This is a genomic window from Pseudomonas sp. JL2 (genome assembly GCF_031570495.1).
GTDB classification, from domain to species: Bacteria; Pseudomonadota; Gammaproteobacteria; order Pseudomonadales; family Pseudomonadaceae; genus Aquipseudomonas; species Aquipseudomonas rhizophila.
The window spans coordinates 1-46,483 of the sequence record NZ_JAKUDH010000033.1; the positions used below are offsets into that span (position 1 = coordinate 1).

The window sequence follows — 46,483 nt, forward strand, 5'->3', positions numbered from 1 at the left end:
TGAAACCTTAACTGGTGTCCAGAATTACTTGACCAGTTCAGCTCGGCTCCCACAGGGATCATGCGCCTCAACGGCTGGCAGTTTCTCCCGCCGGCATCGGCTCTTTGCTGCGCCAGTGGGGCAGGGAATTCCAGTAGCGCTGGCCCTTGGCATCGTCGTACATGCCTTCCCAGCGGGAAATGACCAGCACGGCCAGGGCATTGCCGATCACGTTCAGCGCGGTGCGGGCCATGTCCATGATGCGGTCGACACCGGCAATGAACGCCAGACCTTCCAGCGGAATACCGACACTGCCAAGGGTTGCCAACAACACCACGAAAGAGACACCCGGTACGCCGGCGATGCCTTTGGAGGTCACCATCAAGGTCAGCACCAACAGCAATTGCTGGCTGATGGACAGATCGATGCCGTACAACTGAGCGATGAAAATCGCCGCGATGCTCTGGTAAAGGGTCGAACCGTCGAGGTTGAACGAATAACCGGTCGGCACCACGAAGCTGCAAATCGCCTTGGGTGCACCGTAGGCTTCCATCTTCTCGATCACGCGTGGCAACACGGTTTCGGAGCTGGCGGTGGAGTAGGCCAGCACCAGCTCATCCTTGAAGATGCGCATCAGTTTGACCACGGAGAAGCCGAACAGACGTGCAATCAACCCCAGCACCACGAAGGCGAAGAACGCGATGGCGACGTAAACCAGGATCACCAGCTTCGCCAATGGCAACAGCGAAGCGAAGCCGAAGTTGGCAACCGTCACCGCGATCAGGGCGAACACGCCGATCGGGGCGTATTGCATGATCATGTGGGTGACCTTGAACATGCTTTCCGAGACGCCCTGGAACATTTTCACCAGAGGGTCGCGCAGATCCGATTGCAGGCTGGACAGACCCAGGCCAAACAATACGGAGAAGAAAATGATCGGCAGCATCTCGCCACGCGCCACCGCCGCGAAGATGTTCGACGGGATCAGGTTGAGAATGGTCTGGATGAACGCATGTTCATGCTGAACCTCGGCGGCCGTGGCCTGGTACTTGGAAATATCCACCGTACCCAAGGTGCTCATGTCGATGCCGCTGCCCGGCTGGAAGAAATTGGCCAACAGCAAACCGACGACGATGGCGACAGTGGTGACGATTTCGAAGTAGAGGATGGTCTTGAGGCCGATACGCCCGAGTTTCTTGGCGTCACCGACCCCGGCAATACCGACGATCAGCGAAGAAATCACGATCGGGATCACGATCATCTTGATCAGACGGATAAAGATATCGCCTGCCGGTTGCAGCACGTTGCTGATCCACCAGGCCTTCTCGGTACTGAAATGGTTGAGCAGCGCGCCAATTGCAATCCCGAGCACCAGACCGATGAGGATCTGCCAGGCGAGGCTTAGTCTTGCCTTCTTCATATCTTTACCCTTACTTCAGTTGGACTCGGGCAACTGGCCACAAACCGAACCACCCGATGGCGATACGAATGCGTGCCGCTGCCCCCATATAAGGTCACCCCGAGTACGCGCCAAAGGCGCACTGGCAGGCGAAAAAAGGCGCAACTATTGCGATGCAAAGGAGGGGCGTCTAATGCCGTAAACGCCTACCCTATGCCGAATCGGCATGATGTCTTTGAAATAAAACGTGCGTACCCATCGGTTCGAATACGCCATTTCGGCAGGCAAAAATGCCGTGAACCGGCCATTTTCCGCGCAACGGGGTTTTGTCCGGCCTCGTAAAAAGCGCTCAAAGGACGGAAGAATGAAGCACACTTGAAAGAGCGGACCGGGCGGATAAATCTCCGATATACGGTCGGATGCGGGGGAGTGGAGCAGTGGGGAAAAACGATGGTGGTACGCAGGGGTGGCGCAGACGCCAGGATAGCCAACCGCTCTGGCATGAACTTTACAACGCACGAAGCTCCACGCAAGTTCGCCAGTCGTCATGACTGTGCGAGCCTGCGTGGAAGCTTTTTCCTGACCCGGCCCTTTCGCAGGCACCCCTTGTGCCCGTAGGTCACTGCGCCCTTAGACGGGCAGAGCGTCCCGGCCCCCTGGTCATGCATCGGCCCTCTTCGGACTGTGCAGAGGAGAAAAACAACGTGCTTTTCTCGCTTTCAGAATCAGTACCAGTTCGGATCTTTCTTGAGTTGCTCCATTAACAGTTCTTGCATACCTTCATCAGGATTGCCGAGGAACCGGTAATCAGCATGACGTGTCGGCGACTTGTCGGCCGGAAGTCCGGCAGGGACTTCAACCAGCAATGCATAAGCCTCGTCCTTGTCGAAACTGAAAGCGACGAACAAGCGCTTGCTGCGGCATGTCGCCTGGGTTTCGCACAACGGACCGACCAGGTATTTGTCGCCATCTTCCTCGACAGCATTCATCTGCTGCGAATCGCCTGACAGGTTCATCACCCATTCCGGCAGGCGTTCTTCCTTTTTAACCACTTGCTGCCAAGTCTCGACATATTGCGGGTCGGCCTTGAGCAACTGATTGACCCGCATCTGTCCGTCGTTGGCAGCCATGGCCATGGTGCCGCCGCCCAGCAGCAGGGCGGCGACCAATCCTTTGAGTGCGACGCTCATGGTCAGCCTCGGCCGCGGCGGCCAAAGAAGAAGGAAGCGATGAACATCACCAGGAACACGACAAAGAGAATCTTGGCGATGCCCGTGGCGGTGCCTGCGATACCACCGAAGCCCAGTACTGCGGCGATGATGGCAATGATCAGGAAAGTAATTGCCCAGCTCAACATGGTGATTCTCCTTACGCTTTTCTATTTAGTTAGGGTCTTGCAGTGATGGTTCCGGTGCAGTGGACGACCGGTTCATCGAGTTAAAACACCCAGCGCTCCTCGCGGGGCATGCCGCTCTCAGCCTGATCGACTTCCATCATTCGCATCGAGGCGGAAATATCCGAGAGGCTGCTGACAGCGCTGAAATGAGTTTGCGGGGCGCGCTGAATTGACAACAGAGGCGCTTCAGGCTGTTGGCTCTGATGCCAAAGCATCAACTGCTGGCCAGCCACAAGCGTGATCAGCAGGGCCACTGCTGCCCACAAACCCTGCTGAACATGCAGGGCAGAGATTCGAAACTGAGCGGCACGTTGACGATTCATCCTGAAATTCCTCCCCACCCCGAGTGGTGACCTGGTTGAGGCGCCTTGACGCCACGTTGAGCTAACCATTGCACTCGGCATGCCAGAATTTTTGGCGATATAAATATCTTTAAAATCAATTAGTTATGGATGACTTGCGAGCCAGCCGGAGCGCATCCTGCACGATGGCCACGACAAAGGTCGTGCGTAATGCACGAACGGCGGAGATAGACGCGATAGAATCTTTTTGAATTGCCCGTCGGAAATAGATGTCGGAATGGGCAAGCCATACCGTACGAGGCGGCCGCGGGCGCAAAAAAGGGACCTAAATCAACCTTTTAGGAGTCAGACACTCGCAAGTACGCTGTCGGTGGGTAATATCCCCTCAGAAACGACCATGCAACTTGCCCGATTTTTCTGACACTAACCAACATCATTCATTAAAGGAGCGTAGGAAAAATGGAATCCGCCACTGAGCATCAAGGCCGCATTCTGCTGGTAGACGACGAGTCCGCCATCCTGCGTACATTCCGTTATTGCCTGGAAGACGAAGGCTACAGCGTCGCCACCGCCAACAGCGCCGCCCAGGCGGACACCCTGCTGCAGCGGCAGGTGTTTGACCTGTGCTTTCTGGACTTGCGCCTGGGAGAAGACAACGGCCTTGATGTCCTGGCGCAAATGCGCATCCAGGCACCCTGGATGCGGGTGGTGATTGTCACCGCCCACTCGGCGGTCGACACCGCCGTTGATGCGATCCAGGCGGGCGCCGCCGATTATCTGGTCAAGCCTTGCAGCCCCGATCAACTGCGCCTGGCGACCGCCAAACAGTTAGAGGTGCGCCAGTTGTCGGCGCGACTGGAAGCCCTGGAAGGGGAAGTGCGCAAACCCAATGACGGCCTCGACTCCCACAGCCCGGCGATGAAAGTCGTGCTCGAAACCGCTCGCCAGGTCGCCAGCACTGACGCCAACATTCTGATCCTTGGCGAGTCCGGCACCGGTAAGGGCGAACTGGCCCGAGCCATCCATGGCTGGAGCAAACGCGCGAAGAAGTCCTGCGTCACGATCAACTGCCCGTCGTTGACCGCTGAATTGATGGAAAGCGAACTGTTCGGCCACAGCCGCGGTGCATTTACCGGTGCCAGTGAAAGCACGCTGGGACGGGTTAACCAGGCCGACGGTGGTACGCTTTTTCTCGACGAAATCGGCGATTTTCCCCTGACATTGCAGCCCAAGTTGCTGCGTTTCATTCAGGACAAGGAATACGAACGGGTCGGCGATCCGGTGACCCGTCGTGCCGATGTGCGGATCCTCGCGGCGACCAACCTCAACCTTGAAGACATGGTGCGCGACGGGCGCTTTCGCGAAGACCTGCTGTACCGCCTGAACGTGATTACCCTGCATCTGCCACCACTGCGCGAGCGGGCCGAAGACATTCTGACGTTGGCCGACCGCTTCCTGGCGCGCTTCGTCAAGGAATACGCCCGCCCGGCACGCGGCTTCAGCGACGAGGCTCGTGAAGCGCTGCTAGGCTATCGCTGGCCTGGCAACATCCGGGAGCTGCGCAACGTGGTCGAGCGCGCCAGCATCATCTGCGCGCAGGAAAAAGTCGAAATCAGCCACTTGGGCATGGCCGAGCAACCCGTCAACAATGCACCGCGAATCGGGGCCGCGCTAAGCCTCGACGAATTGGAAAAGGCGCATATTGGCGCAGTGCTGGCCACGGCCGACACGCTGGATCAGGCCGCCAAGACCCTGGGAATCGATGCCTCCACGCTGTATCGCAAACGCAAGCAGTACAACCTGTGAGCGTCATCTTATGAAACTGGCGATGAAGCTGCGCACACGGCTGTTTCTGAGTATCTCGGCGCTGATTACCGTGGCCTTGCTGGGGCTGTTGCTTGGCCTGGTCAGCGTGGTGCAGATGGCCAATACCCAAGAACAATCGGTGCGCGACAACTTCATCCTGCTCGACCTGGGCCTCAAGCTGCGTCAGACCCTGGGCGACCAGTTGATGATCATGCTCGATGAGAAGCCCGACCTGGTGGCTCTGGAAGCATCCAAACGGCAATACTTCGAGTTGCTCGACGAGGGCATCGCCCACGAACAGGTGCTGGACGATTCAGCCGACAGCTTCAGCAAGGCCAAAGCCGATTACATCAGTTTTCTGGAGGCTTTTTCAGCCTCTCGCCAGCTACCGGCCCAACTGTCCGGTATCCAGAACCTCACCGACAAATTCAACGTGCTGCGCACGGGCTTGATCGACGCGTATCGGCAGGCGCTGAACAACATCAGCGATACCCAGAACAAAGCTCGCGAGCGCGCGTTGCTGATTTCCGGATTACTGGGGCTGGTAGGGTTGGCAGTGCTGATCATCGGCTTCATCACAGCCCACGGCATCGCCCGACGTTTCGGGGCGCCGATCGAGGCGCTGGCGGCGGCGGCGGATAATATCGGCCAGGGCAACTTCGAAGTGACGCTGCCGATCTCCTCGGCCTCGGAACTGAACTTGCTGACCCGTCGTTTCGGCATCATGGCCCAGGCTCTGCGCGAGCATCAGGCCACCAACGTCGATGAGCTGCTCGCCGGCCAGCAACGCTTGCAAGCGGTACTCGACAGCATCGACGACGGCTTGCTGATGATCGATCGCCAGGGTCGCCTGGAGCACCTCAACCCGGTGGCCCAGCGTCAATTGGGCTGGGACGAGGAGCGCCTGGGCCAGGGATTGGGCGAGGCGCTGGAACGCAAGGATTTGGATGAGGAACTGCAACTGGTGCTGCGCGGGGGAACGCTGGAGCGGGCACCGGACGACTTGAGCATCGAAGTGGATGGCGAGTCGCGGTTGCTGACGTATAGCCTCACCCCCGTAAGCCATACCCAGGGGCACATCCTCGGGGCGGTGATGGTGTTGCACGATGTCACCGAACAACGCGCTTTCGAACGGGTGCGCAGTGAATTCGTGTTGCGCGCGTCCCACGAGCTGCGTACCCCGGTGACCGGCATGCACATGGCGTTCGGCCTGTTGCAGGAGCGCGTGCATTTTCCTGAGGAATCGCGCGAAGCCGATCTGCTCAACACCGTCAACGAAGAAATGCAGCGCCTGATGCAGCTCATCAATGACCTGCTGAACTTCTCCCGCTACCAGAACGGTCTGCAAAAACTGACGCTGGCACCTTGTTCCATCGAAGAACTGCTGGAGTCGGCCCGGCTGCGGTTTGCCGCACAGGCCCAAGCCAAGGGCATCCAATTGCTCGTGGCGATCCAGGGACCCTTACCGCGCCTGCATGCCGACGCTGCGCAACTGGACCGGGTGCTGGATAACCTGATCGACAATGCCATGCGTCACACGGGCGACCACGGTCAGATCCGCCTGCAGGCCCGTCGCCACGGCGAGCGGGTGATCATCAGCGTCGAGGACAATGGTGAGGGCATTCCCTACGGCCAGCAGGGACGGATCTTCGAACCTTTCGTCCAGGTCGGTCGCAAGAAGGGCGGCGCAGGGCTGGGGCTGGCGCTGTGCAAGGAAATCGTCCAGCTCCACGGTGGGCGCATGGGCGTTTATTCACGGCCGGGGCAGGGCACACAGTTCTATATGGCGCTGGCGGTCTGAGTCGGTTCAGGCCTCATCGTCCAGGCGTCGCCCCAACAGGCGCCGGCCGCGGGTAATCAGCTCGATCAACTGCACGGCACTGAGCGCATGGGCAAACAGCCAACCCTGCCCGAAAGTCACGCCTTCGCTGCTCAGGTAAGACGCCTGGGCTTCATGCTCGATGCCCTCGGCAATCACCTTGAGCTCTAACGCGTGGGCCATGCGGATAATATGCGGGGCCACACCGCTGCTGGCGGCATCGTGCCCCAAGGCGTCAATGAAGGCTTTGTCGATTTTCAAGCAGTCCACCGGCAAGGTTTGCAGGTAGGCGAGGCTGCAATAGCCCGTGCCGAAATCATCGATCAACACCTGATGCCCGACATCGCGCAGCGATTGCAGATTATCCCGGGCGACCAGGACATCGACCAATCCGCGTTCGGTCACTTCAAAGGCTATCTGGTGCGCCGACACCCGATGCAACGCCAGCAGGCGGGCGATCACTTCGCCGATACGTGGCACCATGACGTCGCACGCTGCCAGGTTCACCGAGATGTACAGCTGCGGATTGGCCCGCAGCAGCTGACCCAACTGGTCGAACAGGCGTTGCAGCACGAAGTCTGTGATCTGACGGATCTGCCCGGTGTTCTCTGCCATCGGAATGAACAGATCCGGGCTGGTGAGGGTGCCGTCCGGGCGCCGCCAGCGCAACAGGGCTTCAGCACCGACGCAATTGCGACTGCGCAGGTCGAAGATCGGCTGGTACAGCACCTGCAATTCCCCGCGCCGGATGGCCCCGTGCAGTTCGGCGTCCATCGATTGGCGCTGACGCGCCAGCAGGAATACCTGGAAACCAATCCCCAGGCCCAGCATCAGGCTGATGGGCAGCAACCACCAGGCGTTGGAGGGAATATTGAAACCATTGCGTTGAGCAATCAGCACCAGTTGATATTCCGGGCTGTCGGTCTGCATCCGATAGATCAGGCGGTTCTGCGTCACTTGCAATGCATTGCGGCTTTTCGAGGGCCAAGGCTCCGTGGGCGGCCAGTATTGATCGGTACCCAGCACCGGTATCGCCCGCTCGCCATGATCGAGCACTACAAGCAGGCTACTGCCGGGGGGCAGGTCGACCACGTCGGTCAGATGCCCGCGGGAAGTCGCAACGCGAAAATTGCCACGCCCCAGCATCAATGCAGCACGGTTTTCATCCGGCTCGGTGGTGGTATTGAGCCAGTAGCTGTAGGTCGGCCCCCGGATGTCAGGCGGTCGGATCACCGATAACCCGCTGCGGCGTGGACGATTGGAACAAACCCCGCTGCTATCGATATACGCCGCTTCGTAGACGAAACGGTAGTTGAAGCTGACCTGCTGCAACGTCGCGATCATGTCGTCGTCGCATCTGCGCAACGGCTGGTTTTGCAGATCGTCGAGGCTTTCGCGCAACTGTCCGAAAAGCTGCTCGAGTCGCTGCAGAAAGCGCTCGCCCTGAGCATTCATCTGGTCGCTTTCGCGCTGCTGGATTTGCTGCATCACCACGAACAGACTGGCGCCCAGCAATAGCACGGTACTCAGGACAGCCGCCATCATCGCCAGGAGAAACGGGCGATGGAGCCAGCTTTGCAGGGTTTCGCGGGCAGGCGTCATCATTGGTAATCCGAAAGTTACCAATGAGTTATAGCTTCTGATTTGGATTTAGCCCTGACCGTCGGACGGGCGTCATTATTTTGTCTGGTTGAGCACCTGCAGGATAGCCGCACTTTGCGCATCCGGCATGCCGTCGAACCGGGTCGGCCGGAAGCGCATCTGGAAGGCAGCGAGCACATGATGAGTGGCCACATCCCATTCGCCGGTGCGGGGCGTCGGGTAACCGAAACGGGCCAGCTCGGCCTGGAACCAACTGGCGTTCGGTACCTGCGCCGCGAAAACCGCCTGCTGGCGGATTACCGCCTGCTCGTCTGGCCAAATCCCCACCCCAGCTTGCGCCAGGCGCTTCCAGGGAAACAGCGGCCCAGGGTCAAGCTTGCGCATCGGGGCAATATCGCTATGCCCAATGATGTTGCGCGGGTTGATCCCATTACGCTGGGAGATGTCCTTGAGCAAGGCGATCAAGGCCTGGACCTGAGCTTCGCTGTAGGGATACCAGAGGCGCCCGGTGGGCGTATCGACGAAACCGGGATTGACGATCTCAATGCCGATGGAGCTGGAATTGAGCCAGGTCCGGCCATCCCATTCACTGTCTCCGGCGTGCCAGGCGCGCCGGCCTTCATCTACCAGCTTGTAGACGGTCGCGTTTTTATCATCGCCGATCAGGTAATGCGCACTGACTTCGCCGTGGGTGAGCAGAGCCAGGGACCGCTCCAGGGACGCGGAAGTGTAATGCAGCACCACGAACTGGATACGGTTGTCATGATTGACTGAAGGGTGGCTGGTATCGAGCCTGGGGCCGCTGGCGCAACCGGCCAGAACCAGTAAGAAGGCAATGAGCGAAAAAAATTTCATGGCAGGTGCATTACACGCTGGGGGTAATGCAACAGTGTAACGTATCGCGTTGCGATGATCTGGCTCGGATAACGGGATTCACAAAATGGAACAATTGCCTTCAGCCCCATTCCACTCGATTGCGCCCAGCATTTTTGGCTCTGTATAGCGCCTGATCGGCTCTTTTAAGCACCGAATCGCTGTGCTCCCCGCTTTTGAACGCGGTCATGCCCACAGACACGGTGATCGTGACCGGCTCACCCTTGAAGTGAAACGGGCAGGCCTCGATGGCTGCGCGCAGGGACTCGGCCAGTCTTGCTCCGGCCGCCAGCGGCGTGTCGGGCACCAGCAGGACAAATTCCTCACCGCCAAAGCGGGCGATAAAATCGCTGCCACGCAAACGTCTGCGCAGCACCGAAGCGATGATCTTCAGCACCCGATCACCTGCCAGGTGGCCGTAGTTATCGTTGATGCGCTTGAAGTGATCCAGATCGAGCATGGCCAGCAGCAGACTGTTGCCGTGCCGCTGCCATTGGGCAACTTCCTGTTCGAGACGCTCAGACCAGGCGGCGCGGTTAGGCAGCCCAGTGAGCGGATCGATAAGCGCTTTTTGCCGCTGCTCTTCAAGATTATCCCGGACAACCTGGGCATCCTGCTCCATCAGCGCGACGCGCTCGGCCAGGCTTTTGAGGCGAGCCGACACTTCCTGCTCGCGCTGATCGCGCTGCTTCTGGTGCTGGTCCATCGTGCCGAGCAGGCCTTCGAGGTGGTTCTCCAGCACTTGCTTGAGACCTTCCAGGTCATCAGCTTCCTGCACGCTGCTTTGCAAGCCATCCACCTGCTCGCGAATCTGCGTGTCCATTTCCCGGGAGGCCGACTGGTTATCGGCATGGTCTTCACTGGCTGCCCGTAAACTGCTCTGGAAGGACTCAAGCCGGTCATTGAGGCGCTGCAGGTACGCTTCGAATTCATGTTGGCCGGTGTCGGTAATTGCCAGCATGAGCACGGCAAGATCGTCGAGAATTGGCAGTAATTCATACCAGTTCAAGCCATTTTGCAGCCGTTCGCGCATGGCCTCGGCCTGGGGACGATGACGCTCGGGCAGGGTCAGGTCGCCCAGCAGGCCCAACAGGGTGTCTTCTATATGCCTGGCCACCGAACTGTAGGACGGCTCGGGTGAGTCGGGCAGTTCATAATGGTCGTCCTCCGGCTCAGACGCTGCCGGCTCGACCGCGGCCGAGGGTTCGACGGGCTCTTCCGGGAGGGGCAGCGACTCGTCCAACGCTTGCGGCGGCTCCTCGGGCATCAGCTCATCAGGGTTCCCAAGGGCGGGTACCGGCACCGCCTGTTCCGTGGGAATCGGCGCCGGCTCGGTTGCCTCCTCCTGCTCGGTAGCTTCATCTCGTTCCAGAGTCGGCTCGGCAGCTTCGGATACCGGTGACGGAGAGCGTTCTGGATCGGGATCGACCATTGGCGGAATGAACGCGACCGGTTCAGGCGCTTCATCGACCGTTGCCGCGGGTCCGGCTAACACTGCCGGGGCTGGAACTGGAGTTATGACAGGCGCAGCGTCAGTCGCTAACTGTGCCGGTGCCGGCGGTGTCGTTTCCAAAACCGGTACCGCGCTGCGCTGGGCAGGTTCGTGCGGCGGAGGCGCCGCTTCTTCCTGGCCGTGGCCACCAAACAACCGTTGCAGCAGGCCGGGACGATTCGGTTCAGTGGGCGCTTCCAGCACACTCAGCGCCTGGCCCTGCAAGCTGCTCAGTTCACTGAGCAGCAAAGGAATCTCCCGAGCCTGGTCCACCCGGTCTTCCAACTGCTTGGAAAACTTTTTCAAGGGCCGGCTGACTTCCTTTGGCAGCGGCAAGGTTTGTAACTGAGCGACCAGGGAAGTCAATGCGGCGCTCACCTGTTCGACCCGAGTCTCGCGACGCTGCTCGGAATCGAGCACAGCTTTCTCCAGGCGGGGTAAAAGAGCGGCGAGGGCGGCGTCCATGTCATCGGTGCGCACCACTTCGCGCATTTCTTTCATGCACTGATCGACCGCCCGGTCAGTGCCTTCGGCGGCCAGCGTACTGCGCACCAGGCCGCGACGCAGCAAGTCGAGCCGAGCCGCCCAGCGGCGCTCGAGCTTTTCTTGCTGTTCGATGCTCTTGAAGTACTTCTCTCTCCAGCGTTCGGCTTCGTCGCTCATTCATGGGATCCGCGAGGGGCAGGACTCAGTGCGGGGAATGCATCCGCCGTGAGCGAACCCGGCAGACGAATTTCGACCGCGACAGGCAGGTGGTCGGAAATGGGGTGAGCCAGCACCTCGAACCGTTCGAGGGTCAAGGTGGGGCTCAGCAGAATATGGTCCAGACAGCGCTGGGGGCGCCAGCTGGGGAATGTGGCTTCGAGTTGTGGGGCGAGCAGCCCAAGATCACGCAACGGCGAATTTTGCAGCAAGTCGTTGGCATGGGTATTCATGTCGCCCATCAATACCTGGTGCTTGTAGTCACCAATCAGCTCGCGGATGTAGGCCAGTTGCATCGTTCGGGTACGAGCCCCAAGGGCCAGGTGCATCATGACCACGATCAACGCCTCCGGACCTTCGCCAAAGCGCGCCAGGATCGCTCCGCGTCCCTTGGGACCGGGTAACGGGTGGTCTTCTATCGCCCACGGCCGCAGGCGGCTCAACACACCATTGCTGTGCTGGCCCAGGCGTCCGAGGTTGCGATTGAGTTGTTGGTACCAGTAGGGGAAAGCACCCAGTTGAGCCAGATGCTCCACCTGATTGACGTAGCCCGATCTCAGGCTCCCACCGTCGGCCTCTTGCAAGGCCACCAGGTCGAAATCTTTCAGTAGGTCGCCGATCTTCTGCAGGTTGACGGCGCGTCCGGTGTGCGGCAGCAGATGTTGCCAGCCACGGGTCAGGTAATGCCGGTAACGCTCTGTGCTGATGCCCACCTGAATATTGAAACTGAGCAGCCGCAGGCAGTTGTCGGCAGGCAGGCCCGTGGAGGCGATATGATGCTCATTGACCCGCGGTTCATGCAGGCCAACGACGCGTTCGGTGCTCCAGCGGGCCATGGTCAGCGCCGCGCTTAGTTAGCGGCGGCCTTGGTTGCCGCTCGTTCTTTGGCAATCAGCTGGTCGGCCAGTTCCAGCGCCTGGTTAGCACCACCGGCCGAACCGATATCAAAGCGGTATTTGCCGTTGACGACCATGGTGGGTACGCCAGTGATCTCGTATTTCTTGGCAAGTTCTTTGGCTTTGTTGATCTGGCCCTTGATGGCGAAGGAGTTGAACGTCGCCAGAAACTTGTCCTTGTCCACACCTTGGGTGGTGAGGAATTCAGCCATTTCTTCAGGATCGGTCAGACGCTTCTTCTCAACCTGGATCTCATTGAACACTGCAGCGTGAACCTTGTGCTCGACGCCCATGGCTTCGAGGGTCAGGAACATCTGGCCGTGGGCGTCCCATGGGCCGCCGAACATGGCCGGAATGCGTACGAAGTTAACGTCCGAAGGCAGTTTCTCGACCCATGGGTTGATGACCGGCTCGAACGCGTAGCAATGCGGGCAGCCGTACCAGAACAGTTCCACCACTTCGATCTTGCCAGGCACGGCCACCGGAACGGGATTGCTCAATTCGACGTAAGGGGCTTTCGATTCCTCGGCGTTGGCTTGGGCGGCCATGCCGAACAGGCTGACAGCGGCGAGCGCGGCGCTGATGATCAGATTACGCATGCTTTACTCCTGGACAATGAGGTGACCTCGCGAGGCGTGTTTTTCAGACAGGCCGTGACGGGTTCAAGTTCGCTAGTGTAACGGTAGCGGCCACAAAAAAGGGCGGCCAAAGCCACCCTTTTGATGTTCGCATCGACAGATTAATCGAGCGTTAACGTTGCAAGAGATGTAAACCCTCACAACGCCCGGCCAACGGTCTTAGTGCAGGCCCTGAATGTAGCTGGCCACCGCCGCGATCTCTTCGTCGCTCAGCTTGCGGGCAATGGTGCGCATCATCGCCTCGCCATCATTGTTACGACCGTCTGCTTCCTTGCGGAAGTCAGTCAGCTGCTTGGCAATGTACTGAGCGTGCTGGCCCCCAAGGTGCGGGAAGCCGGCCGCTGCGTTACCTTTGCCGTCAGGCGAGTGGCAACCGGTGCAAGCTGGAAGCCCCTTTTCCAGGTTGCCTCCGCGAAACAGCGCTTCACCACGTGCGACCAGTTTTGGATCGGCGGCGCCAACGCTGCCCTTCTGGCTGGCGAAATAAGCCGCCATGTCCGCCAGGTCCTGATCGTTCAGGTTGGTCAGCAGGCCGGTCATTTCCAGCACGACACGCTTGCCGTCCTTGATGTCCTTCAACTGCTTGGTCAGGTAACGCTCGCCCTGGCCCGCCAGTTTCGGAAAGTTTGGTGCCATGCTGTTGCCATCCGGACCATGGCAGGCCCCACATACGGCGGCTTTCGCCTGGCCGGCGGCGGCATCGCCAGCGGCATGGGCTACGCCGGATATCCCCAATGTCAACAGCAGACTCACGATCAGTTTGTTCATCAGCTAATCCAACTACGGCTAAGGGTTAAAGAGTTATGGACCGGGTTTACTCGCTCATCCACTGGATGATGGCTCGGTAATCCTCGGCACTGCAGTCCATGCACAAACCACGCGGCGGCATCGCCTTGAAACCCTGGGTCACGTGTTGCACCAGCGTCTCCATACCTTTCGCCAACCTCGGCGTCCAAGCTTCCTGATCACCCTTGCGGGGTGCCATGGGGAGTTGGCCGGAATGACAGGCACCACAAACACGGTTGTACACAGCTTCCGGATCCTGTGTAGCCTGAGCGCTGTAAAGCGGCATCAAGACACCGGCAGCTAGCAGCCATTTCGTCATAAAACGACCTTTTCAGGGTTGAGAGCGAGCTGCGTTCTAGTGCGCAATTTCAGTCGGTCGCTCCCGTGAGCTTCATCCTACGCTGGGACAAAGCGCACACAAAATCTGCGGCATTATATACTGGCGTCACTGAAACGGAAACGACACAGCTTGCCGCGTCCATTCCCGACGCCACCCACATCGGAAATCCCATGCAACTGAAGAACCCCATCCTCGGCCTGTGCCAACAGTCCACCTTCATGCTTAGCGCCGCCAAAGTCGATCAATGCCCCGACGATGAAGGCTTTGAAGTGGCTTTCGCCGGGCGTTCCAACGCCGGTAAATCCAGCGCACTGAACACCCTGACCCATGCAAGCCTGGCGCGCACCTCGAAAACCCCGGGTCGCACGCAGCTCTTGAACTTCTTCAAGCTAGACGATGAACGCCGTTTGGTCGACCTGCCCGGTTACGGCTACGCGAAAGTCCCCATCCCGCTCAAACAACACTGGCAGCGCCATCTAGAAGCCTACCTGGGCAGCCGCGAGAGTTTGAAAGGCTTGATTCTGATGATGGACATCCGCCATCCGATGACCGACTTCGATCTGCTGATGCTCGACTGGGCTGTCGCCAGCGGTATGCCGATGCACATCCTGCTGACCAAGGCAGACAAGCTCACCTACGGCGCAGCCAAGAACACCCTGCTCAAAGTGCAGTCGGAAATCCGCAAGGGGTGGGGCGAGACGATCACCATCCAGTTGTTCTCGGCGCCCAAGCGCATGGGCCTGGAAGAGGCCTACACTGTATTGGCCGACTGGATGGAATTGGCAGACAAGGGCAGCGAAGAGGCGGAATAAGCCAAATCGCGGGCAAAAAAAACCCCGGACTTCGTATGGGGAGGGGGAAGTTCGGGGTCCAAGTTCCGGACCGCTAGGGCGGGGTCCAGATATCTGCCAACACTTAACACAACATAGGAGCATTGAAGGGCTTCACCAGCCTTTCAGAAACTCTGAGTAGCAATTCACGGTTTTAGTTCAGATTATTTTTGGAAATAACCTTAGGAATTTTCCGAACTAATGAGGCCAGGATTCGATTTGGCGAGGGGATTTCCCTCGCCACAGGGCCTACCATATCCCCCTGACCCACACAGGTCCCCGCAATTTCAGCAGTTGAGACTCAGTGCGCCTCATCCCAGTTATTGCCCACGCCCACTTCCACCAGGAGCGGCACATCCAGCATGGCGGCGGCGCTCATGTGCTGGCGTATTTCCTCGCGCACCTGGTCGACCAGATCCTCGCGCACCTCCAGCACCAATTCGTCGTGGACCTGCAGGATGACCTTGGCATCCAGCCCCGACGCAGTCAGCCAGCGATCCACCGCCACCATGGCTTTCTTGATGATATCTGCCGCAGTGCCCTGCATCGGCGCGTTGATGGCCGTGCGTTCTGCGCCTTTGCGCAAAGCCGGATTTTTCGCGTTGATATCCGGCAGGTACAACCGACGCCCGAAAATGGTTTCGACGTAACCTTGCTCGGCTGCCTGGGCACGGGTGCGCTCCATGTAGGCCAGTACGCCTGGGTAGCGGGCAAAGTAGCGGTCGATGTAAGCCTGGGACTGCTTGCGATCCACACCGATCTGCTTGGCCAGACCGAAAGCACTCATGCCGTAGATCAGGCCGAAGTTGATCGCCTTGGCGCTGCGGCGCTGGTCATGAGTGACGGCGTCCAGCTCTACGCCGAAAACCTCGGCGGCGGTGGCCCGGTGCACATCCAGATTATTGCGGAAGGCGTGGAGCAGGCCTTCATCCTTGGCCAGGTGCGCCATGATCCGCAGTTCGATCTGCGAGTAGTCCGCCGCCAGCAGCTTGTAGCCTTTCGGCGCAACGAACGCCTGACGAATCCTGCGGCCTTCGGCGGTGCGAATCGGAATGTTCTGCAGGTTGGGGTCGATCGAGGACAGCCGCCCGGTAGCGGCGACGGCTTGCTGATAATTGGTATGGACGCGGCCCGTGCGGCTGTTGATCTGCTCTGGCAGGCGGTCGGTGTAGGTGCTCTTGAGCTTGCTCAGCGAGCGGTACTGCATCAATACCTTGGGCAGCGGATAATCCTGCTCGGCCAGCTCGGCCAGCACCGCTTCGGCGGTAGACGCCTGGCCCTTGGCGGTTTTGCTGAGCACCGGTAAGCCAAGTTTTTCGTAGAGGATCACCCCCAGTTGCTTGGGTGAACCCAGGTTGAATTCCTCCCCGGCGATGGCAAATGCCTCGCGCTCCAGAGCCACCAGCTTCTCGCCCAACTCGACACTCTGCACCCCCAGCAGGTTGGCATCGACCAGCGCACCCTGGCGCTCAATGCGTGCCAGGACCGGCATTAGCGGCATTTCGATTTCGTTGAGCACCTTGCCCAGACTTGGCGTGGCAGCCAGTTTTTCCTGCAAGGCCTGGTGCAGGCGGAAAGTCACGTCCGCGTCTTCGGCGGCGTAAGGGCCGGCCAGTTCCAGGGCAATCTGGTCAAAGGTCAGCTGTTTGACGCCTTTGCCGGCGATGTCCTGGATATCGGTCTTGCTTTGTCCCAGGTATTTGAGCGCCAAGCTGTCCATGTCGTGACGGGTTGCTGTGGAGTCCAGTACGTAGGACTCAAGCATGGTGTCGAAGGCAATGCCTTGCACAAGAATGCCGTTGTTTTGATCACCACCGATGGCGCAGTTGGCCAGGATGTTGGTTTCGAATTTGGCATGCTGGCCGACCTTGAGCTTGTTCGGGTTCTCCAGCAATGGCTTGAGCGCCTTGAGCACCGTGTCGCGATCCAGTTGATCCGGCACGCCCATGTAGGAATGGGTCAAGGGAACGTAGGCCGCCTCAAAGGGCGCGACGGCAAACGACAACCCTACGAGTTGCGCATGCTGGGCGTCGTTACCATTGGTTTCGGTGACGAAAGCAAACAGCGGCGCCTGTTCAAGCTTGGCGAGCCAGGCGTCGAAACGTGCCTGGTCGAGAATGATCTCGTACTTGGCCTCAGCGGCGCCGAGTTGTTCGTCGGCAGCTTCGACGATCTCCTGACCGGCACGCTTGGCATCGCGCTGGTTTTCTTCGAACCAGCTCTTGAACTCCAGCAGGGTATACAGCTCGGCGAGTTTCTCGTGATCCGGCTGGCCCATTTGCAGGTCGTCGAGACCGACATCCAACGGCACGTCGGTCTTGATGGTCGCCAGTTCGTAGGAGAGGAGGGCCATTTCCTTGTGTTCTTCGAGTTTGGCGGCCAGGGTCTTGGCGCCACGAATCGGCAAGGTGGCGACGATGTCCAGTTGCGCATACAGCTCGGTCAGGCCGCCATTGACGCCCACCAGCAGGCCGGAGGCGGTCTTCGGCCCGATGCCCGGAACACCGGGGATGTTGTCGGAAGAATCGCCCATCAATGCCAGATAATCGATGATCTGCTCCGGAGCGACGCCAAACTTCTCCTTCACGCCAGCCACGTCCAGGGCGCTACCGGTCATGGTGTTGACCAAGGTAATGTGCCCGTCGACCAGTTGCGCCATGTCTTTGTCGCCGGTGGAGATCACCACCGGACGGTCGGCTGCGGCGCTGCTGCGGGCCAGGGTGCCGATCACGTCATCGGCTTCGACGTTGTCCACGCACAGCAGCGGGAAGCCCAGGGCCTTGACGCTGGCATGCAGCGGCTCAATCTGCACGCGCATGTCGTCGGGCATGCTGGGGCGGTTGGCCTTGTATTCGGCGTACAGCTCATCGCGAAAGGTCCCACCCTTGGCATCGAACACCACGGCGAACGGGCTGTCCGGATACTGTTTGCGCAGGCTCTTGAGCATGTTCAGCACGCCCTTGACCGCGCCTGTCGGCAGGCCTTTGGAGGTGGTCAGCGGTGGTAGCGCGTGAAAGGCGCGATAAAGATAAGAAGAACCGTCCACCAGGACGAGGGGGGCTTGGCTCATGAGCAGGATCAACCTTTTCGGCGGGTCCGGGGCTAGAATAGCGGGACCGTTGACGACAAAGGGACAAGGTTATCATGCGTACACTAAATCGCCTGTTACTGGCTGGCTTGTTTGCAATCACCCCGCTGGCCGTCATGGCGGCGGACGACGCCCCCTCGGCGGACCCGGATGTCACCATCCGCACCGAAGGCGATAGGACCATTCAGGAGTACCGGCAAAACGGCTTTCTGTACGCGATCAAGGTCACGCCCAAGAACGGCAAGCCTTATTTCCTGGTCCGTGCCGATGGCAGCGACGGGAATTTCATCCGCTCGGATCAGCCGGATATGCTGATTCCATCGTGGAAAATCTTTGAGTGGTAATACCGCTCTCGACTTCAACCGGCGCTCGCTGATGGGCGCCCGTACTGGCAGTTTTTAACCATGTCTGTGTTCACTCCCCTGGCTCGGCCCGAGCTGGAAACCTTTCTCGCCCCTTATGGGCTCGGCCGCCTGCTTGATTTCCAGGGGATCGCCGCCGGCAGCGAAAACACCAATTTTTTTATCAGCCTGGAGCAGGGTGAATTTGTCCTGACCCTGGTGGAACGCGGCCCGGTGCAGGAAATGCCGTTCTTCATCGAGCTGTTGGATGTGCTGCATGACGCCGACCTGCCGGTGCCTTACGCCTTGCGTACCACCGACGGCATTGCGCTGCGAGAACTGGCTGGCAAGCCGGCGCTGCTGCAACCGCGCCTGGCCGGCAAGCACATCAAGCAGGCCAACGCACAGCATTGCGCCCAGGTGGGGGAGTTGCTGGCCCATCTGCACCTGGCGACCAAGGACAACATGATCAAGCGCAAGACCGATCGCGGCCTGGACTGGATGCAGGAGGAGGGCGCGAAGCTGTTGTCGCACCTGGATACCGAACCCCGCCGGTTGCTGGAGGCTGCGCTGGATGAAATCGCCCAACAGAAGGTAAAAATTCTGGCGCTGCCCCGGGCCAACATCCACGCGGACCTGTTCCGCGACAATGCGATGTTCGAGGGCACACACCTGACCGGGCTGATCGACTTCTATAACGCCTGCTCCGGGCCCATGCTGTATGACGTTGCCATCGCCCTGAACGACTGGTGTTCGGATGACAACGGTGTGCTCGATGGCCCACGGACGCGGGCCTTGTTGGGGGCTTATGCGGCGCTGCGCCCATTCACCGCTGCCGAGGCCGAGTCATGGCCGACGATGCTGCGCGTGGCATGCGTGCGCTTCTGGCTGTCGCGGTTGATCGCCGCCGAGTCTTTTGCCGGGCAGGATGTACTGATCCACGATCCGATGGAGTTTCAGCAACGCCTGGCGCAGCGGCAGACGGTCAGTGCGATGTTGCCGTTCGCCCTCTGACGCAACTGAATGCCTCTGTGGCGAGGAAGCTTGCTCCCGCTGGGGTGCGCAGCAGCCCTAAGATTTTGCGGTCGCTGCGCAACCGAGCGGGAGCAAGCTCCCTCGCCACAGGGTTTGCGCTCGGCAGTTATAGCGACTCCAGGCACCCCGCCAGATCATTCCCCAACTTCTCCAGCAAGTGCTCATACCCTTGCGCCGTCGCAGGGGTATAGCCGCCCAGCGCATCCAGCTCCGCCAATTTCACCGGTAACCCGGCCACCAGGGTTTCGGCCAGGCGCGGGCGCAGGGGCGGTTCGCTGAAGACGCACGTCTTGCCCACGGCCTGCAAGCGATTGCGCATCGCCGCCACGTGTTGGGCGCCGGGCTGGACTTCGGTGGCCACGGCAAAAACTCCGGCGTGCTTGAGGCCGTAGTGGTCTTCGAAATAGTCGAACGCTTCGTGGAACACGAAATACGGCTTGCCCGCGACGCCGGCCAGACGGGTCTTCAAACGCGCATCCAGCGCATCGAGACGCTGGTTGAAACCCTTGAGGTTGCTTTGATAGCGGCTGGCATTGGCCGGATCGGCCGCGCTCAGGTCGGCAGCCATCTTGGCGGCAATCACCCGGGCATTGGTTGGCGAGAGCCACAGATGGGCATCGATGGTACCGGGGCGATGGTCGTGATCATGCTCATCGGCGCCATGCTCATCTTCGGCGTGGGAATGACTGTCCTGGGCGAAGTGACGCAACTTGAGCCCCGGCACATCCTGCACCGCGACGGACGGCAACGTACGACCGTTCAACACGCGCGGCAGGAAACTTTCCATGTCGGGGCCAATCCAGTAGAGCAAATCCACCGACTGCACCTTCCGTACGTCGGAAGGCCGCAGGGCGTAATGGTGAGGTGAAGCGCCGGGCGGCAGCAGGACCTCAGGAACCGCCACGCCGTCCTGCACCGCGGCGGCAATCAGTTGCAATGGCTTGATGCTGGTAAGCACTTTGACTTCGGCCTGGGCCGGGCCGATCAGCAGAAAACTGGCGACAAAAGCGACAAAGATCGAAAAATTTCGGGACACGATGACCACTCGAAGAGGCGAGAACGGGTAACATAATAACGTCTCTCACTAAAATCGTCGCTGCCCATGCCTATTACGCCCCTTGCCAGTCGTCCCCATGACCATTCTCACTGCGTGCACACCGCGCTGTCCGAGGCCGACGCCATCTGCGCGCGCCAAGGGTTGCGCCTGACCGCTTTGCGTCGACGCGTGCTGGAGCTGGTCTGGCAAAGCCACAAGCCGCTGGGCGCCTACGACATACTCGCGGTGCTCAGTGAGCAGGACGGCCGCCGCGCCGCGCCGCCCACGGTTTATCGGGCGCTGGATTTCCTGCTGGAAAACGGCCTGGTGCATCGCATCTCGTCGTTGAATGCCTTTGTTGGCTGCAATCATCCGGAACACGCGCACCAGGGCCAGTTCCTGATCTGTCGCGAATGCCACGCAGCTATCGAGCTGGAGCAGAAGTCCATCAGCGATGCCATCGTTGCCAGCGCCAAAGAAGTGGGTTTCGTGGTTGATACCCAGACCGTCGAAGTGGTCGGGCTCTGCTCCGGTTGCCAGGGGGCCTGATGAGCAATGCGTTGATCCGTCTCGAGCACGTAGGCGTGACGTTCGCCGGCCAGAGCGTGCTGGATAATATTCACCTGAGCGTCGAGCCGGGGCAGATCGTCACCCTGATCGGCCCCAACGGCGCCGGCAAGACGACCCTGGTGCGTGCCGTGCTGGGGTTGCTCAAACCCGACAGCGGCAGCGTCTGGCGCAAGCCGAAGCTGCGGGTCGGTTACATGCCGCAAAAGCTTCATGTCGACCCGACGCTGCCCCTGTCGGTACTGCGCTTCTTGCGCCTGGTGCCTGGCGTGGATCGCGCACGGGCCCTGGCGGCGCTCAACGAAGTCGGTGCCGAACAGGTGATCGACAGTCCGGTACAAAGTGTTTCCGGCGGTGAAATGCAGCGCGTGTTGCTGGCTCGCGCTCTGCTGCGCGAACCCGAGTTGCTGGTGCTCGACGAGCCCGTGCAAGGGGTCGACGTGGCCGGTCAGGCCGAGCTGTACAGCCTGATCACCCGCCTGCGCGACCGTCACCGCTGCGGCGTGCTGATGGTTTCCCATGACCTTCACCTGGTCATGAGCACCACTGACCAGGTGGTCTGCCTCAATCGCCACGTCTGCTGTTCCGGGCATCCCGAGCAGGTCAGCGGCGATCCGGCATTCGTCGAACTGTTCGGAAAGAACGCACAAAGCCTGGCGATTTATCACCACCATCACGACCACGCCCATGACCTGCATGGTTCGGTGGTCAGCGACTCGTCTGTTACTACCCATGTTCATGGAGATGGCTGCAAGCATGGCTGATTTTCTGTTGTACGCCCTGCTCGCAGGCTTGGCCCTCGCGATGGTGGCCGGCCCCCTGGGCTCGTTCGTGGTCTGGCGGCGCATGGCCTATTTCGGCGATACCTTGTCCCACGCGGCCTTGCTGGGTGTGGCCCTGGGCTTTTTGCTGGACGTCAGCCCCGCAGTGGCGGTGACCGTCGGCTGCCTGTTGCTGGCGGTGCTGCTGGTGACGCTGCAACAGCGTCAACCGCTGGCGTCCGACACGCTGCTGGGCATTCTGGCGCCCAGCACCCTGTCTCTCGGGCTGGTGGTACTAAGCTTCATGCATGACGTGCGGATTGATCTGATGGCCTACCTGTTTGGTGATCTGCTTGCCATCAGCCCCATGGATCTTTCGTGGATCCTGGGTGGCAGCGCGGCCGTCCTGCTGCTGCTGGTAGCGCTCTGGCGCCCGTTGCTGGCGGTTACTGTGCATGAGGAACTGGCGCGGGTCGAAGGCTTGCCCGTGGTGGGTTTGCGGCTGGCGTTGATGCTGTTGATTGCGGTGGTCATTGCCGTGGCGATGAAAATCGTCGGTGTATTGCTGATTACTTCTTTGCTGATTATCCCGGCGGCCGCAGCACAGCGGCACGCCCGCTCCCCGGAGCAGATGGCCCTGGGCGCGAGCCTGCTGGGCATGCTCGCAGTATGCGGCGGGCTGGCGCTATCGTGGTTCAAGGACACCCCGGCCGGGCCGTCGATTGTGGTCAGCGCCGCCGCGCTATTTCTGCTGAGTTTTGTCCTGCCCCGCCGAGGGGTGTAGACTTGCTCGCTTTTTGCGCAAATAGAGAGTCGCAGGAATGAAGCCGTTCGCCTCCCGTTATCTGCTCCTTGTCGCATTTTCCCTGCTGCTGGGCGCCTGCCAGAGTTCGCCGCCAGTCGCCGAAGCCCCCGACACCCGGGGCCCGGCCCTCGTGCAGTTTGAACAAAGTCTGGCCGGCAATGAGCTGGCCACTGCTGAAGACCAACTGGCCGCCTTGCAGGCCCAGTCGCCGGAAGACCCGGCGCTGGAACCCTACCAACGGCAACTGGCCGAGGCGTATCTGCGCCGCAGCCAAATTGACCTGCAAAAAGGCGATGTAAACGCCGCCGCCACCGCCCTGAGCCGAGCCCGAGCCTTGATGCCCAAGGCGCCGGCGCTCTCCGGTGAGGTCAACAGCGCCATTGCCGAGGCCCGCAAGGTCGAGCTGGAAAAAGCCGAGGCCGCCCTCAAGGCCGCCGAAGCCAAACCGGTCGCCAAAGTGATCGACCCGAGTGCTGAAAGCACGACAGTTGCGCTGAATATCGGCGATATCCAGAAAATGCGTCGACAACTGGATGCCATTGCCGCCGACGTGGTGAATTTTCAATGTGACGTCAGCATCCAGGCGCCGCGCACCGACGATTATCCGTGGTTGGCGACTTTGCTGACCAAGCGGGTCAAGAAACTGGACCCGGGGTTTGATTTGAAACTGCAGAAGCAGATTCTGCGTAACGTGCCAGCGCAAATGGTGCTGACACCGCGCAATCCTTAAAAAGCATCGCGAGCAAGCTCGCTCCCACAGTGGTTTTGTGTCGATCACAAAGCCTCATGTGGGAGCGAGCCTGCTCGCGATAGCGTCCTACCAACAAAAGCTATGTCAGCCGCCCATCAAGCCGGAATCGCCTTGGCCTTAGGCTCCCGCGCCCACACCCGATGTTGGGCAATAGCGTCGAAGAATGCCGGGAACTGGCTGGCATCCGCGTCGGGAATCAGCCCCGCATCCGCCTCCAGCTTCAACAGCACCAGCAATTGCCGGGCCTCGCCGTTGAGCGCGATGGCTTTCAGGTGCTTGTAGGCTTCCAGTACGTAATGCAACGCCACACCGTCCGCACTCAAGGCTTTGATCGATTCCGCGCCACCTGGGACGAACACCGCATCAAAGGCAATGGACGGCATACCTTCCATGGACGCATCCACCGGCAGCTTTTGCCCAGCGGCTGTGGTGACCGGTGCGGAGGTTGGCCCCAGCACTTTGGCGTGAGCCCCCTTGGCTTCCAGGGCTTGCTTGAGCGCATCGATAATCGCTCCATCGACACCGTTGGCCACCAGCACAGCCACCTTACGGGTCTTGATGTCCCCGGACAGCAGGTTCGCCTGACTCAAGGCGGGGGATTGTTCCAACGAAGGTTTCGGTACGTCCACGGTGCAGGCGGTCGGTGCTGGCAGCCCGAGGTTTATTGCCACCCGCTCGGCCAACTTCAGATCAATGTTGGCGAGGATTTCATTGACCTGTCGTGCCCGAATGAACTCCCGCTCCACCTTGCCCAGTTCGAAACTGTAGGCGGCGATGATGTGTTCCTGCTCGTGGGGGCTCATGCTGTTGTAGAACAGCCGCGCTTGGGAAAAGTGATCGCCAAACGACTCGCTGCGTTGACGAATCTTGTGGGCATCAATGCGCTCTGGATAACTTTCGAAGCCGCCGTCCTGCGGGCCGGGCGGGGTTTCCTTCGGCCAGCCGCCATCGATGGAGTTCGGCTCGTAGGAAGCGCGGCCCTTGTCGATGGTGGTGCGGTGCATGGCGTCACGCTGGCCGTTATGCACCGGAGTAATCGCCCGGTTGATCGGCAGCTCATGAAAATTCGGCCCACCGAGTCGGCTGATTTGCGTATCGGTGTAGGAAAACAGCCGGCCTTGCAGCAGCGGATCATTGGTGAAATCGATGCCCGGCACGATATGCCCAGGGCAGAACGCGACTTGCTCGACCTCGGCAAAGAAGTTATCCGGGTTGCGGTTCAATACCATCTTGCCCAGGGGCGTGATAGGAACGAGCTCTTCGGGAATGAGCTTGGTGGGGTCGAGGAGGTCGAAGTCGAACTTATGCTCGTCTTCCTCGGGGACAATTTGTACGCCAAATTCCCATTCCGGGTAGTCCCCCATCTCGATCGACTCCCAAAGATCGCGACGGTGGTAGTCGGTATCTTTACCGGCGAGCTTCTGCGCTTCGTCCCACACCAGCGAACAGGTGCCGACTGTGGGGCGCCAGTGGAATTTGACGAAGCTGCTCCGGCCCTCGGCGTTGATCATGCGGAAGGTGTGTACGCCGAAACCCTGCATGGACCGCAGGCTTTTGGGAATGGCCCTGTCAGACATGGCCCAAATCACCATATGGGCCGACTCCGGCACCAGCGAGACAAAATCCCAGAAGGTGTCGTGGGCCGAACCGCCCGTAGGAATTTCATTGTGGGGTTCGGGTTTCACCGCATGGACGAAGTCTGGAAACTTCACCGCATCCTGGATGAAAAACACCGGCATGTTGTTGCCCACCAGGTCGAAGTTGCCTTCGTCGGTAAAGAACTTCACCGCAAAGCCCCGCACATCTCGCACGGTGTCGCCGGATCCTCGTGGACCTTGCACCGTGGAAAAACGCACAAATACCGGCGTTTTTTTGCTCGGATCCTGTAGGAAACCAGCCTTGGTCAGCGCCGAATGCGCTTCATAACTCTGAAAGTAGCCATGGGCGCCGGTGCCGCGGGCGTGGACAATACGCTCCGGGATGCGCTCATGGTCAAAGTGCGTGATCTTCTCACGCATGATGAAGTCTTCCAGCAACGAAGGCCCGCGCGCCCCGACCCGGAGGGTGTTCTGGTTGTCGGCAATCTTCACGCCCTGATTGGTGCGTAGCGCCTGCTCGGTGGCGTCGGAGCGAAACTGTTCCAGGCTTTCAAGCTTGGCATTGGTGTTGCCGCGATCCAGCGTGTCGGTCCCGGCCAGTTGGCTTTCGGTGCCGGTGGGCTTGTTGGTACTCATCAGACATAACTCCTCGTTGCGATCCCCGCCGTGGCCAGGACTCTTGAGTTCGATGCCGCAGGCACGGTACCCGGGCATTTTCGAGTTGCTTAGTGAGTGACCGATACCGGTTCGCCGCGTTCCTTTTTTATGTCCTTTGATCGCCTTATTGCCAAATGGCTGGTTCAATCGCAAATAAATGCTAAGAACCTCTATACGGACAGGCTAAAATGCGCGCCCGGCTAACCGCTGATCCTTTTCCAACGCGCCCCACAAGGTTCGCTACGTGATCGAGTTTCAAAACGTCCATAAAACCTACCGGGTCGCCGGTAGGGATATCCCCGCCCTGCACCCGACCAGTCTGACGATTGAGAACGGTCAGGTCTTCGGCCTGATTGGCCATTCCGGTGCGGGAAAAAGTACCCTGTTGCGCCTAATCAATCGCCTGGAAGACTCCAGCGGCGGCAAGATCATCGTCGACGGCGAGGAAGTCACTGCCCTGGACGCCGGCGGCTTGCGGCGTTTCCGTCAGCAGGTCGGGATGATTTTCCAGCACTTCAATTTGCTGGCGTCCAAGACCGTGGCCGACAACGTGGCGCTGCCACTGACGCTGGCGGGTGAATTGTCCCGCAGCGAAATCGACCAGCGCGTCGCCGAATTGCTAGCGCGGGTGGGCTTGTCCGACCACGCCAAAAAATACCCGGCGCAGTTGTCCGGTGGCCAGAAGCAGCGCGTCGGCATCGCCCGCGCCCTGGCGACCAAGCCCAAGATCCTGCTGTGCGACGAAGCCACCAGCGCACTGGACCCACAAACCACCGCATCGGTGTTGCAACTGCTGGCGGAAATCAACCGCGAGCTGAAGCTGACCATCGTGCTGATCACCCATGAAATGGACGTGATCCGCCGCGTCTGCGATGAAGTGGCGGTGATGGACGCCGGCGTGATCGTCGAGCAAGGACCCGTGGCAGAGGTCTTCTTGCATCCCAAGCACCCGACCACCAAGCGTTTCGTCCAGGAAGACGAGCAGATCGACGAAAGCGAACAGCGCGACGACTTTGCCCACGTACCAGGGCGCATCGTGCGCCTGACGTTCCAAGGCGAAGCGACCTACGCGCCATTGCTCGGCACCGTCGCCCGGGAAACCGGCGTGGACTACAGCATTCTGGCCGGTCGTATCGACCGCATCAAAGACACTCCCTACGGGCAACTGACCCTCGCCGTCACCGGCGGTGACATGGAGGCGGCATTCGCCCGCTTCACCGCGGCTGACGTCCACATGGAGGTGCTGCGCTGATGGAACTGTTGAATTCATTCTTCGCCAACATCGATTGGCTGGAAATCTGGCTGGCGACCGGCGACACCCTGCTGATGCTCTTTGGCTCGCTGCTTTTCACCGTGCTACTCGGCCTGCCGCTGGGCGTGTTGTTATTCCTCTGCAGCCCGCGCCAGTTGCTCGAAGCCCGCGGCGTTTATGCGCTGCTGTCGCTGATCGTCAACATCTTGCGCTCGCTGCCGTTCATCATCCTGTTGATCGTGATGATCCCGTTCACGGTATTGATCACCGGCACCTCCCTGGGCGTGGCCGGCGCGATTCCGCCACTGGTGGTCGGCGCAACACCCTTCTTCGCCCGCTTGGTGGAAACCGCCTTGCGCGAAGTCGATCGCGGCATCATCGAAGCGACCCAGGCCATGGGCGCGACCACGCGGCAGATCATCGTCAACGCCTTGCTGCCGGAAGCCCGTCCAGGCATTTTTGCCGCGATTACGGTGACAGCGATTACGCTGGTGTCCTACACGGCCATGGCCGGTGTGGTCGGTGCCGGTGGTTTGGGTGACCTGGCGATCCGTTTCGGTTACCAGCGCTTCCAGACCGATGTGATGGTGGTCACGGTGGTGTTGCTGCTGGTGCTGGTCCAGGTCCTGCAAACCGTGGGCGACAAACTGGTTGTGCATTTCTCTAGAAAGTAAGGCCTCGCGGCCAATAAACCATGAGCCGGCCATTCGCTGGCAGGCGCCAAGAGCGGGCGCCCCACAAGGAGTTAGCTGAATGAAAAAACTACTGGTTGCCTTCGCTGCCGCCGCAGCATTTTCCGCCCACGCCGCCGAGACCCTGACCGTCGCGGCGACACCGGTGCCGCACGCGGAAATCCTCGAATTCGTCAAACCGGCCCTGGCCAAAGAAGGCGTCGACCTCAAGGTCAAAGTCTTCACCGACTACATCCAGCCGAACGTACAGGTCGCGGAAAAGCGCCTGGACGCCAACTTCTTCCAGCACCAGCCGTACCTGGATGAGTTCAACAAAGCCAAGGGCACCCACCTGGTGAGTGTGACCGGCGTGCACCTGGAACCTTTGGGCGCGTACTCCAGCAAGTTCAAGACACTGGCAGAAGTGCCAGGCGGTGCCAACGTGGTCATCCCTAACGACGCCACCAACGGCGGCCGTGCGCTGTTGCTGCTGGCGAAGCACGGGGTGATCACGCTGAAGGATTCCAACAACATCCTGTCGACGACCAAGGACATCACCGAGAACCCGAAAGACCTGAAGTTCCGTGAGCTGGAAGCCGCGACCATTCCACGGGTGCTGACTCAGGTAGATCTGGCGTTGATCAATACCAACTATGCGTTGGAGGCCAAGCTTGATCCGTCCAAGGATGCGTTGGTGATTGAAGGTAACGACTCGCCGTATGTGAATATTCTGGTTGCCCGTGAGGACGACAAGAACAGTGAGGCGATGAAGAAGCTGGCGGCAGCGCTGCATACGCCGGAAGTGAAGGCTTTTATTCTTGAGAAGTACAAAGGGGCGGTTTTGCCGGCGTTTTGATCTGATCGGGTGGTAAAAAAAAACGGGGCTGCGCGGGAATGCAGGCCCGCTTTTTTGCTCGGAAATACGGCGTTACGGAAAGGCCCTCAAGATCATGGGCATTCATCAAACTTGATTGACATAGTGTTTGTTCCGCAATAATAATTGTCCCCAACGCATGAGGGTTTAACTCTCGTGCCTACCTTCCGAGGCCCGCTTGAGAGAAATCTCTGCGGGCTTTCGTGTTTCTATGACAAGGAGTCCGGTCACTATGACGCATTACGTCGCGTACCTGGATGAGTTCGGGCACGTCGGCCAGTACGTCTCACGCCACCATCCAAGGTACAAAACGCATCCCGCTTTCGGGTTTGCTGGTCTGATCCTTCCAGCTACCGAAATCCGCGAGTTCGCAATCTATTTCTACAAGCTAAAATGCCACCTCCTTGCGTTCGACCTTGCCAACGATAACCCCAAGAATCTGCCCGCCTATCAGTGGGAAAAGAAGGGCTCTCAGCTATACGCCCTCCGCAACGTCACCAAATATGAGCAACTCCGGCGCTCCACGTTCCGTCTCCTGAGCCACATTGAGAAAATCGGCGGTCACGTGTTCTACACAGGAGAGCACAAGACCACTGATCCTGGTGCCCATAACTCCACCGAGACGTTCAAACGGCAGCTTCTGCAGGCCGTGCGCAAAATAGACCGATTCTGCGTACAGAGCGGCTCAACCTTCATGTTGATGCTCGATGAACAACGCTGCGGTAACGAATGGCGGGAAACCAACGTGGAGGTCTGCACGCTGGCCATGTTCGAGGATGCCTCGCAAAAATGCAGGGCACTCATTGAGCCGCCAATTCAGGCCGAAAGCCATCTGTTCCAAACCATCCAGTGCGCCGACTGGATCTGCGGCCTTATCGGGCGCCTGACGGCCTTGTTGGTTGCCCCTGATGAATATCCGGAGCTGGAACCATTCGACAAATATTTTTCTGATCGTATCGCCAAAGTCACAATGCCAAGCAGCGGCCTGGAACATCAGAAGACCGCTGAGGTACCCGCCGAGCAGGCCGGAGAGACTATGCCCGATGCAACTGGTGCCCTCGCAGGCGACTAATGTCCCTCATGTAAGGCCCATAGAGCGTTAGTAAAGCAAACCCGACACAAGATGTCGGGTTTGCTTTTCGGGAGGATATTTACCTGCTATCGCGGATCGACGTTATCCAACACCCGATTCGTCAGCAATGAACTCAATTCGATCAATTGCTGGATGCCGAGAAGGATATGACGGCGCGGTCCTTCCAGGTCAAAGGCCAGGCTGCCGCCAGGGTTTCGCTGAGGTTGGCGAGGAGGGATTCGTTGTCGGCGTTTTTTGCGACGGTGAAGAGTTGGTCCGGTTGGGACGCATCTTCGGACTTTTCCGGTTTGGGTAGCAGGTAGTAATCCAAGGTGCGTTTGGCGGCTTCGTCGTGTTTTTTGCCCTTGGATTTGCTGCGCGAGGCGGTATGGTCTGTTTCAGGCGGATTCGGTGTAGGTTTGAACATGTACTAAGTCCTGTAAGTGAAGCCGTAACCCTCTAGCTACTAAACAAGGGGTGGCAGCTGTACGCAGGTTAGCGGGAGCTACGCAGCCTTTTTCAGAAATCACTTGCTCCCCAACCCCTATCAGCATTTGCCCATTGTTCAGACCGAATGAACCCTAGGATCTGCTTCATTGTTCTACAACCCTCATGATAAATTCCCCGCCGCGACCTCTAATGAATAGAGGGCATTCAAGGAGTGAAGTGAGTGATCAAGTCTTTGTTGGTTGGGACATTGCTGGCAATGGCATCAGCATCGGCATCTGCGATGAGTTGCGATAACCCTAGAAACGCCTATGACAGGACATATTGCGCGTCGCTGAAAATGGTTCAGTCGGATCAGGAAATCAACGAGCAATACAAGAAGACGATGAGTGCTCTGAACCCGGAGCAAAAGAAAAAAGTGAAAGCCGCTCAAATCCAGTGGATCAAAATCCGTGACAACGCCTGTTCCAACGATGGCCTGCTCTACCTGGACTGTGCCAATGAGAAGACAGAGGCGCGTATCGTCATACTCAAGGCTGTCGAGCGCGAGTGCCGTGCTGCCGGTTGCGACGACGCTAAGCTGTCGCGAGTCGAGTAACCCGTAAACAATGAGCACGTCGGGCTTGCTCGTGCTCTTTCAAGATTACGCTCCATCCCTTTTGCACCCGTGACTCACTTGCAGGTCGGAATACCCAGGAAAACCCGACCTAAAGCGTCGGGTTTTTCTTTGGCGGGTTTACCCACTATCGCGGCTCAACGCCACGCTCGACCATGGCACGCCATGTCTGCACGCTGGGACGTTCCTGCATCCTGGCATGCCATGCGCGCAATGCGACACATTCTTCAGGAACGGAGAGCTGCACCAGCGAGGCGAAGATCATGCCGCCCAGCACCGCAATATCGGCCATCGAGAACTTGTCACCCGCTACAAAAGGCCGGTCTTTGAGCAGGTTGTCGAAATAGCGCATGCCTCTGATCGCCTTGTCGCCCATTCGGCCGCCCCATTCTGCATTCTGGTACAGCTCGACCTTTGGGCCCAGGCCCGGCGTTGCATGGTGGAAGTACATGCTGACCGCATCGAGAAACTCGATCTCGGCGCGCTTGGTCATCATGTGGATGAGGCCTTTTTCAACAGGTGTTTCGCCCGTCAGCGTCGGTTCGCCGACCAGGCTATCCAGGTATTGGGTAATCGCCGTGCACTCGGCAATCAGCGTCCCATCGCTCAGCTCCAGCACGGGCAGTGTCCCGGAGTAATTGAGGGCCAGGAACTCGGGTTGCTTATGTTCGCCGCTCCAGAGATTCACCGACACGAATTCGATTTTCGAGAGCAATCCCTTCTCCGCCAGCGCTATGCGCACTCGGGCGGGGTAAGGGCCGTTGAACCAATCGTAAATTTTCATCGTAGGAACGGTGTAAACATCAGCGCTCTGTTGTGAAGAAGTCATGATTCGGTTACCTGCCTGTCAATTGGTAGGTAAAAGATTGGGCTGGAGATCGGGCGCTGTCAACCCCCTACCTGACAATTGGCAGGTAAGCAAATCCGGGCGTAGAATCGCGACGACATGAGTGAATCGAATTTCGAAACGAGGCCACAACGTGAACGAAAATGCTCGAGAAGCCATCTTGGCGGCAGCGAAATCCGCTGCACAACTGCACGGTTACAATGGGATAAATTTCCGTAACATTGCCGAAGAGGTGGGCATCAAGAACGCCAGCATTTATTACCACTTCCCGAGCAAGGCCGGCCTGGCCGCGGCGGTTGCTGAACGCTACTGGCAGGACACGCGGCGGGTGCTTGAAGGGATCCGGGCCGCCAATACTGATCCTAAGGAGTGCGTGCAGCTGTACGCCGCCATTTTTCGAACGTCGCTTCAGGACGGCAACAAGCTTTGTCTGTCCAGCTTCATGGCAGCCGAATACGAAGACCTTCCCGATGAGGTGTCGCGAGAGATCAGGACCTTTGTGGACGGTAACGTAACGTGGCTTGCCCAGGTATTGGCAGATGCCGGAACTGGCAGCACGCAAGAATGTGAACGCCGAGCCCTCGCTATTTACACCGCTGTGGCGGGTGCTCAGTTAATCGCGCGAACTCGGGCGGATGTGAGCCTGTTCGATGATTTGATATCGAGCTATCAGGAGGCGGGATTGCTGCCTGCCTGATCCGGTAAAGCAGACGATGCGATTTGTCTGTAGGAATGGTTGGCGCTGCTTCGCAGCCCAGCGGGAACAAGCTCCCTCGCCACGGGGTTCGGTTTAATCGGGATATCGGGACTGTGGGTGTAATTCAGTTGTTCGCCTTACTGGCAGGGTGCCACAATCGCTCTCTTTCAGTTGCGTCACGATCAGGTGGATCACATGGATTGCCCAGGATCTCGGAATGACCAGGCTTTCTTCATAGCCGAGCAGGTGCGAACTGACCGACTGCAGCAACTGTTTCGCCAATCGGTTTCTGCGGTGTTCGGGAGCTACCTCGCTGCCATCATGCTGTGTTGGCTGTGCTGGGATCGCTTTGAACACAGCGTCATCTTTTGGTGGTTGGCCATCTTGACTGGCTCGACGCTGTTGCGCATTTCGTTGTTCGTTGCCTATGTTCGCAGCGACGAAAGCGAGCGCACCCCCCAACGCTGGGAGCGCAAATACTGGATCACACTGGTATTGTCCGCCAGCATCTGGGGAGGAGGCGCATTAGCGGTCATGCCGGCGGACGATCTGTTGTCCCAGGCATTGGTCATGCTTTTTACTGTCGGCATGTCCGTCAGCGCGGTGTCCTGCTACTCCGCCTACCGTGATATGACTCTCGTCTCCATTGGCCTGGTGCTGTTGCCGTGCACCGCCTGGCTGCTGTTTCAACCGTCGCCCATTCAAGTGGGCATCGCACTCTCGATTTTGGTGTTCGCAGCATTTGCCGCCCGTGCTACACACAAAATGTCCCAGGCACTGGAAACCGCTTTTCGACTCACCCGCGAAATGGAACAGGCCAACAGCATTTCAACTCGCGCAGCCCAAACCGATGAACTGACCGGCCTGAAGAGCCGTCGGGCTTTTTTCGAGCATGCCCAACAGCTCTACGACGAATGCAAGGCCAAGCGAGTAGGGTTGTGCGCCGTCATGCTGGACATGGATCACTTCAAGCACATCAACGACACCTACGGCCATCAGGTGGGGGATCAGGTTCTGCGCCAGATGGGGGCGGTCATCAGTTCGTCGTTTCGGGGAACGGATATTCATGGCCGGCTAGGCGGGGAAGAGTTCGCCATCCTGCTTCCGGACACTTCCATCGAAGTCGCTACCCAGATTGCAGAACAGCTCATCGATACGATTGCGGGTTTGATGATCGAGCCTGTTCACTGCATATCAGCCAGCCTCGGCGTCGCGTCGACGGAGGCTTGTAATAAGGACCTTCACAGCCTGATGAACGATGCGGACAAAGCTCTGTATCGAGCAAAGGCGTTGGGGCGTAATCAGGTTGCTGTTGCTTAGAAGAAGGCCGTTTCGGCGGTATAAACTTGCACCGGAGATTGAACAGTTGAAAAAAACAGCATTAATCGGATTTATCTTTTCCTCCCTAGCAGGGTGTACCTTCACCTCCGTTGACAAGGTGGGTCCAGGCGAATATATGCTTACCAACAGTGGGAGTGTCTTCAATTCAAGGGAAGGCATGTTGGAAGATATAAATCAGAAAGCCAAAAAGCTGTGTAACGGAAAGCCGTACCGCCTGGAAGGTAATTCGGACACTCTTACGCTCGTCAGCATGCCGACTCAGATTGGTCCCACTCCAACCACCTTCCTCGCTCTGAAAGCAATTTGCTCAGATGACAGCCTCTCCAGATAACCACGGGCGACTAAACACGAGCATTGATGAGCAATGGCGGGAAGACGGAATAACTCGGGGCAAGCACACAAGTGAGCGGCCTCCGGCGTGGTCGCCGAGGTCTGCTCCGACCTGGCGACTTCCTCGACGCGCGTCTCGCGCTGGATGATCGAGGTGCGACGCTGGTTGACGAAATCTACCGCCACCCTTTCCAGGGCTTTCCTCGCTGCGCTCGACGTCTACTTGGAGCATCTGCAACGCCGTCGGAAAGGGTTTGATCAGAAGCGTCCCTGACGACATTGCCACGCAGGAGCGTGGGAATGATCGAGAAACCCACCATTCTGCTGGTGAAGCCCCTCTCTTCGAAGGCCTGCAATTGCGCTGGCCCTGCTGATACTCCCTAGCACCTCCTTCCCCTTGAATCACTTCGCCCACACGCTCTGTCGACACGGCGGCGCTTAAAAATAAATTTCCTTTCGGATCAACTGGTTAATTCAAATTCGGCAAATTTTCAAAAATTTATCTTGCGCGCAAACTATTTGTCCGTTAACTTTATCTCAACTGGTTAGCGCACAAACATTTAGCGCAAACCAAATCGATCAAACCAATCAGTAAGCGAGGAAACACCATGAACGTTCTCTATACCGCAGTCGCAACCTCCACCGGTGGCCGTGATGGCCGTGCTGTTTCCAGCGACAAGATTCTCGACGTGAAACTGGCCACACCAAAAGCCCTGGGCGGCGCCGGTGGTGAAGCCACCAACCCTGAGCAGTTGTTCGCCGCCGGTTACTCGGCCTGCTTCATCGGCGCATTGAAGTTTGTCGCCAGCCAAAGTAAACGCAGCATCCCTGCTGACGCCTCGATCACGGCACACGTCGGCATCGGCCAGATCCCTGGCGGTTTCGGTCTGGACATTGACCTGCACATCAATCTGCCGGGTCTGGATCAAGCCGATGCTCAAGCGCTGGTCGACGCGGCTCACCAGGTCTGCCCGTACTCCAACGCGACACGCGGCAACGTCGACGTCCGTTTGCACGTCACCGTCTAACTCACTTCCTCTACGAATAAAAAGGACCAGGACATGAACACTTTCAACAAAACGCTTGTTGGCTCGCTTCTCGCACTGGCGCTCGGCAATGCATTCGCATCTTCATTTGTTCAACCTACGGTCGCTGAGGGCGGCTCGGACCGGCTGATCGAAAAACGTGTCGCTGAAGGTGGTTCGGATCGGCTCATCGATAAACGTGTAGCCGAAGGCGGCTCGGATCGGCTGATCGATAAACGTGTCGCCGAAGGTGGTTCGGATCGGCTGATCGAAAATCGGGTCGCCGAAGGCGGTTCGGATCGGCTGATCGAAAAACGTGTCGCTGAAGGTGGTTCGGATCGGCTGATCGATAAACGTGTAGCCGAAGGCGGCTCGGATCGGCTGATCGATAAACGTGTCGCTGAAGGTGGTTCGGATCGGCTGATCGAAAAACGTGTCGCCGAAGGCGGTTCGGATCGGCTGATCGATAAACGTGTCGCTGAAGGTGGTTCAGATCGACTGATCGATAAACGTGTAGCCGAAGGCGGTTCGGATCGGCTGATCGATAAACGTGTCGCCGAAGGTGGTTCGGATCGGCTGATCGAAAAACGTGTCGCCGAAGGCGGTTCGGATCGGCTGATCGATAAACGTGTCGCTGAAGGTGGTTCAGATCGACTGATCGATAAACGTGTAGCCGAAGGCGGTTCGGATCGGCTGATCGATAAACGTGTCGCCGAAGGTGGTTCGGATCGGCTGATCGAAAAACGTGTCGCCGAAGGCGGTTCGGATCGGCTGATCGATAAACGTGTCGCTGAAGGTGGTTCAGATCGACTGATCGATAAACGTGTAGCCGAAGGCGGTTCGGATCGGCTGATCGATAAACGTGTCGCCGAAGGTGGTTCGGATCGGCTGATCGAAAAACGTGTCGCCGAAGGCGGTTCGGATCGGCTGATCGAAAAACGTGTCGCTGAAGGTGGTTCGGATCGGCTGATCGAAAAACGTGTCGCTGAAGGCGGTTCGGATCGGCTGATCGAAAAACGTGTCGCTGAAGGTGGTTCGGATCGGCTGATCGAAAAACGTGTCGCCGAAGGTGGTTCGGATCGGCTGATCGAAAAACGTGTCGCCGAAGGCGGCTCGGATCGCTTGATCGAAAACCGGGTAGGCTGAACAAACCCTTCAACGCTCCGAAAACGGGTCAAATCAACCCATGTTGCTTCCAAAGAAAAAACGCCGCTTATCTCTCATGAGGAAGCGGCGTTTTTTTGCAACGTGTCATAGGGCCCTAAACGATGCTATCCACCACACCACCATCCACACGCAACGCCGCACCGGTGGTGGCCGAGGCCTGTTCCGAGCTGGCATAGATGATCATGTTGGCGACTTCCTCGACGCGCGCCGCACGCTGGATGATCGAGGTGCTGCGGTGCTGGTTGACGAAATCCGCCGCTACTTTTTCCAGGCTTTCCCCGCTGCGCTCAACGTCTGCCTGGAGCATCTGGGCAACACCTTCGGAAAGCGTCGGCCCAGGCAGTACCGAATTCACCGTAACGCCGGTGCCGGCGAGGCGCTTGGCCAGGCCGCGAGCAATGGACAGTTGGGCGGTTTTGGTAAAGCCGTAGTGGATCATGTCGGCGGGGATGTTCAGACCCGATTCCGACGAGACAAACACAATCCGCCCCCAACCGCGCTCGACCATGCCCGGCGCGTAGGCCCTGGAAACCCGCACGCCCGACATCACGTTGGTTTCGAAAAAGCGCTGCCATTCGCTGTCCGGCGTTTCGAAAAAGTCTTCCTGTTTGAAAATGCCCAGGTTGTTGATGACGATATCGAAGCTTGGGTGCTTGGCGATCAGTGCCTGGCAGCCAGCCTCATGACTAAGGTCACCCACAAAGCCAGCGGCATTTGAAGCAAGGTCGCCCAACCGCTGCAACGCGTCCTCCACGCTGCTCTCGCTGCGACCATTGATGACCACGTGGGCGCCGGACTCGAGGAAGCCTTTGGCTGTGGCGAAACCAATGCCGCTGGAGGAGCCGGTGACTAAGACGTGGCGTCCGGTGAAGTCGATTTTCATGAGGGGACTCCTTGATTAATGAACCAGAGGAAGTGCGATATTTCTGAATGGACGGTAATCCGACGGATTTAGAGATGGCTTTGCCATTCCAACGTCACCGATATCGCAGGTCCTTAATCATGGACACGATTGAGGCTTTGCGCCTCCTCGTGATCAATCAGCCATCAGGAAGCCGACCACACCGCCAGCTCATAGCCATCCGGATCGATAAAGTGGAAACGTCGGCCACCGGGGAAATCGAACACTTCACGGCTGATGATCGCCCCAGCGGCCTTGAGTCTGAGTTGGGTGCCTTCAAGGTCATCCGCGTACAGGATGATTAACGGGCCGCCTGGGCGCACAGGTTCACCGGTCGTGAAGCCACCGGTCAGACGACCGTCGCTGAATTCGGTGTAGGTCGGGCCGTAGTCGACGAAACTCCAGCCGAATGCGCTCGCATAGAAGGCTTTGCTTCGGGCGATGTCGCTGACATTGAGCTCGATGTTGTCGATCTGGCGGTCATTACCTCGAATGCCCATTGACGCGTCCTTGGCTGATTGGGGATAGGCGAGCTTAGGACATTCAGCCCGCACTGTGCTTGGAAAAATAGACCTCTGTTTGCCTGAAAGAATGTGTCAGCTTGGTTGGGGCTGCTGCGCAGCCCAGCGGGAGCAAGCTCCCTCGCCACAGGGTGATGCCGTTCGGTTGGATATGTGTTGTCTGTCAGGCTCGCTCCCACAGTTTTTCCGGGTTGTTCACAGATATCGCATCCATCACAAATCCCCGTGGGANGATGCCGTTCGGTTGGATATGTGTTGTCTGTCAGGCTCGCTCCCACAGTTTTTCCGGGTTGTTCACAGATATCGCATCCATCACAAATCCCCGTGGGAACTGAGCTTGCTCGCCATAGCGGTGGTTCAGCTTGCACTGATGTTGAATGGGCCGCCGTCATCGCGAGCAAGCTCGGCTCCCACATGGGTTCTTGGGTGTTCGCATATCCTGCATTCACCACAAATCCCTGTGTCACTCATATGCAGCAACAGGCCTTCAGTACCACCGCGCCTCGCCTGGCGGGCGTTTTTTGAAGCGTTTCATGCTCCACATGTACTGGCTCGGGTAGGCGCGTACATAACGCTCCACAACCTGGCTCATGGCGGCGCAGGCGGTTTCGGTGTCGGTGCTGTACATGGCGTCTGGGGCGGCTTCGAGGATGACTTTGTAGCCGGAGCCGTCCGGCAGGCGCAGGGCGTGGAGGAATACGCCGACGGCCTTGCCACCGGCGAGCATGTTCGGTACGAACTTGCTGGTCAGGGCCTGGGTGGCGAAGAAGGGGACGAAGATACCGGCAGACTCGGCCGGTTCCGGGTCGGCGGGAATGCCCACTTGACCGCCCTTTCGGACCTCTTTGATGACGCTGAGGATACCTTCCTTAGTCGACGCCGCGACTTTGTTGCCCAGTTGCACGCGCTGTTTGCGCAGCAATTCATCCACCGCTTTAAGCTTGGGCGGACGGTAGAAAATGATCGGTTTGCACTGGCTGCAATAGAAGTGGTTGAGCACTTCCCAGTTGCCCAGGTGGCTGGTGATGCCCACCACGCCTTTGCCGGAAGCGAGCGCTTCTTTTAATACGTCCAGGCCTTCGACTTCCCGCACCAGGTCGATGGAACGCTGGGCCGGCCAGATCCAGGCGCAGGCGCTTTCGGTCAGGGATTTGCCGATGTCCTTGAGGCTTTGGCCCACCAGGCGTTCGCGCTCGGCCGGGTCCATCTCGGGGAAACACTTGGCGAGGTTGATCCGCACCACGTCGCGGGAACGATTGGGCAGCTTCCACATGAGCCAGCCAATGGCCGAACCCGACGCCTGCACCGCGCGCCAAGGCAGCAGCGCAAACAACCGCAGAGCGCCGACCAGCAAGGCGCCTTTCAACTTATCCACAGGTCACTCCTGAATTCATGGGCGTGTTGCGAGCCGGCTATTCTAACCGCCGTTTGCCAGCTCCGCGTAGCGGTCGCAGTCCTGGGTGTGGTCCATGACCATTCCCGAGGCCTGCATCAAGGCGTAACAAATGGTCGGCCCGACAAAGGTGAAGCCGGCTTTTTTCAGGCCCTTGCTCATCTGCACGGCCTGGGGCGTGATGGCCGGCACTTCGGAGCGGTCCTTGAAGTGGTTGATGACCGGCTTGCCGTCCACGAACGACCAGAGGAACGCCACCGGATCCTCCAGGGCCAGCCAGGCTTGGGCATTGCGCCGGGCCGCATTGAGCTTGAGGCGGTTGCGGATGATGCCGGGGTCGAGCATCAGCTCATCGATTTCTGCATCGCTCATCTGCGCCACGCGCTGCACGTCAAAGCCGAACAGCACTTGCCGGTAGCGCTCGCGTTTGCGCAAAACGGTGATCCAGGACAGCCCGGCCTGGAACCCTTCGAGCAAAAGCAACTCGAACAAACCCTGCGCATCGCGCAGCGGCGTGCCCCACTCCTGATCGTGATAAGCCATGTACAAAGGATCGTCAGAACACCAAAAGCAGCGTGGCATAAGGCTCCAGGGGGCGTGCGCACGAACGAATCGGGTATACTCCCGCTCTTTAAATCGCAGCCCAAGAAACAGGTGAATTTCGTGAGCCAGCCTACGCCAGCCGTGCGTACCTTCCAAGACTTGATCCTCGCCCTCCAGCAATACTGGGCCGAGCAAGGTTGCGTGGTACTTCAGCCCTACGATATGGAAGTAGGCGCCGGCACTTTCCACACTGCCACGTTTCTGCGTGCCATCGGCCCGGAAACCTGGAACGCCGCTTATGTGCAGCCCAGCCGCCGCCCGACTGACGGCCGCTACGGCGAAAACCCGAACCGTCTGCAGCACTACTACCAGTTCCAGGTGGTCCTGAAACCGAACCCGGAAAACTTCCAGGAGCTGTACTTGGGCTCGCTCAAGCACGTCGGCCTCGACCCGCTGGTGCACGACATTCGTTTCGTTGAAGACAACTGGGAATCGCCAACCCTGGGCGCCTGGGGCCTGGGCTGGGAAGTCTGGCTCAACGGCATGGAAGTGACCCAGTTCACTTACTTCCAGCAAGCGGGTGGCATCGAGTGCTACCCGGTGACCGGCGAAATCACCTATGGCCTGGAACGCCTGGCCATGTACCTGCAAGGCGTTGACTCGGTCTACGACCTGGTATGGGCCGACGGCCCGTTCGGCAAAGTGACCTACGGCGACGTGTTCCACCAGAACGAAGTGGAGCAATCGACCTACAACTTCGAACACGCCAACGTCGACAAGCTGTTCGAGTTGTTCGATTTCTATGAAAGCGAAGCCAAGCGCCTGATCGAACTGGACCAGCCGCTGCCGTTGCCGAGCTATGAAATGGTGTTGAAGGCGTCCCACACCTTCAACCTGCTGGACGCACGCCGGGCGATTTCCGTGACTGCGCGCCAGCAATACATCCTGCGTGTACGCACGCTGGCGCGTTCCGTTGCGCAAGCCTACCTGCTGGCCCGTGCCAAGCTGGGCTTCCCGATGGCGACCCCGGATTTGCGTGATGAAGTGTTGGCTAAGCTGGAGGCTGCACAATGAGTGCTCAAGATTTTCTGGTTGAACTGGGCACCGAAGAACTGCCACCCAAAGCCCTGAACACCCTGGCCGATGCGTTCCTGGCCGGTATCGAGAAGGGCCTGCAAGCCGCTGGCCTGAACTTCGAAGCCAAGCATGTCTACGCCGCGCCGCGTCGTTTGGCCGTGCTGATCACCGCCCTGGCGACCCAGCAGCCGGACCGCAGCATCAACCTCGACGGCCCGCCACGCCAGGCCGCGTTCGATGCCGACGGCAACCCAACCCAAGCCGCCCTCGGTTTCGCCAAGAAATGTGGCGTGGACCTGAGCGAAATCGACCAGAGCGGGCCGAAGCTGCGCTACAGCCAGAGCATCAAGGGCAAGCCGACCGCCAGCCTGTTGCCGACCATCGTCGAAGATTCCCTGAACGACCTGCCGATTCCCAAGCGCATGCGCTGGGCCGCGCGCAAGGAAGAGTTCGTGCGTCCGACCCAATGGCTGGTGATGCTGCTCGGTGACCAAGTCATCGACTGCACGATCCTGGCCCAGAAGGCCGGTCGCGATTCCCGCGGTCACCGCTTCCATCATCCGCAGAGCGTGCGCATCACCTCGCCGGCCAGTTACCTGGCCGACCTGCGTTCCGCCTACGTATTGGCTGACGCCAACGAGCGTCGCGAACTGATCAGCAAGCGCACCGAAGAGTTGGCCACCCAGCAGGAAGGCACCGCCATCGTGCCGCCAAGTCTGCTGGACGAAGTGACCGCGCTGGTGGAATGGCCAGTGCCGCTGGTGTGCTCGTTCGAGGAACGTTTCCTTGAAGTGCCGCAGGAAGCGCTTATCACCACCATGCAGGACAACCAGAAGTATTTCTGCCTGCTGGACGCTGAAGGCAAGTTGCTGCCGCGCTTCATCACCGTCGCCAACATCGAAAGCAAGGACCCGCAGCAGATCATCGCCGGTAACGAGAAAGTCGTTCGCCCGCGCCTGACGGACGCCGAGTTCTTCTTCAAGCAGGACAAGAAGCAACCGCTGGAAAGCTTCAACGAACGACTGCAGAACGTGGTGTTCCAGGAAAAACTCGGCAGCGTCTATGACAAGGCCGAGCGCGTTTCGAAACTGGCTGCTTTCATCGCTCCACGCATTGGCGGCGACGCCCAGCGCGCGGCCCGTGCCGGCATCCTGTCCAAGTGCGACCTGTCCACCGAAATGGTCGGTGAGTTCCCGGAGATGCAAGGCGTTGCCGGTTACTACTACGCCCTCAACGACGGCGAGCCGCAAGACGTGGCCCTGGCGCTGAACGAGCAGTACATGCCCCGCGGTGCCGGCGCTGAACTGCCGACCACCCTGACCGGTGCGGCCGTGGCCATCGCCGACAAGCTCGACACCCTCGTCGGTATTTTCGGCATCGGCATGTTGCCTACCGGCAGCAAAGACCCGTACGCCCTGCGTCGCGCGGCACTGGGTGTGCTGCGGATCCTGATCGACAAGCAACTGGACCTGGACCTGAACGACGCCGTGGCGTTCGCCGTCAATGCGTTCGGCAGCAAGGTCAAGTCTGCCGGTCTGTCCGATGCGGTGCTGGAATTCATCTTCGACCGCCTGCGTGCGCGTTATGAAGACGAAGGCGTCGATGTCGCCACCTATCTGTCGGTGCGTGCCCTCAAGCCCGGTTCGGCCCTGGACTTCGACCAGCGCGTCCAAGCGGTGCAGGCTTTCCGCCAACTGCCGGAAGCAGCAGCGCTGGCGGCGGTGAACAAGCGGGTGTCGAATCTGCTGAGCAAGGCCGAGCCTACAATTTTCGCCGTACCTGAGGCGCGGTACTTTGATAACGCCGTGGAGTTCTCACTCAACTCGGCTATCCAGCAGGCGTCTACGTCCGTGCAACCGCTGATGGAAAAGCGCGAGTATGCCGAAGCGCTGGCACGCCTGGCAGCACTGCGCGATCCTGTCGATGCGTTCTTTGAAGCCGTGATGGTGAATGCGGACAACGAAGATGTTCGCAAGAATCGCTATGCACTGCTGGCGCGCCTGCGGGGCCTGTTCCTCAATATTGCCGACATTTCCATGCTGGGTTGAGGGGCTGCTGTTGAAACTGCTGATTCTCGATCGGGACGGAGTGATCAACCACGACTCCGACGCTTATATCAAATCGGTGGAGGAGTGGTTGCCGCTCCCCGGTTCGATCGAAGCCATCGCGCAGTTGAGCAAGGCCGGCTGGACGGTGGCGGTTGCCACCAACCAGTCGGGCGTTGCCCGCGGTTACTACGACCTCGCGGTCCTTGAGGCCATGCATGAGCGCTTGCGCGCATTGGTGGCCGAGCAGGGCGGTGAAGTCGGGCTGATCGTCTACTGCCCGCACGGGCCGGACGAAGGTTGTGATTGCCGCAAGCCCAAGCCGGGCATGTTGAAAACCATTGCCGCTCACTACGATGTAACGCTGGCGGGAGTGTGGTTCGTCGGCGATAGCCTGGGTGACCTGGAGGCGGCCAAGGCCGTCGATTGTCAGCCCGTTTTGGTAAAGACCGGCAAAGGCGAGAAGACTCTGGGCAAGACCCTGCCGGTGGGCACCTTGATTTTTGAAGACTTGGCGGCGATTGCCGCTGAACTTATCCACAATTAGAGCTCCCAAGACATCCTGATCAAGGACTGTTCGGGAAGCGCTTAAACAGTCGGGCACTGCCCGCAACGGTAAATGCCGCTATGTCGATATTGCAGGCCATCAGAACCTTTCTCTTTTACCTGCTGCTGGGCACCAGTTCGTTGTTGTGGTGCACGTTGAGTTTTTTTGTAGCGCCTTTCATGTCGTTCAGGACGCGCTACCGTTTTATCAATGTGTACTGGTGCCGTTGCGCGCTGTGGCTGAGCAAGGTTTTTCTGGGGATACGGTATGAAGTAAAAGGCGCCGAAAACGTGCCTGAGCGGCCGTGCGTGATCCAGTCCAACCACCAGAGCACCTGGGAGACTTTCTTCCTTTCGGCTTACTTCGAGCCCCTGAGCCAAGTGCTCAAACGTGAGCTGCTGTTCGTACCTTTCTTCGGCTGGGCCATGGCAATGCTGCGCCCCATCGCCATTGACCGGGACAACCCCAAGGTTGCTCTCAAGCAAGTGGCGAAAAAAGGTGATGAGCTACTCAAGGACAAGGTTTGGGTTTTGATCTTTCCAGAGGGTACCCGTGTTCCCTACGGGACGATCGGCAAATTCTCCCGCAGTGGCAGCGCATTGGCGGTAAACGCTGACCTGCCGGTGCTGCCGATTGCACACAATGCCGGCAAGTTCTGGCCCAAGGGTGGCTGGCTCCGGACACCGGGCGTCATCACCGTGGTGATCGGCAAGCCCATGTATGCCGAAGGTAGCGGGCCCCGCGCCATTGCCGAGCTCAATGAACGCGTACAAACCTGGAACGAACAGACCCAACGGGAGATGGGTTCGCTTCCACCCGGTCCTGTCGCGGAAGTGCCCACGGAACAAGCCGCTGTTTGATATCTGTGGATAACCTGTGCACCGTTTTTTCGAAATTCGTTACTTTTATGTTTTATGTCTTTGTTTTTAATACATATTTCATAAACACATAAAAGCCACGTACAGGTGCATAAGTTTTTTATAGCACCAAAAGATCGTCCGAAGGCTCGGGCCGCGTTCGGACGATCTTTACTCCGCCAACAACGGGAATCGCAGGCTGAACGTCGTGCCTTTGCCTACCACGCTATGGCATTCGATTTTCCCCTCGTGATGGTCCACCACGGCCTTGACCATCGACAGTCCCAAGCCAATGCCATCCACACCGTGAGCCGAGGAAAACCGTCGATACTGGCTGAACAGGTCCGGTAGTTCTTCGGCGCTGATGCCCTTGCCCTGGTCGGCGACATTGCAGGTCAACCAACCCGACGTGCAATGAACCTGCAGGGAAATGCAGGCGTCGGACGGGCTGTACTTGATGGCATTTTCCAGCAGATTGAACAGGGCACGGGTCAGCAATGATTGATCCGCGCTCACCATCGCCTCTTCGTCCTCTATTTCATGAATTAACTGGATGCGTTTTGCCTGGGCGATGGGCAGCGCCTGGTCAAGTACATCCAGGACCAACATGGCGAACAGCGTCGGCTGGAATTGATACGCCTCAGACTCGGCCTTGGCCAGTTGCACAAAGCCGTCGGTCAATTCCAGGGCGCGACGCACCTGCCGCTCGATCTGATCGAAGAGCGGATTATTCGCTCCGTTCTGATGCCGCTGCACATCCAGCAGGGCCAGGATCGCCGAGTGGGGCGCGCGCAAATCATGGGACAAAAAACGCAACATGACGCTGCGCTGCTCTTCGGCTTCGCGCTCCGCGCTCAGGTCGATGAGGCTCAGTAACCAGCCTATCGGCGCCTCTCCATCAACCGGCAATAGCGGGGCTCGTTCCAGACGCAGGCTGCGCTCCCGGCTGTCGCGAAACTCCACCAGGGGTAATGTGGATAACCGGTGAGGCACCCCGCGTTCCAGTCCTGGGTAACCCAGCTGCGCGAGATGCTCCAATACATCGCCCCCCGCCAAGCCACGGCCGAAGAGATCACGCGCTTTGCGGTTACCCAGCAATATCTTGCCCTGAGGATCGCTGATCATTGTTGCCACGGGCAGGTATTCGAGGCCATCGGCAATAAAGCGGCGGGTGTCCCGGGTTCTCCCCATGGCTTGCTCCAGGGCCATGATCTGGCCCTGCAAGCGGTCGCTGCCCGTGTAGGGCGCACGACGCCGTTCGGGGAACACCTTGGGCTCCGCATCCAGGCGCGCCAGTTCCCAGCCAAAGTAGGCCAGCACCACGCTCAGCCGCCGCCAATTCCAGATCAGATAGCCAAACACGATGCCCAGCACGCTCGCCATGGGCGACCACCACCAACCTTCAGCCGCAAGTACGACACTGATCAGCAGGGCCATGCTCATGCCACCCACTGTCGTCCACAGCGCCAGGCGAGGGCGCAGCAATAGAAACCCCAGCACAACAGCGACCACAAACACCGACAACAACGCCGCTTCTGGCCCGTGGCGTGTTGGCTGGGTACTGAACGACAACAACGCGGTGAGCGGTAATAGAAGAAGACTTATCCACAACCATTCCCGTACCAATTGGCGAAACATGCGTTGGACTTGGGTCGGTTCACGGCTTTCACGACGACGCTGGTTGCTCATAAGCACCCTGACAGAACATAGGAACGGGGGATTTTTTTCATGGGGGGTCGCGTGTCGCCCCAGCAGGCTGAAGACCAAAGACTATAGCGGACTCGATAGGTGGCGCGCTGCTACCTTTCCCTGCGCGTCATGAGCCGGTATTGTCACTGCCAGCGACAGGGGACCTGCAACCCGACAACTTATCGGCCCGCCGAGGTTACATCGGGCAAGTGGAATATTTGTTCAGATTGCAGGCCACCCTGATGATGTCCGTTACTCTCGAGATCAAGGAATCGCATCCCATGCGTGTCGCCATACTGGATGACGAACCGGCCGAGCTGCGCCGGGTGGAACAGACACTGCAACAAATCCCCGGCAGGGGCGAGCAAGCCTGGACCTTGCACAGTTTTGAGCGCGGCGAAGACCTGTTGCGGCAGCTGCGCCGGGAAACCTTCGACCTGTTGATCCTCGACTGGCAATTGCCCGACATCAGCGGGTTGTCGCTGCTGCGCTGGACGCGGGAGCACATGGACTCGCCCCCGGCCGCCATCATGCTCACCAGCCGCGACGGCGAGCACGATGTGGTCCAGGCCCTCAACGCCGGGGCCGACGACTACGTGAGCAAACCCTTCAGGCCTAACGAACTCAAGGCCCGGGTCACAGCCGTGTTGCGACGCCATAACCTGCAACGTGCTCCAGCCAGCGACGTGCTGGTATTCAACGACCTGGAATTCGACGACGCCGAACTGACCGTCACCCGCGCCGGTATCCCCATCAGCCTGACCGAACGGGAATACCGCCTGGCCCGCTGCCTGTTCGCCAACCTGGGCCGTCCACTGTCCCGGGAGTATTTCTACGAGCGCTTCTGGACCCACGAGGAAATGACCTCGTCGCGCCCGCTCGACACCCACATCTACCGTCTGCGCAACAAACTCGGGCTGACGGCGGATCGGGGTTGGCAGTTGCTGACGATTTATGGGTATGGGTATCGGTTGGAGAGTGTGGCGGCGGGGAGTGAAGCTTCGGTGGCGAGTTAGGGTTAGGGCCAACGGTGTCTAGTCCTGAAATAGGTTTACACCTGTTTCAGTCTCAA

Annotated in this window: 43 protein-coding genes and 2 pseudogenes; 24 read left to right on the forward strand and 21 right to left on the reverse strand. The window is 59.0% G+C overall.

Going from position 1 to position 46,483, the window contains the following annotated elements:
• Window positions 1-67 precede the first annotated feature (67 nt).
• From gltP to MKS85_RS26865, 4 genes are all read right to left on the reverse strand, one after another.
• Window positions 68-1,399, reverse strand: coding sequence for a glutamate/aspartate:proton symporter GltP (gltP, locus tag MKS85_RS26850; protein ID WP_047229796.1), 1,332 nt, complete (start codon window positions 1,397-1,399; stop codon window positions 68-70).
• A gap of 704 nt (window positions 1,400-2,103) precedes the next feature.
• The gene (locus MKS85_RS26855) at window positions 2,104-2,568 is read right to left on the reverse strand and encodes an inhibitor of vertebrate lysozyme family protein (protein WP_047229795.1); all 465 of its coding nucleotides are present in this window, start codon (window positions 2,566-2,568) and stop codon (window positions 2,104-2,106) included.
• A 2-nt stretch (window positions 2,569-2,570) separates the two neighbouring features.
• Window positions 2,571-2,735, reverse strand: a complete 165-nt coding sequence (locus MKS85_RS26860; protein ID WP_003177151.1) for a DUF1328 domain-containing protein — start codon at window positions 2,733-2,735, stop codon at window positions 2,571-2,573.
• 80 nt (window positions 2,736-2,815) lie between these two features.
• Window positions 2,816-3,097: a hypothetical protein gene (locus MKS85_RS26865; RefSeq protein ID WP_139048722.1), complete on the reverse strand. Its 282-nt coding sequence runs from the start codon at window positions 3,095-3,097 to the stop codon at window positions 2,816-2,818.
• A 438-nt stretch (window positions 3,098-3,535) separates the two neighbouring features.
• Between MKS85_RS26865 and algB the strand changes: the two genes are divergently transcribed.
• On the forward strand, window positions 3,536-4,882 hold the full coding sequence (gene algB / locus MKS85_RS26870; protein ID WP_047229793.1) for a sigma-54-dependent response regulator transcription factor AlgB: 1,347 nt from the start codon (window positions 3,536-3,538) through the stop codon (window positions 4,880-4,882).
• Window positions 4,883-4,892: 10 nt separating this feature from the next.
• A complete protein-coding gene (locus tag MKS85_RS26875; protein WP_188252221.1) occupies window positions 4,893-6,683 on the forward strand; it encodes an ATP-binding protein in 1,791 nt (596 codons plus the stop codon).
• Window positions 6,684-6,689: 6 nt separating this feature from the next.
• Here the strand turns inward: MKS85_RS26875 and MKS85_RS26880 are convergent, their stop codons facing one another.
• The 7 genes from MKS85_RS26880 to MKS85_RS26910 form a co-directional block, all read right to left on the reverse strand.
• Window positions 6,690-8,303, reverse strand: coding sequence for an EAL domain-containing protein (locus MKS85_RS26880; protein WP_076386507.1), 1,614 nt, complete (start codon window positions 8,301-8,303; stop codon window positions 6,690-6,692).
• A gap of 75 nt (window positions 8,304-8,378) precedes the next feature.
• Window positions 8,379-9,158 (reverse strand): N-acetylmuramoyl-L-alanine amidase, encoded by a 780-nt coding sequence (locus MKS85_RS26885; RefSeq protein ID WP_188252220.1) that lies wholly within the window; start codon window positions 9,156-9,158, stop codon window positions 8,379-8,381.
• Window positions 9,159-9,258: 100 nt separating this feature from the next.
• On the reverse strand, window positions 9,259-11,331 hold the full coding sequence (locus MKS85_RS26890) for a GGDEF domain-containing protein (RefSeq protein WP_188252219.1): 2,073 nt from the start codon (window positions 11,329-11,331) through the stop codon (window positions 9,259-9,261).
• Complete coding sequence (locus MKS85_RS26895) at window positions 11,328-12,206, reverse strand: endonuclease/exonuclease/phosphatase family protein (protein WP_047229789.1); 879 nt, start codon at window positions 12,204-12,206, stop codon at window positions 11,328-11,330. The genes MKS85_RS26890 and MKS85_RS26895 overlap by 4 nt, the downstream gene beginning before the upstream one ends.
• 14 nt (window positions 12,207-12,220) lie before the next feature.
• Window positions 12,221-12,865 carry a thiol:disulfide interchange protein DsbA/DsbL gene (locus MKS85_RS26900; protein ID WP_188252218.1) on the reverse strand — a complete coding sequence of 215 codons (645 nt, stop codon included), beginning with the start codon at window positions 12,863-12,865 and terminating at the stop codon, window positions 12,221-12,223.
• Between the two features lie 198 nt (window positions 12,866-13,063).
• Window positions 13,064-13,672 (reverse strand): cytochrome c, encoded by a 609-nt coding sequence (locus MKS85_RS26905; RefSeq protein ID WP_047229787.1) that lies wholly within the window; start codon window positions 13,670-13,672, stop codon window positions 13,064-13,066.
• Window positions 13,673-13,718: 46 nt separating this feature from the next.
• Entirely contained in the window at window positions 13,719-14,009 is a 291-nt protein-coding gene (locus MKS85_RS26910) for a cytochrome c5 family protein (protein ID WP_003196231.1), read from the reverse strand.
• 191 nt (window positions 14,010-14,200) lie between these two features.
• On the opposite strand from MKS85_RS26910, the gene yihA reads away from it, so the two are divergent.
• The gene (gene yihA / locus MKS85_RS26915) at window positions 14,201-14,842 is read left to right on the forward strand and encodes a ribosome biogenesis GTP-binding protein YihA/YsxC (RefSeq protein ID WP_047229786.1); all 642 of its coding nucleotides are present in this window, start codon (window positions 14,201-14,203) and stop codon (window positions 14,840-14,842) included.
• A gap of 319 nt (window positions 14,843-15,161) precedes the next feature.
• Here yihA and polA read toward each other — a convergent pair whose 3' ends face one another.
• Window positions 15,162-17,930 (reverse strand): DNA polymerase I, encoded by a 2,769-nt coding sequence (gene polA / locus MKS85_RS26920; protein ID WP_188252217.1) that lies wholly within the window; start codon window positions 17,928-17,930, stop codon window positions 15,162-15,164.
• A gap of 74 nt (window positions 17,931-18,004) precedes the next feature.
• Here polA and MKS85_RS26925 point away from each other — a divergent pair, with 74 nt between their 5' ends.
• Window positions 18,005-18,292, forward strand: a complete 288-nt coding sequence (locus MKS85_RS26925; RefSeq protein WP_047229784.1) for a DUF2782 domain-containing protein — start codon at window positions 18,005-18,007, stop codon at window positions 18,290-18,292.
• Between the two features lie 60 nt (window positions 18,293-18,352).
• A complete protein-coding gene (locus MKS85_RS26930; protein ID WP_047229783.1) occupies window positions 18,353-19,303 on the forward strand; it encodes a homoserine kinase in 951 nt (316 codons plus the stop codon).
• 127 nt (window positions 19,304-19,430) lie between these two features.
• Here the strand turns inward: MKS85_RS26930 and znuA are convergent, their stop codons facing one another.
• Window positions 19,431-20,360 carry a zinc ABC transporter substrate-binding protein ZnuA gene (gene znuA, locus MKS85_RS26935; protein ID WP_188252216.1) on the reverse strand — a complete coding sequence of 310 codons (930 nt, stop codon included), beginning with the start codon at window positions 20,358-20,360 and terminating at the stop codon, window positions 19,431-19,433.
• A 66-nt stretch (window positions 20,361-20,426) separates the two neighbouring features.
• Here znuA and zur point away from each other — a divergent pair, with 66 nt between their 5' ends.
• Genes zur through MKS85_RS26955 form a run of 4 tightly spaced genes read left to right on the forward strand, consistent with a single transcriptional unit; the run spans window position 20,427 to window position 23,223 of the window.
• Window positions 20,427-20,909, forward strand: a complete 483-nt coding sequence (gene zur, locus MKS85_RS26940) for a zinc uptake transcriptional repressor Zur (RefSeq protein ID WP_047229782.1) — start codon at window positions 20,427-20,429, stop codon at window positions 20,907-20,909.
• The gene (gene znuC / locus MKS85_RS26945) at window positions 20,909-21,691 is read left to right on the forward strand and encodes a zinc ABC transporter ATP-binding protein ZnuC (RefSeq protein WP_047229781.1); all 783 of its coding nucleotides are present in this window, start codon (window positions 20,909-20,911) and stop codon (window positions 21,689-21,691) included. The genes zur and znuC overlap by 1 nt, the downstream gene beginning before the upstream one ends.
• Window positions 21,684-22,472, forward strand: a complete 789-nt coding sequence (znuB, locus tag MKS85_RS26950) for a zinc ABC transporter permease subunit ZnuB (protein WP_047229780.1) — start codon at window positions 21,684-21,686, stop codon at window positions 22,470-22,472. Before znuC ends, znuB begins: the two co-directional genes overlap by 8 nt.
• A 37-nt stretch (window positions 22,473-22,509) precedes the next feature.
• Window positions 22,510-23,223, forward strand: coding sequence for a PA5502 family lipoprotein (locus MKS85_RS26955; protein WP_160891453.1), 714 nt, complete (start codon window positions 22,510-22,512; stop codon window positions 23,221-23,223).
• 116 nt (window positions 23,224-23,339) lie between these two features.
• Here the strand turns inward: MKS85_RS26955 and katE are convergent, their stop codons facing one another.
• Window positions 23,340-25,478, reverse strand: a complete 2,139-nt coding sequence (gene katE / locus MKS85_RS26960; RefSeq protein WP_047229778.1) for a catalase HPII — start codon at window positions 25,476-25,478, stop codon at window positions 23,340-23,342.
• Window positions 25,479-25,743: 265 nt separating this feature from the next.
• Here katE and MKS85_RS26965 point away from each other — a divergent pair, with 265 nt between their 5' ends.
• The 4 genes from MKS85_RS26965 to MKS85_RS26980 all read left to right on the forward strand — a co-directional run bounded on the left by MKS85_RS26965 (window position 25,744) and on the right by MKS85_RS26980 (window position 29,368).
• The gene (locus MKS85_RS26965; protein ID WP_047229777.1) at window positions 25,744-26,751 is read left to right on the forward strand and encodes a methionine ABC transporter ATP-binding protein; all 1,008 of its coding nucleotides are present in this window, start codon (window positions 25,744-25,746) and stop codon (window positions 26,749-26,751) included.
• Complete coding sequence (locus MKS85_RS26970; protein WP_047229776.1) at window positions 26,751-27,425, forward strand: methionine ABC transporter permease; 675 nt, start codon at window positions 26,751-26,753, stop codon at window positions 27,423-27,425. The genes MKS85_RS26965 and MKS85_RS26970 overlap by 1 nt, the downstream gene beginning before the upstream one ends.
• 79 nt (window positions 27,426-27,504) lie before the next feature.
• Window positions 27,505-28,278, forward strand: coding sequence for a MetQ/NlpA family ABC transporter substrate-binding protein (locus MKS85_RS26975; RefSeq protein ID WP_188252215.1), 774 nt, complete (start codon window positions 27,505-27,507; stop codon window positions 28,276-28,278).
• A gap of 250 nt (window positions 28,279-28,528) precedes the next feature.
• A complete protein-coding gene (locus tag MKS85_RS26980) occupies window positions 28,529-29,368 on the forward strand; it encodes a DUF3800 domain-containing protein (protein ID WP_188252214.1) in 840 nt (279 codons plus the stop codon).
• Window positions 29,369-29,454: 86 nt separating this feature from the next.
• Here the strand turns inward: MKS85_RS26980 and MKS85_RS26985 are convergent.
• Window positions 29,455-29,795 (reverse strand): annotated as a pseudogene (locus tag MKS85_RS26985) (DUF6124 family protein).
• A gap of 243 nt (window positions 29,796-30,038) precedes the next feature.
• Between MKS85_RS26985 and MKS85_RS26990 the strand changes: the two are divergent.
• Window positions 30,039-30,413 (forward strand): lysozyme inhibitor LprI family protein, encoded by a 375-nt coding sequence (locus tag MKS85_RS26990; RefSeq protein WP_139048710.1) that lies wholly within the window; start codon window positions 30,039-30,041, stop codon window positions 30,411-30,413.
• A 145-nt stretch (window positions 30,414-30,558) separates the two neighbouring features.
• Here the strand turns inward: MKS85_RS26990 and MKS85_RS26995 are convergent, their stop codons facing one another.
• Entirely contained in the window at window positions 30,559-31,260 is a 702-nt protein-coding gene (locus tag MKS85_RS26995; RefSeq protein ID WP_076383155.1) for a glutathione S-transferase, read from the reverse strand.
• A gap of 151 nt (window positions 31,261-31,411) precedes the next feature.
• Between MKS85_RS26995 and MKS85_RS27000 the strand changes: the two genes are divergently transcribed.
• From MKS85_RS27000 to MKS85_RS29080, 5 genes and pseudogenes are all read left to right on the forward strand, one after another.
• On the forward strand, window positions 31,412-31,975 hold the full coding sequence (locus MKS85_RS27000) for a TetR/AcrR family transcriptional regulator (protein WP_139048709.1): 564 nt from the start codon (window positions 31,412-31,414) through the stop codon (window positions 31,973-31,975).
• Between the two features lie 195 nt (window positions 31,976-32,170).
• The gene (locus MKS85_RS27005; RefSeq protein WP_139048708.1) at window positions 32,171-33,295 is read left to right on the forward strand and encodes a diguanylate cyclase; all 1,125 of its coding nucleotides are present in this window, start codon (window positions 32,171-32,173) and stop codon (window positions 33,293-33,295) included.
• Between the two features lie 959 nt (window positions 33,296-34,254).
• Entirely contained in the window at window positions 34,255-34,674 is a 420-nt protein-coding gene (locus MKS85_RS27010) for an organic hydroperoxide resistance protein (RefSeq protein WP_003196182.1), read from the forward strand.
• A gap of 33 nt (window positions 34,675-34,707) precedes the next feature.
• Window positions 34,708-35,262: pseudogene (locus MKS85_RS27015) on the forward strand (phage infection protein); the annotation flags it as partial.
• A gap of 102 nt (window positions 35,263-35,364) precedes the next feature.
• A complete protein-coding gene (locus tag MKS85_RS29080) occupies window positions 35,365-35,817 on the forward strand; it encodes a phage infection protein (RefSeq protein WP_409078033.1) in 453 nt (150 codons plus the stop codon).
• Window positions 35,818-35,932: 115 nt separating this feature from the next.
• Here MKS85_RS29080 and MKS85_RS27020 read toward each other — a convergent pair whose 3' ends face one another.
• The 4 genes from MKS85_RS27020 to tag all read right to left on the reverse strand — a co-directional run bounded on the left by MKS85_RS27020 (window position 35,933) and on the right by tag (window position 39,235).
• Entirely contained in the window at window positions 35,933-36,721 is a 789-nt protein-coding gene (locus MKS85_RS27020) for an SDR family NAD(P)-dependent oxidoreductase (protein ID WP_076383157.1), read from the reverse strand.
• A 164-nt stretch (window positions 36,722-36,885) separates the two neighbouring features.
• Complete coding sequence (locus MKS85_RS27025; RefSeq protein ID WP_076383158.1) at window positions 36,886-37,239, reverse strand: VOC family protein; 354 nt, start codon at window positions 37,237-37,239, stop codon at window positions 36,886-36,888.
• A 508-nt stretch (window positions 37,240-37,747) separates the two neighbouring features.
• On the reverse strand, window positions 37,748-38,635 hold the full coding sequence (locus MKS85_RS27030) for a lysophospholipid acyltransferase (protein WP_188252212.1): 888 nt from the start codon (window positions 38,633-38,635) through the stop codon (window positions 37,748-37,750).
• Between the two features lie 42 nt (window positions 38,636-38,677).
• A complete protein-coding gene (gene tag, locus MKS85_RS27035; protein ID WP_076383159.1) occupies window positions 38,678-39,235 on the reverse strand; it encodes a DNA-3-methyladenine glycosylase I in 558 nt (185 codons plus the stop codon).
• An 81-nt stretch (window positions 39,236-39,316) separates the two neighbouring features.
• Between tag and glyQ the strand changes: the two genes are divergently transcribed.
• The 4 genes from glyQ to MKS85_RS27055 all read left to right on the forward strand — a co-directional run bounded on the left by glyQ (window position 39,317) and on the right by MKS85_RS27055 (window position 43,725).
• Entirely contained in the window at window positions 39,317-40,270 is a 954-nt protein-coding gene (gene glyQ / locus MKS85_RS27040; protein WP_022641565.1) for a glycine--tRNA ligase subunit alpha, read from the forward strand.
• The gene (gene glyS / locus MKS85_RS27045) at window positions 40,267-42,321 is read left to right on the forward strand and encodes a glycine--tRNA ligase subunit beta (RefSeq protein ID WP_188252211.1); all 2,055 of its coding nucleotides are present in this window, start codon (window positions 40,267-40,269) and stop codon (window positions 42,319-42,321) included. Before glyQ ends, glyS begins: the two co-directional genes overlap by 4 nt.
• Window positions 42,322-42,325: 4 nt before the next feature.
• Window positions 42,326-42,865 (forward strand): D-glycero-beta-D-manno-heptose 1,7-bisphosphate 7-phosphatase, encoded by a 540-nt coding sequence (gene gmhB / locus MKS85_RS27050; RefSeq protein ID WP_188252242.1) that lies wholly within the window; start codon window positions 42,326-42,328, stop codon window positions 42,863-42,865.
• Between the two features lie 80 nt (window positions 42,866-42,945).
• Window positions 42,946-43,725 carry a 1-acyl-sn-glycerol-3-phosphate acyltransferase gene (locus tag MKS85_RS27055; RefSeq protein ID WP_047230107.1) on the forward strand — a complete coding sequence of 260 codons (780 nt, stop codon included), beginning with the start codon at window positions 42,946-42,948 and terminating at the stop codon, window positions 43,723-43,725.
• Window positions 43,726-43,893: 168 nt separating this feature from the next.
• Here the strand turns inward: MKS85_RS27055 and MKS85_RS27060 are convergent, their stop codons facing one another.
• Window positions 43,894-45,411 carry a HAMP domain-containing sensor histidine kinase gene (locus tag MKS85_RS27060; RefSeq protein ID WP_188252210.1) on the reverse strand — a complete coding sequence of 506 codons (1,518 nt, stop codon included), beginning with the start codon at window positions 45,409-45,411 and terminating at the stop codon, window positions 43,894-43,896.
• 281 nt (window positions 45,412-45,692) lie between these two features.
• Between MKS85_RS27060 and MKS85_RS27065 the strand changes: the two genes are divergently transcribed.
• Window positions 45,693-46,427: a response regulator transcription factor gene (locus tag MKS85_RS27065; RefSeq protein WP_076386511.1), complete on the forward strand. Its 735-nt coding sequence runs from the start codon at window positions 45,693-45,695 to the stop codon at window positions 46,425-46,427.
• Window positions 46,428-46,483 lie beyond the last annotated feature (56 nt).

Coding starts and splice junctions, on each gene's coding strand:
- MKS85_RS26860 (WP_003177151.1), bottom strand. CDS start 2,735: ATGTTGAGCTGGGCAATTACTTTCCTGATCATTGCCATCATCGCCGCA.
- MKS85_RS27005 (WP_139048708.1), top strand. CDS start 32,171: ATGGATTGCCCAGGATCTCGGAATGACCAGGCTTTCTTCATAGCCGAG.
- MKS85_RS26995 (WP_076383155.1), bottom strand. CDS start 31,260: ATGACTTCTTCACAACAGAGCGCTGATGTTTACACCGTTCCTACGATG.
- znuC (WP_047229781.1), top strand. CDS start 20,909: ATGAGCAATGCGTTGATCCGTCTCGAGCACGTAGGCGTGACGTTCGCC.
- MKS85_RS26925 (WP_047229784.1), top strand. CDS start 18,005: ATGCGTACACTAAATCGCCTGTTACTGGCTGGCTTGTTTGCAATCACC.
- MKS85_RS27065 (WP_076386511.1), top strand. CDS start 45,693: ATGCGTGTCGCCATACTGGATGACGAACCGGCCGAGCTGCGCCGGGTG.
- znuB (WP_047229780.1), top strand. CDS start 21,684: ATGGCTGATTTTCTGTTGTACGCCCTGCTCGCAGGCTTGGCCCTCGCG.
- tag (WP_076383159.1), bottom strand. CDS start 39,235: ATGCCACGCTGCTTTTGGTGTTCTGACGATCCTTTGTACATGGCTTAT.
- algB (WP_047229793.1), top strand. CDS start 3,536: ATGGAATCCGCCACTGAGCATCAAGGCCGCATTCTGCTGGTAGACGAC.
- MKS85_RS26900 (WP_188252218.1), bottom strand. CDS start 12,865: ATGCGTAATCTGATCATCAGCGCCGCGCTCGCCGCTGTCAGCCTGTTC.
- gltP (WP_047229796.1), bottom strand. CDS start 1,399: ATGAAGAAGGCAAGACTAAGCCTCGCCTGGCAGATCCTCATCGGTCTG.
- MKS85_RS26970 (WP_047229776.1), top strand. CDS start 26,751: ATGGAACTGTTGAATTCATTCTTCGCCAACATCGATTGGCTGGAAATC.
- MKS85_RS27020 (WP_076383157.1), bottom strand. CDS start 36,721: ATGAAAATCGACTTCACCGGACGCCACGTCTTAGTCACCGGCTCCTCC.
- MKS85_RS26910 (WP_003196231.1), bottom strand. CDS start 14,009: ATGACGAAATGGCTGCTAGCTGCCGGTGTCTTGATGCCGCTTTACAGC.
- MKS85_RS27060 (WP_188252210.1), bottom strand. CDS start 45,411: ATGAGCAACCAGCGTCGTCGTGAAAGCCGTGAACCGACCCAAGTCCAA.
- polA (WP_188252217.1), bottom strand. CDS start 17,930: ATGAGCCAAGCCCCCCTCGTCCTGGTGGACGGTTCTTCTTATCTTTAT.
- MKS85_RS27010 (WP_003196182.1), top strand. CDS start 34,255: ATGAACGTTCTCTATACCGCAGTCGCAACCTCCACCGGTGGCCGTGAT.
- MKS85_RS26895 (WP_047229789.1), bottom strand. CDS start 12,206: ATGGCCCGCTGGAGCACCGAACGCGTCGTTGGCCTGCATGAACCGCGG.
- yihA (WP_047229786.1), top strand. CDS start 14,201: ATGCAACTGAAGAACCCCATCCTCGGCCTGTGCCAACAGTCCACCTTC.
- glyS (WP_188252211.1), top strand. CDS start 40,267: ATGAGTGCTCAAGATTTTCTGGTTGAACTGGGCACCGAAGAACTGCCA.
- MKS85_RS26890 (WP_188252219.1), bottom strand. CDS start 11,331: ATGAGCGACGAAGCCGAACGCTGGAGAGAGAAGTACTTCAAGAGCATC.
- MKS85_RS27025 (WP_076383158.1), bottom strand. CDS start 37,239: ATGGGCATTCGAGGTAATGACCGCCAGATCGACAACATCGAGCTCAAT.
- MKS85_RS26980 (WP_188252214.1), top strand. CDS start 28,529: ATGACGCATTACGTCGCGTACCTGGATGAGTTCGGGCACGTCGGCCAG.
- MKS85_RS27055 (WP_047230107.1), top strand. CDS start 42,946: ATGTCGATATTGCAGGCCATCAGAACCTTTCTCTTTTACCTGCTGCTG.
- MKS85_RS26880 (WP_076386507.1), bottom strand. CDS start 8,303: ATGACGCCTGCCCGCGAAACCCTGCAAAGCTGGCTCCATCGCCCGTTT.
- zur (WP_047229782.1), top strand. CDS start 20,427: ATGCCTATTACGCCCCTTGCCAGTCGTCCCCATGACCATTCTCACTGC.
- MKS85_RS26930 (WP_047229783.1), top strand. CDS start 18,353: ATGTCTGTGTTCACTCCCCTGGCTCGGCCCGAGCTGGAAACCTTTCTC.
- MKS85_RS26975 (WP_188252215.1), top strand. CDS start 27,505: ATGAAAAAACTACTGGTTGCCTTCGCTGCCGCCGCAGCATTTTCCGCC.
- katE (WP_047229778.1), bottom strand. CDS start 25,478: ATGAGTACCAACAAGCCCACCGGCACCGAAAGCCAACTGGCCGGGACC.
- MKS85_RS26865 (WP_139048722.1), bottom strand. CDS start 3,097: ATGAATCGTCAACGTGCCGCTCAGTTTCGAATCTCTGCCCTGCATGTT.
- MKS85_RS26855 (WP_047229795.1), bottom strand. CDS start 2,568: ATGAGCGTCGCACTCAAAGGATTGGTCGCCGCCCTGCTGCTGGGCGGC.
- MKS85_RS26955 (WP_160891453.1), top strand. CDS start 22,510: ATGAAGCCGTTCGCCTCCCGTTATCTGCTCCTTGTCGCATTTTCCCTG.
- MKS85_RS26905 (WP_047229787.1), bottom strand. CDS start 13,672: ATGAACAAACTGATCGTGAGTCTGCTGTTGACATTGGGGATATCCGGC.
- MKS85_RS26885 (WP_188252220.1), bottom strand. CDS start 9,158: ATGAAATTTTTTTCGCTCATTGCCTTCTTACTGGTTCTGGCCGGTTGC.
- MKS85_RS26875 (WP_188252221.1), top strand. CDS start 4,893: ATGAAACTGGCGATGAAGCTGCGCACACGGCTGTTTCTGAGTATCTCG.